Origin of the sequence: Pseudomonas syringae (assembly GCF_000737245.1) — a bacterium.
GTDB classification, from domain to species: Bacteria; Pseudomonadota; Gammaproteobacteria; order Pseudomonadales; family Pseudomonadaceae; genus Aquipseudomonas; species Aquipseudomonas syringae_J.
In genome coordinates, this window is record NZ_JPQU01000049.1 from 1 (window position 1) to 42,182 (window position 42,182).

The window sequence follows — 42,182 nt, forward strand, 5'->3', positions numbered from 1 at the left end:
ATACCGGCCTGTCACGCCGGGGGTCGCGGGTTCGAGTCCCGTCCGCTGCGCCATATTCAGCTTCAAGGCCCTTGAACTCCTTGACGCAACAGAAAGCCCGCCTAGTGCGGGCTTTTTGTTGTCTGCGATTTTTGGCTTTTGCTCTACTTCGTGGAGTACCGGTGCCCGTTGGAGCGAGTGGGCGGCATTCCGACTTGCCCGCGAAGAACGATAATGCGGTCTTACTGATGAATCGAGGCGCATGATTCGCGGGCAAGCCTCGCTCCAACAGAGGCGTGCGGATGCCTTGAGAGCAGGCCGACTGTCAGACCGCCTCGCTTCTGCTTTTGACTGCTTTTGATTTTGATCTGCTTTTGATCTTGGCGCCCCGTCAAACCACGCTGGCCGGAAGCCGACATTGATTAGGCGGGTAAGCCGGCATGGATGCCGGTTTAGCCGCGCTGGGCCAGGGATGGCCCTTCGCGGCGGCCCGCCGAATGAATGTCGGATTACGGGCATGCCGAGCCTGAGCGAGGGACCGAGTGGTGGGGCACAGCCTTTTTGGTTACTTTTTTGGCGTCTGAAAAAAGTGACGCGCCGTAAGGGCGCAACCATAAGTAACCGTTACCGAGGTAATGGATATGTACGCAAAAAACCTGTGCAGCTACCTCTGCTCAGGGTCAGCTGTATCGGTTCACCCTAAACAAAATCCAACTGTACCGCTCATCCCTCCTATAGCTGTAGCCAAGACCCCACCCACCTGCGTGACAGAATGACTGCCTTAATAGCTCGACATGCAGACACTCATGACCCAGCGCGAAAACCAAGGCATGGCCCTCGGCCTGCTTGCCGTAATCATCTTCAGCTTGACCCTGCCCATGACCCGCATCGTGGTCCATGAAGTCAACCCGATCCTGGCCGCGCTGGCTCGCGCACTGTTTGCGGCAGTACCCGCGGCGGTCTTACTGCTGTGGCGCCGGGAAAAACTGCCAACCTTCAGCCAGTTCAAAGGACTGTGCATGGTTGTGCTCGGCGTGATCCTGGGTTTCCCCATGCTGTCGTCCTGGGCCATGCAAACCTTGCCTGCGTCCCACGGCGCGTTGGTCAATGGCCTACAGCCCATGGTGGTCGCGCTGTTCGCCGCGTGGCTTTCACACGAACGTCCATCGAAAGCGTTCTGGATGTGCGCTGCACTGGGCAGCGGCCTCGTGCTGGGTTACGCCGTGATTCAGGGAGCGGGTTCGATCAGCCTCGGTGACCTGTTGATGGTACTGGCCATCGTCATGGGCGGGCTGGGTTATGCCGAAGGAGGGCGCCTGGCTAGAGAAATGGGCGGCTGGCAGGTGATCTGCTGGGCATTGGTAATCGCCAGTCCGCTGCTGCTGGGGCCGGTCGTGTGGCTGGCCTGGCGGCACGAGGGTGTCATTTCCAGTCAGGCGTGGTGGTCTTTCAGTTATATCACCCTGTTTTCCCAGTTTATTGGATTCTTCGCCTGGTATGCCGGGCTGGCCATGGGCGGCATTGCCCGGGTCGGCCAGGTCCAGTTGCTGCAGATATTTTTCACCATGGCGTTTTCGGCACTGTTTTTTGGCGAGCATATCGACACCCTGACCTGGGTCTTCGCTGCGGCGGTGGTGTGTACGGTAATTCTGGGGCGTAAAACGGCCGTACAGCCTGCATTGGTGCAGGTGCCAGCCCGCTAAGTGTAAGCAAGAACTGTAAGAGTCCTGTTTCAGGCGCGTGGGAATTTTCGTCGCGAGCCTGAACCGGGACTGAACGACGGCGCATGGGGGCAATAAAACCTTTGGATACCTGAACTTATCTGCCTTTTCTGCCTCTCATGCCGGTAGCCATTGATCGCGGCAGCCTGATAAGCTCGCGGCTTTACTCGTTTGCCCTATTGGCGCATGAACAAGGAATCAGCATGAAACAGCATCGGTTGGCAGCGGCGATTGCCCTGGTCGGTCTGGTACTCGCAGGTTGTGATAAGCAAGCCAGCACTGTTGAGCTCAAAACCCCGGCCCAGAAAGCGTCGTACGGCATTGGCCTGAACATGGGCAAAAGCCTGGCTCAGGAAGGCATGGATGACCTGGACTCCAAAGCCGTAGCCCAAGGCATCGAAGATGCCGTCGGCAAGAAAGAACAGAAACTGAAAGACGAAGAACTGGTTGAAGCTTTCGCTGCACTGCAAAAGCGTGCCGAAGAGCGTATGGCCAAGATGAGCGAAGAATCTGCCGCAGCCGGCAAAAAATTCCTCGAAGAAAATGGCAAGAAGGCAGGTGTAGTTACTACCGCTTCCGGCTTGCAGTATGAAATCGTCAAGAAAGCCGACGGCCCACAGCCTAAGCCGACTGACGTGGTAACTGTTCACTACGAAGGCAAACTGACTGACGGCAAGGTGTTCGACAGCTCCGTTGAGCGTGGCAGCCCGATCGATCTGCCGGTTAGCGGCGTGATCCCTGGCTGGGTTGAAGGCCTGCAACTGATGCACGTTGGCGAGAAGATCAAGCTCTTCATCCCGAGCGATCTGGCCTACGGCGCACAGAGCCCTAGCCCGACGATCCCTGCCAACTCGGTACTGGTATTCGATCTGGAGCTGATCGCTATCAAAGACCCGGCAGCAGCAGGCGCACCTGGTGCGGCAGACGCTGAGGAAGAAGAAGAGTCAGCGGCGCCTGCTTCCAAGTAAGCAACGCTCTGGCTTGACCACAACGCCCCGTTTCGACGGGGCGTTGTCGTTTTCGGGCGAACCGATCTGAACGGTGGTAGTCCGATTACTTGAAAGTGTCCACAGGGGTGCCGAGAGTCGCCAGAGGTTTGTCCGACGATCCAACATGAATCAGGATATTGGCTTGTGGGTAACTTCTGAACAGGCTCAAGTCAACGATTTTTATGGTTTTTTTATGTGAGTAAAAAACGCCCGATTTGAGCTGAGGCCGCGTAGAACAAGGGTTTCGGCGCTAAAAAATGGCTCTGTTCACAAGGTTATCCACAAGTTGTGTGGATAACCTTTGCGACGAACCAATATCGATATTTGTAGGCCCGCTGTTTATCGGCACAGAACTTCGCTCAACGGGAGGGGATATGAAAGCACCGTGGAATCTTCTTAGATACTTGCCAATGGCGCGCCGCCTCATGGCCGCCGGGCGCTTGCCGGGATTGCTGTTTGCTGTCGCTCGCAAAGGTTCGGCTGAAGGCAGTCGATTGGGCAGAATCAAGGACGACCTGCGCTTGTTACAGGCCCTTTGCCTGGCGTATTGGCGCGGCGAGTATCGGGCAATCAGCCCCAAAGCGATTCTGTCCATCGTCGCAGGCTTGATGTATTTCCTCAGCCCGCTGGATGCGGTCCCTGACTGGATTCCCGGTATCGGCATGCTCGACGATATCGCCGTGCTCGCCTGGGTCATGAAAAGCCTTGATGCCGAGCTTGAAGCCTTTCGCCAGTGGCGGGCGGGTCAGTCACCGGAAAAACTGATTGTGGTGGAGCGTCTTCCAGCTACTCAGCAGTTGCTTGAGCGGGAGAAAGCCAAGGATTGAGGATGCGCCGTCGTGCTGGCAGTTGATCCGCGACATCCATTAGCGACCTAAGAGCATAGACAGCAGGCAAGTAGCCCCTGACCGCTGTTAAGATGCCAGCATATGGAATAAACCTACTCGTAATGTGTAGTTGTCCTACATGGGGGTTGTATGGATCTGCAGGTTATTTCACGGGATGGCGAGCCAGAGTATGCCGTTCTGCCGTGGGCTCAGTATCAGGCGCTGCTGCGTGCAGCGGGTTTGTCTCACAAGCCGGGTGGCGAACCCTCTGATCAGAAGGCCGAGTCAAGCAGCGAGGCTGACGAGCTACCCGGTCTGGACCAACTGGCAACGTTAAGAGAGGCCAAGGGCCTTGAGAGGGCTCAACTGGCGCGCACCGTCGGAATAAGCCCTTCTTATCTGGAATTGATCGAAACCGGCGTGCGTCAGCCAGATGCTGCCATTCGCCGCAGTCTGGCATGGGAACTTGGCGTACCCGGCTGGCGGGGTGAGGCATGAGCGTGCGCATCAGTCGTCAGCACTGGGAGGGGTTGTTGACTGAGCTGGACCAGGCACGCCGCCAGCGCCATCTTTTGACCTATCGTGCCTTGCTGGAGCGCTTGCAGTTGCCCAGCCCAGCCATGCAGACGCTGACTGCCGCGCTGGAGCATCTGGCCGCGCTGGACGCAAAGGCAGAGCAGCCCTTGCGCAGCTCCTTGGTGATCAGCCAGGGCGCCAGTCGTTTGCCGCGTACCGGCTTCTTTGAGTGTGTGGAGCGTCTGGGGCGGTTCTCAGGCCCCTCCGATGGCGTCGCCGCCGCCTCTTGGCATGCCTCGGAAGTGGTGCGGGTGTTTGAGTTCAGTTATCCCGAGTAGAGCGTGTCTGGCGCTGATCCTGTGGGAGCGGTGCTTGCCCGCGATAAGGGCACCGCAATTCTGAATTGAACCGCGTCCAGCCTTATCGCGGGCAAGCACCGCTCCCACAGCGGGTCCAGGTGCGGCAGATATTTCTACCCCAACTCCCGCGTATCAATCACATGCATGCTCGCGCCAATAACTTCTTTGGCATAGTGCTTGGCCTGGGAGGCGAGCTCGGCCAGTTGGCTGGCGTCGAGCCGGGTGCAGGACTCGGGATGCAGATGAATGACGCCGATGGACAGTGACAGCAGCGGGAAATCCTGGCGCTGGCCTTGGCGGTTCAGGGCGATGAAGCAACCGGCGTGCAGGTGTTCGGCGCGGTAGAAGCGTCGGCATTGGTTCTGGAAATCCTCCAGCAGCACATTTAGCCGCCGCTCCCAGTCTTCGGAACCCAGCACCATCAGAAAATCATCACCGCCGATGTGCCCGACGAAATCCCGGCTCGGGTCGATGCGATCATTCAGGCACTGCGCCAGACACAACAACACTTCATCCCCACGGCCGTAACCGTAGATGTCATTGAACGGTTTGAAGCTGTCGATATCCACGTAGCAGATCATCGACTCCCGGCCTTGTTGCAGCAGGCGCGTCAGGCATTGCTGAATCGGTACGTTACCCGGCAGCAAGGTCAGTGGGTTGGCATGTCGGGCTTGCTGGATCTTCAACTCAGTGATCAGTTTGAGCACGTCTATTACCCGACCCAGCCCCAGATAGGCACCATGGAGGGTGATGATGAAATCCTCCTCGATGCGCTGCCGGGCGCGGCTGGTCAACAGCCGGCTGACCTGTTGCAGGGACTGGCTCAGTTCCACGGCAAGAAAATCATCGCTCATTAACCGGCTGATGGGTTTGCGGGCGAACAGCTCGGTGCCGAAGGGCTTGAGCAGCACTTCGGACAGGGAGTGTCGATGCACGATGCCGCAGGGTCGACCCTGTTCATCCAGAACCGCCATGGAGTTGAGGTTGGCCTGCTTGCGGAAAGCTTCGAGTACCGAGGCCGTGGGCGTGTCACGAGGCACGGCCGGTTGCTCGTTGAGCAACGCGCTGAGGTCGCTGCCTTCGTCAGCCATGGCCGGGCTGGCCAGGGCGTCGAGCTTGGGCAGCAAGGCGCGAGCGTCACGGGGAGGCTGTTCTTGCGGGCGGCATAGCAGGTAACCCTGGACCAGTTCGATACCCATCTCGTTGAGCACCGCGAGTTCTTCCGGCAATTCGATGCCTTCAGCGATCACTTGTGCTCTTGAAGCCTTGGCCATTTGCAGCATGGAGCCGACGAACTCGCGCTTCACTGCGTCCTGATGGATGCCATCGATGAAGTGTCGGTCGATCTTCACGTACTCGGGGCGCAACTCCGACCACAGACGCAAACTCGAATACCCGGCACCCAGATCGTCCATGGCGATTGAAAAGCCCATGTCGCGATAGTGGTGAAGGGCGGTGTACAGCAGCTGGAAATCTTCGGTCGGGGTCTGTTCGGTCAGTTCGATCACCACGGCGCTGGGCGCGATGCCATAGCGTTGCAGCAGTTCCAAGGTCCGACCCGGTGGGTGCGACGCTTCCAGCAGAGACTCGGGGGAAATATTCAGGAACAGCTTGCCTTCCAGCTTCTGTTCGCTGAACCGGCGACAAGCGCTTTCGCGGCAGGCTATTTCCAGTTCGCTGAGCCGTCCTGCATGACGCGCAACGGCGAAAAGACTCACAGGAGAGTGCAACACGCTGTTGGAAGGGCCACGGGTCAGCGCTTCGTAACCCAGAATGCGTCGTTCGGGCAAAGAGACGATGGGTTGAAACAGACTGTGCAAATCACTGTGAGCCAGAATCGAACTCAGTGCGCTCAGCTGTTCAGTCGTGGGCATGGCAATCTCGAGGCAAGAAAAAGGGGCCAGGCAATGATACGCCTGACCCCACATTTCACGACAGATTCATGACTGTTTGATGACGGTTGCTATCAAATAGCCATTTCTACCAAGGACAGTCTGTGATGATGCGAACGCTCGCTGACCTGTGGGAGCGAATTCATTGGCGAAAGCGTTTTACCAGACACAGATGTTTCGCCTGATATACCGCTTCGCGAATGAATTCGCTCCCACATTTAAATCCCCGGCGTTATAGATCTACTTCTTTGCCACTGTCGCATTGAGACCCAGATAGTCGATCAAAATCCGACCGGTTTCCGACAGGTAGGCGTCGTCTTCCGGCTTGGTCTTATCGTCATCCATCGGCAACGCATCTTCGTCTTCTTTCTTCAGCTCTTTGAGCGGCTCTTCACCTTTGGCCTTGCGGCGGGTGTTTTCCAGAACCAATTGCTGGCCTTCAATCGAAGCGTGTTCTGCACGACGATCCGCTTCGTTGAGGCTGACGGTTTTTTCCGCCATCAGCTTCTTGGCCAAGGCCAGACGCTGTTCGACAAAGACGAACTCGGCATCTTTCGCTGAACGAGCTTCGTGACGTGATTGCAGTTGCGCCAGGAAAGGCTTGAACGGGTCGACAGCCGGTTTGATCGCCGGTTTGATGCTGTCCCACGGCATAGCCTCAGGCAGCGCGCTCTCGCCGATTTCCTTGGTGTCGATGATCGACGGATAGCTGATATCCGGTACCACGCCCTGGTGCTGGGTGCTCTGCCCGGACACCCGGTAGAACTTGGCCAGCGTCAGTTTCAGTTCGCCATGGTTCAGCGGCTGGATGGTCTGTACGGTGCCTTTACCGAAGGTCTGGCCGCCGATGATCAACGCGCGGTGATAATCCTGCATGGCGCCGGCGAAAATTTCCGAAGCCGAGGCAGATAGACGGTTGACCAGCAACGCCATCGGGCCTTTGTAGAACGCCCCGGTGTTTTCGTCTTCCAGTACATCAACCTTACCGTCGGCATTACGCACCAGTACGGTCGGACCTTTATCGATGAACAGGCTGGTCAGCTCGGTGGCTTCCTGCAAAGAACCGCCGCCGTTGTTACGCAAATCCAGTACCACGCCATCGACCTTCTCGGCCTGCAGTTCGGTCAGCAGTTTCTTCACGTCGCGAGTGGTGCTCTTGTACTGCGGATCGCCGGCACGGTAAGCCTTGAAGTCCAGATAGAACGCCGGAATGTCGATCACGCCGAGCTTGTAGTCGCGGCCATCCTGTTTCAGATGCAGGATAGATTTCTTCGCAGCCTGCTCTTCAAGCTTCACCGCTTCGCGAGTGATAGCGACGATTTTGGTGGTCTGATCGTTAGGCGCGTTGCTGGCTGGAATCACTTCCAGGCGCACCACCGAGCCTTTCGGACCGCGAATCAGTTTGACGACTTCATCCAGACGCCAGCCGATCACGTCGACCATCTCTTTATCGCCCTGGGCAACGCCGACGATCTTGTCAGCCGGTGCAACCTGTTTGGTCTTGGCCGCAGGACCCGCCGGCACCAGCCGCACGATCTTCACGTTGTCGTTGTCGCTCTGCAACACGGCCCCGATGCCTTCCAGCGACAGGCTCATGTTGATGTCGAAGTTTTCCGCGCTGTCAGGTGACAGGTAGTTGGTGTGCGGATCGTAGGACATGGCAAACGTGTTGATGTACGCCTGGAAGATGTCTTCGGCACGGGTCTGGTTCAGACGCGCCAATTGATTCTTGTAGCGCTTGGTCAGGGTTTCCTGAATCTTGGCCGGGTCTTTGCCGGCTATTTTCAGACGCAGTACTTCATCTTTAACGCGCTTGCGCCACAAGTCGTCCAGTTCGGCTTCATTCTTCGGCCAGGCGGCGTCCTTGCGATCCACCAGCAGGCTTTCCTTGCCGGTGAAATCAATCTTGTCGACGCCTTTGTTCAACTCTGCCAAAGCAAAATCCAGACGCGACTTTATGCGGTCCAGATAGCGCTTGTAGATGGTGAAGCCAGGGTTCAGGTCGCCGCTTTTCAGGAAATCGTCAAACTGAGTGCGCCACTTGTCGAACTCGGTAATGTCGCTGGCCAGAAAGTAGCTGCGCGCCGGGTCAAGAAGTTTGAGATAGCTTTCGTAGATGATGATCGAACGCTTGTCGTCCAGCGGCGGCTTGCTGTAATGATGCCGCTTGAGCAGTTCGACCACATTCAGGCTGGCGATCACTTCGTCGCGGTCTGGCTGGAGGTTATCCCAGCTGTTGGCAGCGAAAGAGCTGGCGGACATCGGCAGAATGCTGAGACCCACGACCAGCGCCAGAGCGGTGCTGGGAAAGAAATGCTTCATGCTGATTCGACGCGGGGACAATTGATAACGCATATTAGGCCGTCTTTGGAAGTCGCCGGTCCCGTCGGATCCGGTCGCATAATGCAAGAAAGCCCGTGCTGTTTCAGCATTCGGGCCCAGTCCAGACTCACTATGGAGGCACTGTGAAGGCATTGCAAGGCGTTGAAGGTCAAGTGGAATGGGTCGAGGAGCCGAGTCCGGCACTCGATGTGGGGCAAGTTCGCATCAAAGTTGCGGCCGCAGGTCTGAATCGCGCCGATTTGTTGCAACAAGCAGGGCTTTATCCGCCCCCACCGGGAGCCAGTGAAATCCTCGGCATGGAATGTTCGGGTGTGATCGCCGAGGTCGGGCCGGGCTCGTCCTGGCAAGTGGGCGACAGGGTTTGTGCCCTGCTGGCGGGCGGGGCGATGGCCGAAGAGGCGGTAGTCGACGGGCGACATGTGTTGCCAGTCCCCGAGGGGCTGACCTTGGCCGAGGCCGCGGCGCTGCCGGAAGTCTATGCCACCGCCTGGCTGAATCTGTTTCAGCTGGCCAGGCTTGAGCCCGGCGAAAAGGTTTTGCTGCACGCCGGAGCAAGTGGAGTTGGTTCAGCTGGCATTCAGCTTTGCAAGGCGTTCGGCAACCCAGTATGGGTCAGCGTCGGCTCGGCGGATCGTCTTCAGTACTGCATCGAGCTGGGTGCCCAAGGTGGTGTGGTACGCAATGAAAGCCTGGAGAGCCTGAAGGATTTCGCGCCGTTTGACGTGATACTCGACCCCGTGGGCGCCAACTATGCCGAACTGAACGTCAAGCTGCTGGGTGTCGACGGCCGCTGGGTGTTAATCGGCCTGATGGGGGGCCGCGAGGCAAAACTGGACATGGCGCAGATCCTCGGCAAACGCATTCATTTGCTGGGCTCAACCCTGCGCAGCCGTGACGACACCTTCAAGGCTGACCTGATGCATGACCTGGGGCAGCACGTCTGGCCGCTGTTCACCGAAGGCCGCCTCAAACCCCAACTGGCCCGCAGCTACCCGATCAAGGACGCCGCAGCGGCTTATGCCGAACTGGCGGGCAACAAGGTCAATGGCAAGCTGGTGCTGGTGATTGATGAGAGTCTGGTGTGACTTGACTCTGTTGGAGCGAGGCTTGCCCGCGAAGAACGATAACGAGGTGTGCCTGTTTCACCGCGTTGACTGATTCGCGGGCAAGCCTCGCTCCAACAGGTGCGCAATTCTACTTCCAGCTATGAACCGGCCAGCCCGCCTTCCGGGCATGCTCCAGCAAGATCGGATCCGGGTTGACGGCGTGGGGATAATCAACCTTCAGCAGTAGCGGCAGGTCATTGCGTGAATCCGAATAGAAACTCGCACCTTCCAGGTTCTCGCCTTCGGCGTCCAGCCACTCCATCAGCCGGGTGATCTTGCCTTCGCGATAGGTCAGGGTGCCGACGGTCTGGCCGTTGTAAACGCCGTGAGCCACATCCAGGTCGATGGCCAGCACTTCATCCACACCGATGCGCTCGGCAATCGGTTTCACCAGGTGAATGCCCGAGGCGGAAATCACCAGGATTCTGTCGCCCGCTGCGCGGTGTTCGGCGATGCACTTGGTGGCGTCGCTGAAAATGATTGGTTCGATGAAATCTTCTACCCAAGGGCCGACCAGGTGATCGACTTCTTCCGGGGTACGGCCCAGCATCGGCTCCAGACTGAAGGCCATGTAGTCCTCCATCGCCAGCTTGCCCTCGCTGTAGGCCTGCATCAGTTCGTGGTCACGTTTGACGAATGACTCGGGATCAACCCAGCCAAGCCTGCCCATCTGCTCGCTCCAGAGACTGGCGCAGTCGCCGGCGATCAGGGTTTCGTCCAGGTCAAAAATTGCTAAAGCCATTGAAAATCTGTCCTCTGAATGGGTGCAGGTTATGCCGTAGGAGCGCGCTTACCCGCGATTGCGGAGGGTCATTGAAAAATGTGTATCTGACACACCGCAATCGCGGGCAAGCGCGCTCCTACCTCGATCTGCGCTACTAGACCACTTCACACAACGCCGAATCATCAATCCTCAACGACACCCGCCGTCCATGGGCCAGCAAATCGTCCGCCGAGCGGTTGAGTACGTCCACCACCAGTTCTACGCCACGGGCTTCAACCCGGTAGCGGATCACGTTGCCCAGCAGGCTGTGGCTGCGAATCTCGCCTTCCAGGGAACCGGTCAGGCTCAATTGGATGGCTTCCGGACGAATCGCGATGCGGCTGGTGATCGGCCGTTGCATCAGGCGGCTGGCGTCATCGGCTTCCAGCAGGTTGTAGTTGCCAATGAAGCCGGCAGCGAAGGCATCGATGGGCGCAGTGTAAAGGGTTTCGGCGTCGCCGCTCTGCACGATACGACCCTGATTCATCAGGAAGATGCGATCGGACATGGTCAGCGCCTCTTCCTGATCGTGGGTGACGAAGATCGTGGTCAGGCCCAGCTCGCGTTGAATCGCCCGGATCTGCTCACGCAAGTGCTTGCGGATTCGCGCGTCCAGCGCCGACAGAGGTTCGTCCAGCAACAACAGGCGCGGACGGGTCACCAATGAGCGTGCCAGGGCTACTCGCTGGCATTGGCCGCCGGACATCTGGTGCGGATAGCGGCTGGCGAAGTCAGTCAGCTCCACCAGCTTCAGCACTTCGGCCACCCGTTTGTGGGTGTCATCGGCATTGACCTTCTGCATGCGCAGGCCGAAGGCGACGTTCTGTTCCACGGTCATGTTGGGGAACAGCGCGTAGCTTTGGAACACCATGCCGATGTTGCGCTTCTGCGGAGTCACCGGCACCAAATCCACGCCATCGAGCAGAATGTGCCCGCTGTTGACCGAAGTCAGACCGGCAATGCAGCGCAGCAGGGTCGATTTGCCACAGCCGGACGGGCCGAGCAGGGTGACGAACTCACCCCGTTCGATGGTGCAGTTGATGTCACTGAACACTGCCGTGCTGCCGTAGTTTTTTTGCAGATTTTCAACACTGACAAAACTCATATCAGTCTTTGTCCTTATTCAGGCGATTGGCGGCCAGGGTCAGCAGCAACACGAAGAGGAAGTAAGAGATCACCAGCGCACTGTTGAAGTGGCCACTGCTGTTACGCATGTTGTTCAGGTACACCTGCAAGGTTTCATAGCGGGTGCCGACCAGCAGGTTGGCGAATACGAACTCGCCGAACAGGAAGGAAAACGACAGCAGCAACGCGACCATCAGCCCTTTGCGCAAGTTGGGCAGCACCACCAGAAATGCCGCCTGCCAAGTGCTGGCGCCGAGCAGTTGGGCGGCGTCCATGAGGTCGGTCAGGTTGATGGCTTGCAGGTTGTTGCTGATCGCCCGGTACATGAACGGCAGTGCCACGGTGAAGTAGCAACCGATCAGGATCCATGGTGTACCCACCATCGCGAACGGCCCGGAACCATACAGCTGCAACAGGCCCACGGACGACGCCACCGGCGGCACGGCGAAGGGCAGCAGGATGAGGATGTTCATCAGCCCGTCGAGCCGCGGGAAGTGGTAATGCACCACAAACAGCAGCGGCAGAATCAGCACCACCGACAGAATCAGCGCGCCGACACAGACCAGCAGCGATTGACCAAAGGCAGCGAGAAAGCGCGGGTCGCTCCACAGCGCGATGTACCACTTGAAGGTCAGGCCGCTGGGCAGAATGCTGGCTGACCAACTGGTGGCCAGCGAATAGAGCATCGTCCCGGCCAACGGCAGCAGCAGAATGAAGAACAATAGATAGACGATAGTCCGGTGATAAAACCGGGCAGGGCCTCTTTCAACGCGAGACATGGTAGCTCCTCTTCAGCAACCACTGATGAACGACAGTCACCAGCGTCATCAAGCCAACCAGAATGATCGCCAGTGCGCTGGCCATGTTCGGATCCAGGCTGATATCGCCAGCAACCATGGCTGCAATACGGATAGGCAGCACGTTGAAGTTGCCGGTGGTCAGGGCATACACCGTGGCATAGGCGCCCAAGGCGTTGGCCAGCAGAATCACGAAGGTACCGAGCAGGGCGGGGGTCAGCACCGGCAAGCCGATGTGCCGCCAGAACTGGAAGCTGCTCGCCCCGAGCAGTGACGCCGATTCGCGCCAGTCTTCACGCAAGGCGTCGAAGGCCGGATAAAGCAGCAGCACGCCCAACGGGATCTGGAAGTAGGTGTAGAGGATGATCAGCCCGGTTTTCGAATACAGGTTGAAGTCTTCGATGATCCCGGCCTGTTTGAGCATCAGGGTCACGGCGCCGTTGAAGCCCAGCAGGATGATGAAGGCGAACGCCAGCGGCACTCCGGAAAAGTTGCTGGTCATGTTGGCGAAGGAATTGACGAAATCCCGCAGTCGCGAATCCACGTTGCGCAGGGAATAACTGCCCAGCACGGCGATGATGATGCCGAACAGACTCGACCAGAAACTGATCTCCAGGCTGAACTGCATTGCCTGGCGATAGAACCGCGAGCTGAACGCGTTAATGAAGTTTTCGATGCCCCAACCCGCTTCCGAATGCAGGCTGTTGATCGCCACCCAGCCCAGCGGGGCAATCTGGAACACGAAGAAAAACAGCGCAAAGGGTAGCAGGCACAGCAGGCTCAGCCATTTGCCTCGATTGTTGGTCACTTGAGAATCTCCCGACATACCGGTTTGTCGTGGGGCACGCCGAGCAGTTCGCAGACAATGCCGCACAGCTCGGTTTGCTTGGGCGCGGCGTTAAGGTCCAGGCTGAATGCATCGCCGAGTACAAACAGCGGCACTTCTCGCTCCTCGGGCAGCAGGCCATTGTGCGAGCGGTCATTGTTCATGCCGTGGTCGGCGGTCACCAGCACCTGATAACCGGCGTCGAGCCAGCCTTGCAGGTAATCGGCGAGGATGATGTCGGCGCTGCGCGCGCTATTGCGGTATTGCGGGCTGTCGAGGCCGTGCTTGTGTCCGGCATCGTCAATGTTCATGGGGTGGATCAACAGCAGGTTGGGAGCGTGTTTGACCCGCAGGCTTTCTGCATCGGCAAACAGGTGTGAATCAGGGTAATGGTCGGCGTAATAAAAGTGCCCGTGCTGAATCGGCAGCTCTAGGTCATCTGTGTGGCGATCACGAGCGGCCTCGAACGGTGTGCGGTTGTACAGCTCGCTGACCCAGTGATAGGCCGCCGCAGCGGTGGTCAGTCCGGCATCGGTGGCGTAGTGGAACATGCTGCGTTGGCTGGACAGGCGTGAGACCTGGTTATGCACAATGCCGCTTTCGATGGGCGGCACCCCGGTCAGAATGCATTCGTACAACGGCCGGGAAAGGGCCGGTAGTTCGCACTGCAATTTGTAGAGCGCGGCACGGCCTGCCTCGCTATAAGCCTGAAGGTGGCCCATGGCATGCCGGGCGACTTCGAAGTTGAGGCCGTCGAGCACCACGAGAATGACGTTGTGTTTCATGAGCCAGTCGCTCCGACGGGATTCGATACGGGGAGGGCGATAAAAATGGCCTCATCCTTGAGGCCGGTAGCGCGTTACTGGTTCATTTCGATGATGACTTGCTCGTTCCACATCTGCGGCAGTTTCTTGGAAGTGGCTTCCCATGCCGCTGCATCTTTGATCGGGGTCACGCCTTTGTACTGCTCGTTAGGCAGCAGCTTGGCCTGAACTTCAGGTGGCAGCTTGATGTGCTCGGCGCGGATCGGACGTGCATTGCCTTTTGCCAGGTTGATCTGGCCCGCGTCGCTGAAGATGTATTCACGAGCCAGTTTGGCGGCGTTCGGATTCTTCGCGTATTTGTTGATGATCGTGGTGTAACCGGAAATCACTGAGCCGTCAGACGGGATCAGCACCACGTAGTCATCCGGGTTGGTCATCTTGGCTTTGTAGCTCAGGCCGTTGAAATCCCAGACCACGCCGACTTCGACTTCGCCTTTTTCCATGCTCTGGATGTTCGGATTGTTCAGGGCCAGACGTTTCTGCTTGGCCAGTTCGGTGAACAGTTGCAGGCCAGGTGCGATGTTTTTCTCGTCGCCTTTCATGGCAATTGCAGCGGCCAGGACACCGTTGGCAGCCTGGGCGGCGGTGCTGACGTCGCCGATGGTGACTTTATATTTGCCATCTTTCAGGTCTGACCACTTGGTCGGCACTTCAGAGCCGTGCAGCAGCTTCTTGTTGACCACAAATGCGATGGTACCGGTGTAGGCCAGCGCCCAGTGACCGTCTTTGTCCTTGGCCCAGTCCGGAACCTGGTCCCAGGTGCTTGGCTTGTAAGGCTGGGTCACGCCCTTGGTCGCGGCGATAGGACCGAAGGCTGCACCCACGTCGCCGATGTCGGCGCTGGCGTTATCTTTTTCCGCATCGAACTTGGCGATTTCCTGGGCCGAGCTCATGTCGGTGTCCATGTGCTTGAGACCGTATTTGGTCTGCAGATCCGACCAAGTGTCCTTCCAGTTTGCCCAGTCGTCCGGCATGCCAACGCTATTTACCGCGCCTTCAGTCTTGGCTGCGGCTTCGAGGGTTTTCAGGTCGACGTCCGCGGCCATGACCGAGGTGCTCAGAGCAATGGCGGAACCGAGGAGTGATGCCAGCAAAAGGTGTTTCATTCGAAGCTCCTTGTGCACTTCTTGAAATATTTTTGAAGAAGTGATCGTTGCGGGTGGGTTGGTCTAGGTCAGCAATACCTGAGCCAAGTTAAGCTTTTTCGATGACATTTTTATGTTGGGATGGCCTCTGCAGCGCGTTCGCCGCACATATCAGGGTCAACGCGAGATAAGCGTAGACCAAGATCAAAGCATTGATCTGAAAGGGCTTGAGATGATTTTCAGGTCCGATTGGCATGGTTTGTGATGGGTCATGTCATGCGTCAGTCATCTACGCTACGTAGGCTGTTGCTGCACCCCAAGCGATGCGATGAGAACAACTGGTGCCCTGTTTTGGCGCTGGTCTAGTCCAGAAAGGTAACCTGATGCGCGAAGAAGTGCCCCGTGCGGTCACGACGATTTGCAATGCCTTGCAAGAGCAGATCGAGCACGGCCTGTTGCCCCCCGGCAGCAAATTACCCGCCGAACGCAAGCTGAGCGAGGTCTTCGACACCACGCGCATCACCCTGCGTGAGGCATTGGTGCAGCTCGAAGCACTAGGGCTGATTTACCGTGAGGAGCGTCGCGGCTGGTTCATTTCGCCGCCGCGTCTGGCCTATGACCTGATGCGCCGCAGCCACTTTCACGCCATGGTCAGCGCCCAGGGGCGGGTGGCGGACACACAGGTCATCTCGGCGCGCTTGCAACCGGCTTCGGCGAGGATCTGCGAGATGCTGCAGTTGCCGGCGCTGTCCAGCGTGATCCAGATCTGCCGGGCACGGCGCATTGATCAGCGTCTGGTGCTGTACGTGGAGCATTATCTGAACCCGGACTACTTCCCCGGCATTCTCGATTGCGACCTGAATCAGTCACTGACAGAGCTTTACGCCAGTCGCTATGACCTGCGCTACGGGCAGGTGCGCTTCGAAATGGTCCCGACGGCGTTGCATGCCGAGGCTTCGGCGGCGCTCAAAGTCTCCCTGGGCAGCCCCGGCTTGAGAATTGCACGGGTCAACTTCGACCAGAACGGCCGCCTGATCGACTGCGACCTGGAATACTGGCGCCATGATGCGATTCATGTGAGCGCGGTGGTTAGGGATATTTGAGGGCAGTGAGGCATCTGTTGGCGCGAGGCTCGTGGGACCGGCTTTAGCCGGGAAAGCGGTATTTCTGACGATAAATATCGGGTGGCTGTACCGGCCTCTTCCCGGCTGAAGCCGGTCCCACGTCGTCGTGCCAATATTGAGATCACACCTGTGGGAGCGCGCTTGCCCGCGATGGCGTCATCTCGGTCGAATTAAATGTCGTGTCAAAACCCTATTCGCAGCCTTCGGCAGCCCCTACAGATCCGGTGCGCTGTCGGGTTCTATTTTTTTTGTTCCCCCAGCCGTCATCACCTGCACACTCAACCGTGGTGTCGCCAGGTCCATGCCCGCTTCATCCAGATGCCGTTTCAGTGACAGATTGAACGCCCGGGAGACTTCCCATTGTTTGATCGGTGCGGTCTTGAAGCGCGCCCGCAGGATGGCGTTGCCGGACTCGAAGCTCTCCACGCCCTGAAACTCCAGCGGCGACCAGATATTGCGTCGTTGCAGCGGATCGGCGCGCATTTTGGTGCCCACGTCGCGAATCAGCTTCAGGGCGTCGTCGATCTTCATGCTCGCCGGGATGGCGATGCGGAAGATCGCGTAGCCGAATTCCCGGGAGTAGTTCTGAATACTTTTGATCTCGCTGAACGGAATCGTATGCACAATGCCGTCGATGTCCCGCAGGCGCACCGTGCGGATCGTCAGGCCTTCGACCGTGCCCAGATGGCCGCCGACGTCCACGTAGTCATCAATAGCCAGTGAGTCTTCGATGATGATGAACAGCCCGGTGATCAAATCTGCCACCAACGATTGCGCGCCGAAGCCGATGGCCAGGCCGATCACACCGGCACCGGCCAGCAGCGGGGTGACGTTCATGCCCATGTTCGCCAAGGCAACGATCAGCGCAATGATGAAGATCGCCACGAACAGCACATTGCGAATCAGCGGCATCATGGTTTGCGCCCGGGCATTGGCCAGGCCTTTGCGCGAGCGGGTCAGGGCGTGATGCACGGCGGTGTCGCTGACGATCCAGATCAGCCAGGCGAACAGCAGGGTCGCGATCAGGCTGAACAGCTTGACGCTGATGTCATGGCCGTCGCCTTCGGCAAAGCGGATCAACGACATGCCCCAGACCCGCAAACCCAGCTCGATGAATGCTAGCCAGACCAGCAGGTGCACCAGGGTGTAGAAGAAGTTGTTCAGCCGGTCTGAATACAGCGCGTGGCGTTTGTGCCCGTGGCGTGGGCGCTGTGCATGGCGCCTGACCAGCCCCTGAATCACCATGCACACCACCAGCAAAACCGTGCAGATCAGCGCTTGTCGCAGGGCCGTGCTCGTATCTCCTGCGGAAAAGAAGGTGGCGAACAGCGACACCGCGACCAGCATCAGTGCCGGGACATACCAATACGTGCCGAGAATATCGATGGTGTCGCTCAGGGCGCGACGGGTCAGGCGGCGCGACAGGGGCTGGTTACGAATCAAGTGCGCGATAGGCCGACGGAATCGCAGGATGAACAAACCGCTGAACATCGCCGCCATGACGTTGGTGAAAGTTGCAGCCGTATGCGCAAGATGTACGCCAAGGCTGGCAATCAGACGCGGATCGTTCAGAGCCTCGCCAAAGGCGGCAAAGCTGCCGATCAGCCACAGCGGCCTGAACGCCTGATGGCGCAGGATATACAAGGCCTTATGGCGATGCGGGCCGTCGAGCACCGAGAATGCGATCACGCAGATCGCCGAAAACAGCGTGCCCACCACCAGCGCGTAGGCCAGCACCATGGCCAGATCCTTGCCCAGCGACGAGGGCAAGTTGTAGCTCAGGTACACGGTGATCACCAACGCAATCAGCCACGGACCGAGTTTGCGCAGGGCGAAGCGCAGCATGTCCAGGGTTCGCGGGTTCTGCGGCAACTCCTCCGACAGGCCGAAACGCATCCGCACCCAATGCCCCAGCCAGATCAGCGCAGCCGCCAGCAGGCTCCACAGCAGCAATGCCAGAGCAAAACCGACGATGACTGGCAGCCATTGATTGGCGGGAAGCAGCACATTGAGGAATTCATCCTGGGCCAGATCGATTTCCTCGGCCCAGCGAGTAATGGGGCTGTCATCGCCGGAGAATTTTTTCTCCAGCTCGCTCAATGTACCGCCGATCAGGCCCAGAACCCCTTGATCGCCGCTTGCCTGGGCTTTCTGCGTGGCGTCTCGAAGTTTTTTCAGATCGGTCAGCAATTGGGCTCGCTGCTGATCGTTTTCCAGGCTTTTGATCACTTCATCCAGGGACTGCCCCAAAGGCTCTTGTGCCTGAGGCTGGGTTTTCGTCCCGCCCCCCAATACGCCCGGCAATCCCACAGCGTGGGCTGCTGTCAGGGGGAGCAGTGCCAGCAGGCAGATCAGAAACAGGCGTTGCACGAGTGAAAAACAGGGGGAAGCGGTCACCAGGCTGTAAACCTCGAATCGACATCGGTACGCCCAAGCCGAACGGCCCGGACATGAATGAACGAGGAGTTTACGAGCGGTGCGCGCGCTTGGCGAGTCGCTTTTCAGCGCTGCGGCCCACGTAATCCGCGAGGTTGTGCTTCAGGTGAGTTTTTCCAGGATCTTCCAGCACGCCGTCCCGATCAGCGACATCATCCCCAGCCATATCATCAGCACCCCGGCGGGACGTTCCTGATAGCTGTAACCAACACACAACAGCAACATCCCGCCGATGACCGGCAGAAGCAGTGCGAAAAACGCGTTCATGGCATCGAACCTCCTGAAGGTTGATGCCATGAGTGTAGGTGGGTTTGGTGGATGGAACGTGTTGCAGATTTCACCTGTGGGAGCGAATTCATTCGCGAAGACATTCGTTCAGACGCCGCATAATTGCCAGATACACCGGCTCTTTCGCGAATGAATTCGCCCACAGGTACACCGCGTCGTCTTTCTTCGCGGGCAAGCCTCGCTCCAACGGGTTTGCAATCTTCTGTAGGAGCCGAGCTTGCTCGCGATTCGGGCGCTGCGGTGCATCAGACAGACCGATTACCGACCAAACTCTATATTTGGGGCTTCACCCCAAACATAGAATTTCCCACAACGGTCACCTGCAGAATGGGTGCAGGTGGTTACGGCAACTCATGACTCGCATAAAACGCCGTCAACACCTTCACCAGATGCGCAAGGTCATGACTGCCGGCCAGCTCACGGATCGAGTGCATGGCGAAGGTCGGCAGGCCGATGTCGACAGTCCGCACGCCCAGGTGGCTGGCGGTGATCGGGCCGATGGTCGAGCCGCAGGCCATGTCGCTGCGCACCACGAAGCTCTGCACCGGTACTTCTTCGGCCATGCACAGATGGCGGAAGAACCCGGCGGTTTCGCTGTTGGTCGCGTAACGCTGATTGCTGTTGACCTTGATCACCGGGCCGGCGTTGAGTTTCGGGCCGTGGTTGGCGTCGTGTTTCTCAGCGTAGTTGGGGTGGATGCCGTGGGCGTTGTCGGCCGAAACCAGCAACGACTTCTGAATGGTGCGCACGTAATCCGCGCCATCGGGCAGCAAGCGTTGGATGATCTGCTCCAGCATCGGGCCGTCTGCGCCGCAGGTCGACGATGAACCGACTTCTTCGTGGTCGGTGCAGACCAACAGGCAGGTTTCGTCGCTATCGGTGCCGAGCAGCGCTTGGAGACCGGCGTAGCACGACAACAGGTTGTCCAGACGTGCGCCGGCGATGAAGTCGGCATTGAGCCCGACGACGGCAGCGCTTTGCGTGTCGTAGAAGCTCAGCTCGTAATCGAGCACCACATCAGCGTTCAGGCCGTGCTCGCGAGCCAGTTGATCGGTGAGCAGGGCGCGGAAGTCGGCACGTTCGTCGCCGGCCACCTGGGCCAGGATCGGCGGCAGTTCGGTCTGCGGGTTGATCGTCCAGCCTTCGTTGGCGGTGCGATTGAGGTGGATCGCCAGGTTCGGGATCACCGCAATCGGCAGTTTGAAGTCGATCAACTGGCTTTCGACCTTGCCGTCACGACGGAAAGTCACTCGCCCTGCCAAGGACAGGTCGCGGTCGAACCAAGGGGCGAGCAGGGCGCCGCCATAGACTTCGACGCCCAATTGCCAGAAACCCTGACGTTGCAGTTCCGGCTGTGGCTTGACCCGCAGGCACGGACTGTCAGTGTGCGCGCCCACCATGCGAATGCCGCCGGTCAGCGGCGATTGCCGGCCCAGACGAAATGCCACGATAGACGAGTCGTTACGGGTGACGTAATACCGGCCACCGGTTTCGGTCGCCCAGGTTTCACGCTCGTCCAGACGCTGGAAGCCAGAGGCTTCAAGGTGTTGAACGAGAGTGGCAGTGGCATGAAAGGGGGTAGGGGAGGCCTTGAGAAAGTCAATGAGGCCCTGGTTCAGCTCTTCGCGCATAAGTCACTCCAGACAGCAATGGCGGGAGTTTACCGTATTGATGTGTGTCGTGTTATTGCGGGTGTGCTTTGTGTTGGGGTTGTCCCTATTAATTATGTTGCCTGTTAAATCGTCATCGCGGGCAAGCGCGCTCCTACAGGTGACGTTTTCTCTGTAGGAGCGCGCTTGCCCGCGATGGCGTCGTTAAACTCACAGCAAAACCTAAAACGGCGCAGGGCATTCAAACCGCAACCGCTCGCCGGTCTGCGGATGAGTGAAGCTCAGCATGCTGGCGTGCAGGCACAGACGCGGGTAGGCAGCCAATGCCTCGGGATGCGCGTACAAGCCATCGCCGAGCAGCGGATGACCAATCGAAAGCATGTGGACCCGCAATTGATGGGAACGCCCGGTAATTGGCGTCAGCTCCACCCGGCTGTATTGACCGCAACGCTCCAGCACTTTCCAGAAGGTTTGTGCATGCTTGCCCTGCTCATGATCCACTACATGCCGAGGCTTGGTGGGTGGGTCGTAGCGCAAGGGCAAGTCGATGCTGCCGCTGTCCAGGGTCGGCTCGCCCCAGCACAAGGCGGTGTAGGCTTTTTCGGTTTCCCGGTCATGAAACTGTCGGGACAGTTCGCGATGAGTATCCGGGTCGCGAGCCAGCAGAATGATCCCGGAGGTTTCCCAGTCCAGGCGATGGACGATACGGGCTTCGGGATAGCCGTTTTCCTGCAGGCGGGTAATCAGGCAATCCTTGTTGTCCTCCGCGCGGCCGGGAACGGAAAGCAGCAGGGTGGGCTTATCGATCACCAGAACGCCAGCGTTCTGATGAATGATGCGGATATTCGACAACGGCATTGAGTGGCCTCTAAACGCCAACGGCGGTACAAGCCCCATTCCTGAAAAGGAGCCTGTACCGCCGCAGACAACCGCCGGATCTAGCGATCTGGCAGGGTGATGTTGAGTTCCAGAATCGAGCAGCTGCCCTGGTTTTCCAGAGCCACTTGAACATCGTTGGACTCGATGTTGACATATTTACGAATCACTTCGACCAGCTCTTTCTGGAGAGCTGGCAGGTAATCCGGAGTAGTGCGTTGGCCGCGTTCATGCGCCACGATGATCTGTAGACGCTCTTTCGCGACCGACGCGGTGCTGGTTTTTTTGCTGGCACGAAAGAAGTCGAAAATGTTCATCAATTACCCCCGAACAGGCGTTCGAAAAATCCTTTCTTCTGTACGTCCAGGAAACGGTGCTCGCGGTCTTTACCCAACAGACGATCAACAGCGTCGCTGTAGGCCTGACCGGCATCGCTCTGCTCATCAAGGATGACCGGGACGCCCTGGTTGGAAGCTTTCAATACTGCCTGGGACTCCGGGATCACGCCCAGCAGAGTCACCGCGAGGATTTCCTTGACGTCTTCAACGCCAAGCATCTCGCCCTTGCTGACACGCTCCGGGTTGTAGCGGGTCAACAGCAGGTGTTCCTTGATCGGCTCTTCGTTGCGCTCGGCGCGACGGGACTTGCTGGCCAGCAGGCCGAGCATGCGGTCCGAGTCACGTACCGACGAGACTTCCGGGTTGGTCACGACGATGGCTTCGTCAGCGAAGTACATCGCCAGGTGAGCACCGGTTTCGATACCGGCCGGGGAGTCGCAGACGATGTATTCGAAGGATTCCTTGAGTTCCATCAGAACTTTTTCCACGCCTTCCTTGGTCAGCGCTTCCTTGTCACGGGTCTGGCTGGCGGCCAGTACGTACAGCCCTTCGATCTTCTTGTCCTTGATCAGGGCCTGTTGCAGGTTGGCTTCGCCGTTGACCACGTTGACGAAGTCATACACCACGCGACGCTCGCAGCCCATGATCAGGTCGAGGTTACGCAAGCCGACGTCGAAGTCGACGATGACAGTTTTGTGGCCGCGCAGTGCGAGGCCCGTACCGATGGCGGCGCTGGTGGTGGTCTTGCCCACACCACCCTTACCGGATGTAACCACGAGAATCTTGGCCAAGGTGTATCACCCCTAGAGGAAAAGGATTTTTAGTCCTGAAGAGCGTCCCTTGAAGCGGCGGCATTCGAACAATGAGGGAAATTTAAATGCCCGTCGGTCTGGACCTCGGAGCAATCTGCCAGAGAAAGTGAATATCCCCGGATTTCCTACAGCCTTTGCTACGTTTTCGCGACGAATCAGAGATGCTTTGAAAATGGCGCAGTATCCGTTAAAGACGGATGATGTTCAACACGTCGCCAGACAGGCTGACCTGTACCGAGCTCCCCCACAGGGGATCACGGCGCAGGTCTTCGGAAACCTTGTATTGCCCGGCGATGGATATCAACTCGGCGCCCATTTGCTGACAGAAAATACGCGCTTTGGTATCGCCTTTTATTCCTGCCAGTGCTCGTCCACGCAATGGGCCGTAAACATGGATGTTCCCATCGGCCAGAAGTTCCGCACCAGGGCTGACCGGCGCAATCACCACCAGGTCGCCACCTGGGGCATAAATCTGCTGGCCGCCCCGCACCGGGGCGGTGATGACCCGGGTTGGCTTGATGATTGGCTCAGGTGGTTTTTCAGCTTTTTTCTTCGCGGCGTCGCCTTCCAGTGGGTCCAGCGGACGTTCCCGGGCACCCGATGGCGGCAATACAGGCAAATCAATTGCGATCGCTGCGGCGATATCTTCGATACGGTTGGCGCGGATGGCCAGAGTGCGCAGCCCATGCTGACGGCAGACCCGCATCAGGCCGGGCAGGTCGACGGCACCGCTGTCGGCCGGGAGCTTGTCGAGCGCCAGTACCAGCGGGGTATTGCTGAAGAAGTTCGGGGCCTGCGCCACTTTCGCCGCCAATTGACGGTCCAGGGCCTCAAGGTTGTTGCGGGCCAGCTCCAATACGGTAATGGCCAGCATGCTGCCCTTGAGTTGGAAGACAGGTTCCTGTTCTTGCGATTCGTTTTGGCTCATGGTTGGCATACAACGGCTTGTCGCTAAAAGTGCCGAGACTTATAACGAGAACGCCCGCTAGCCGCAAGCGGGGTCGAACCGTTGTAGAATGCGCGGCCATGGTTCTGACGGAAGCTTTAATGGATCGCCCGCGTTTTCGAACTTCTTTTCTGCACCCGCGTTTCTGGCCGCTATGGCTTGGGCTCGGGCTGCTCTGGCTGATCGTTCAGCTGCCATTTCGCGTCCTGGTCGTCATCGGCCGACTGCTGGGTGCGGTGATGTATCGCTTCGCCACTGATCGCAAATACATTGCCTCGCGCAATTTGGAGCTGTGCTTCCCCGAGTTATCCAGCGTGGAGCGCAAACGCCTGCTCAAGGAAAACTTCGCGTCTACCGGGATCGCTTTCTTTGAAATGGCCATGAGCTGGTGGTGGTCGAAAGAGCGTCTGGCCAGGCTGGCGCATATCGAAGGCATTGAGCATCTGCGCGCCGCGCAGCAGCAAGGGCAGGGCGTGATCCTGATGGCGCTGCACTTCACTACCCTGGAAATCGGCGCGGCGCTGCTGGGCCAGCGGCACACCATCGACGGCATGTACCGCGAACACAAGAACCCGCTGTTTGATTTCATTCAGCGGCGCGGTCGTGAGCGGCATAACCTCGATTCTCTCGCGGTAGAGCGCGAGGACGTGCGCGGCATGCTCAAATTGCTGCGCAACGGTCGCGCTATCTGGTACGCGCCGGATCAGGACTACGGCGCCAAGCAGAGCGTGTTTGTGCCGCTGTTTGGCATTCAGGCGGCCACCGTGACCGCCACCAGCAAATTTGCCAAGCTCGGCCGCGCACAAGTGGTGCCGTTCACGCAGCGGCGTCTGGCCGATGGCAGTGGCTATCGCCTGGTGATTCACCCGCCTTTGCAGGATTTCCCCGGCGAAAGCGATGAAGTCGATTGCCTGCGCATCAATCAATGGGTAGAAAGTGCCATTAGGGAATGTCCCGAGCAGTATCTTTGGGCGCATCGTCGTTTCAAAAGCAGACCGCCGGGCGAGCCGAAACTCTATAAAAAGCGTGACTGATCAGTAAAGGCGCCGCCTAAATGCTTGAACCCGCCGTAGCGATGGACGTTGTAAATGATGTCGAGCCGGTTACCGGTTTGATTCTGTCTGGCGGTGGGGCGCGTGCGGCCTATCAGGTGGGCGTTTTGGCGGGGATTGCCGACTTGCTGCCACCAGGGGCAGCGAACCCGTTTCCGGTTATCGTCGGTACGTCCGCCGGCGCCATCAACGCCGTCAAGCTGGCCAGCGGCGCGTTACACTTCCGCACCGCCGTTCATCAACTGACCGACTTCTGGCAGGGATTTCGCAGCGAACAGGTGCTGCGCAGTGACTGGCGAGGGGTCATCGGTCAGGCCCGACGGTTTGTCGGCAACAGCCTGTTAGGCATCGGCTCCCACGTGCCGGTGGCGCTTCTCGACAGTTCGCCGCTGCGGGATCTGCTCAATGAGCGGCTGGACCTGGAAAGCATCAACGCCGCCATCGAGGCCAAACATCTGCGCGCCGTGGCGGTTACGGCGTTCGGTTACGAGTCCGGCCATGCGATGACGTTCTATCAGGGCAAAGGCACCATCGAACCCTGGCTGCGCCATCGTCGCCTGGGCGTGCCTACCCAGCTCACTATCGATCACCTGCTGGCCAGCTCAGCGATACCGCTGCTGTTTGCACCGGTCAAAATCGGTCAGGAATACTTTGGTGACGGCGCAGTACGCCAGTCGGCCCCCATCAGCCCGGCCCTGCACCTGGGGGCCAATCGGGTTCTGGTGGTGGGAGTGAGCGGTAACTCGCGAGGTATCGATGCTGGCAAGCAGATTCAGCGGGTTGCCAGTGGTAAGCAGCCGACCCTGGCGCAAATCAGCGGGCACATGCTCAACAGCACCTTCATTGACAATCTGGAAAGCGATATCGAAGTGCTGGAGCGCATGAATCTGGTCAGTGATCTGCTGCCTTGTGAGCAGCGTGTGCGCAAGAAGGGTCTGGCGCCGGTTGAAGTCTTGGTCATTGCTCCCAGCCAACCCATCGACCAGATCGCCGCCCGCCATCGCCACGAGCTGCCTCGGGCCCTGCGCACCTTTTTACGGGGGCCGGGCGCCACCAAGACCAGCGGTGCCAGCGTGCTGAGTTATCTGCTATTCGAGGCCGGTTACTGCCGGGAATTGATCGAACTGGGCCGTTACGACGCCATGGCCCAGGGTGAGCAGTTGAAGCGGTTTTTGAGGTTGGATTGATATTCGCCCTGCAATGCGATCCATGTGGGAGCGGTGCTTGCCCGCGATAAGAGCACCGCGCATAAAAGGTCGATCACCTAAACCTTATCGCGGGCAAGCACCGCTCCCACAGGGGGCACCATTTCAAGTCAAAACAGCGGTTACGCCGTCAACCGATCATCCCGAAAATCCCGCAATGCCTGTTCGATCTCTTCACGGGTATTCATCACAAACGGGCCGTATTGGACGATCGGCTCGCGCAGCGGTTTGCCAGCGATCAACAGCACTCGGGCACCCGTGGTGGTGTTCAGTTGCAGTTCGCCTTCCTCGGACAACCTCACCATACGGCTGGCGCTGACCGCCTGAGGATGGCCAGCCAGTTCCAGACTGCCTTCGTAGACATACAGCAATGCACGATGGCCCTCAGGGATTCGCGGGCTGATGCTGGAGCCAGCGGGCATGTGGAAGTCGAAATACTGCGGTTCGGTATCCGGACGCTGAACAGCGCCAGCCTGTTGGGCCAGACCGTCGTCGAATTGGCCAGCGATCACCACCACGTCAACACCGTTTTGCGTGGTCAGACGCGGGATGTTTTCCGGCTGGATGTCCTGATAGCTGGCGTCGTTGAGCTTGGTTTTGCCTGGCAGGTTCAACCACAGCTGAAAGCCGCGCATCACGCCTTCTTCCTGCTCCGGCATCTCACTGTGGATGATGCCTCGTGCTGCGGTCATCCACTGCACGCCGCCGCCTTGCAACAGCCCGACATTGCCCATGTGGTCTTCATGACGCATGCGGCCTTCGAGCATGTAGGTCACGGTTTCGAAGCCCCGGTGCGGATGCGGTGGGAAGCCTGCGATGTAATCGTCAGGCTTGTCCGAACCGAACTCATCCAGCATCAGGAACGGGTCGAACTGCTCGACACCTGGCCCGCCAAAGACACGGGTCAGTTTTACGCCTGCACCATCCGAGGTGGGTTGGCCAGCCTGGATCGACAGCACTTTACGAAATTGGCTCATGGGTAAGCTCTCCTCATCAATGGCGACCATGCTATGCCTGTTTGGTCGATTGATGGGTGATGATTTTGCGGGTAATTGATCGACTTAGCAGATTGAATTGAAATGTGATTCTGTGGGAGCGAGCTTGCTCGCGAAGAGGCCGGTGAATCCGTAGCATTTTCTGCGACTGCAACATTGTCTTCGCAAGCAAGCTTGCTCCCACAGGTTCAGATCCATCGCTCGAACAAAAAAACGGCCAGTCGGATCGCTCCGGCTGGCCGTTTTCGTTACGCCTTGTTTGTTACTCGGCGATTTGCAGCTTGCGGGCTTCGGTGTAGACGTAGCGCACTTTTTCGTATTCGAAAGGCGAGTTCATCTGGCCGTAGCGGAAGCTGGTGCCGTAGCGGCGATCAATGGCACGCAGAACGTAGAGTTCCGGGTGGTCGCTGCTGACCTGGGAGACGTTGAGGAAGTTGATCTGCGACTCGGCAGTGAAGTCGAACAGCAGGCCGCCGGTGTCACGCAGGTTCGAAGGGCCCAGTAGCGGCAGCACCAGGTACGGGCCGGCTGGCACACCATAGAAGCCCAGGGTCTGGCCGAAGTCTTCGCTCTGGCGCGGCAGGCCCATCATGGTTGCCGGATCCCAGAGACCAGCGATACCGACAGTGGTGTTAACCAGCAGTCGACCCGTTGTTTCCAGAGAACGCTGACCCTTGAACTGGAACAGGCTGTTCAGCAGGTTGGGAATATCGCCCAGGTTGCTGAAGAAGTTGCTCACGCCGCTGCGCACGAAGCCTGGGGTGACGTACCGGTAGCCGTTTACCACCGGCAGGAATACCCACTCATCGAAGCGATAGTTGAAGTGGTAGACCCGGCGGTTCCATGATTCCAGAGGGTCGTAGACTTCCAACGCAGTGAGTGTGGCGCGTTCGAATTCCCGTTGATCCAGGCCCGGATTGAATTTCAGCGACTTCAACGGCTGAGTGAAACCGTCAGCATCAACCTGGCGAGCCACGGTCGCCGGATGTTCGGCAAGGTTGCTGTTGGTCGCGTCAGCGGCCTGGACAGTTCCTGCGCAGAGCAGGGCAGCGAGGAGTAAAAGACGTTTAGCCACGGAAGAACTCCAGCATGGCGTCGCTGTTGACGCGGTAATTGATGTTGCCGCAATGGCCGCCGTATGGGTAAACGGTCAGGCGATCGCCAAAGGTTTTGCGCAGGAAGCCCAGGTCACCGGCGCCCAGAATCACGTCGTCGGCGTTGTGCATGACCGAGATTTTCTTGCTGTCGTGCAGGTAATCCTTGAGTGCGTACAGACTCACTTGGTCCACCAGCTGCAACAGGCTGCCACCGTCGGTGCGAGCACGCCACATCGGGATGACTTGTTCGGTCAGGTAGCAATCAAAGTCGCATTGCAGCGCACGACGCAGGAATGGCGACAGGCTGGTGCCTTCGGTAATCGGGAATTTCGGTGGTGTAATCAGGCCGCGACGGTTGATCAGGTCCGAGGTGAACGCGATGTCAGCCGACGAGAACCGGAACGAGGTACCAATCAGCATCGCCATCTGTTCGTTGGTCAGGTGCTGTTTGGATTGCTGGAAGTCGTAGAGCAATGCGTCATTGAGGTCGATGTAACCCTTCTGACGGAAGTAGCGAGTCAGCTTTTCCAGGACCAGTTCATAGAACGTGGTGCTGTTATCGATGCCCTTGACGTTGGTCTGCACCAGTTTGTCGAGGTTGGAAATCGACGTGTATAGATTGACCGGCGGGTTGAGCAACAGCACTTTCTTGAAGTTGAAACTGCGACGGGTTTCGTCCAGGCGGGCGACAAACGCGGCGTTCAATGCGCCCAGACTGTAACCGGTCAGGTAGTAGTCGGTGACTTTCAGATCAGCCTGTTGGGCGCGCACGGCCTGCATGACCCGGTAGAGGTCTTCGGCATCTTCGGTGGAGATCCCTGGCGTGGCGAAACGAGACGCGGAGCTCATGAAGTCATAGCTGGTAGGCGACGACAGCTGCACGACGTTATAGCCCGCGCCGTAGTACAACTTCTTGAGGAATTCGTTGATGGTGCTGTTGTATGGCGCACCGGTACCGGCGATCAGGAAGATCAACGGTGCTGGCTTGTCTTGCTTGGCCAGACGATAGCGCAGCTTCTTCACCGCCCAGAAATTGTCCGGCAGCGTGAATTCACGCTCCGGGCGCAGGTTCAGGGTGTAATCATCCTGATCAATGTCGTCGTCGCTTGGCAGCTCCGGGCGCATGTCGGGAGGCGTGGTGGCGATGGTCGCTTCAAAAGGGTTCTTTAAAGGGAAGCCATAGGTGGCGGGGTCAACGTTGACCGCCATAGCGGACGCACTCAAACAGAGGCCGCCAATAATGGCAGCAAAGCGCAGGAAACGGAGCATGACTAGATCCCTTGGGAAAGAAGTGCTGATGATGTACGCGGGCTCAGACCGTCGGTGTAGTGCCAAAGTGCCCTACAAAAAGGTAAACCCGTTGTAAATAGTTCGAGACAATACACGTTCTCTGGCGTCAAGAGAGCAATGCTGTGCTTTTTTGTCGTTTATAGAATGCATGGGCGGGCGGCGATACGTACTACCCGTAGGAGCGCGCTTGCCCGCGATGGCGTCAGTACAGGCGACTATTCATCGTCCGACAGACCGAATCGCGGGCAAGCTTGACCAGTTCAAGCGCGCTCCTACAGGGGGGAGGTGCGGGGTTTCACAGACAGCAAAAAGGGGAGCCGAAGCTCCCCTTTTGAATCGTATTACGTGCTCTTTTTTTATTATTTTAGGGTGGCCTGTTGTTGTTTTTGGCGACCTGTCCCTTTACTGCGATCTTGTTCGACCCCCATCCGGGGTCAAGAGCAAACGTATTTTTTTGAGCGCTGACTCGCTTTGATCTTGCGATCCAACCAGTACGGGAGCTACCTGAAGGCAGTTTTATTATTCTCTGTCCGGTTGCGAGGCCCCTAAGCGCCTCTGTAAAGCTGATCCACTCCAAAAAAATCTGTTAGCTGCGCCTCTGTGCCTTTGTTCTTGTTATGTCAGAGCCGGTACGTCTTGTTTTTATTAGGTTTGCTGCATTTTATTCTTGTTGTGCCAGAGATATAGCAGGAGCTGTGCCAACTTTTTAAATGTTAGTTAAATCAAAGTCTTAAAGGTTTTCATCTGCTTGACCCTGACGACATCTGTTTCCGTGTTACCCGTCTCTGGAGAGATTTTCGGCGGTGAGGTAACACAATGTGTTCCCGCGCTGGTCCTCACCCATCTACAGTTTTTACGACAAGGTTGTCGCTGATGGCGCGCTGATGTCGTTTCTCCGTGTCTTGAGGTCGTTGACAGAGCATGTCCCATCGCCGTGCGGGTTGATGATCAGGGGGGCATGCGGTGCAGTTCATCGTCCGCTTGGCAAATGAGGCGTGAAAAAGTGCGCAGTGCAGCTGCGGTGTGCGCGGACTGCGGTCTTTATAAAAACGTTAACGACGCCTGACCTTTGTCGGGCGCGAGACTACCGGGGAAGTAACGATGAAGATGCGAAAAATCCTGGGCGTGGGTGCTGCGCTGGCCCTCGCTGTCAGTTCCACGCTGGCGTCTGCCAAAGAAGTGAGCATTGGCTATGTCGACGGTTGGTCCGATAGCGTTGCCACGACCAACGTTGCGGCTGAGGTGATCAAGCAAAAGCTCGGTTATGACGTAAAACTTCAGGCGGTCGCTGCCGGGATCATGTGGCAGGGCGTTGCGACAGGCAAACTGGACATGATGCTGTCGGCCTGGCTGCCGGTCACTCACGGTGAATACCTGGCCAAGAACAAAGACAACGTTGTGAACTACGGCTCCAACTTCAAAGACGCCAAGATCGGCCTGATCGTACCCGAATACGTGAAAGCCAAGAGCATCGAAGACCTCAAGACCGATGACTCCTTCAAGAAAAAGATTGTCGGTATCGATGCCGGTTCAGGCGTGATGATCAAAACCGATCAGGCCATCAAGGATTACGGTCTGGAAGGTTACAAACTGCAGGCCAGCTCCGGCGCTGGCATGATCGCTGAGCTGACTCGCGCTTATCCAAAACAACAGTCCATCGCTGTGACAGGTTGGGTACCGCACTGGATGTTCGCCAAGTGGAAACTGAAGTTCCTCGAAGATCCAAAAGGTGTCTACGGTGCTGCGGAAACCGTGGATAGCATTGGCAGCAAAGAACTGGCCACCAAAGCACCGGAAGTGGTTGAGTTCCTGAAGAAGTTCCAGTGGGCTTCCAAGGACGAAATCGGCGAAGTGATGCTGGCCATCCAGGACGGCGCCAAGCCTGAAGCGGCGGCCAAGGATTGGGTTGCCAAGCACCCTGATCGCGTAAAAGAGTGGACGGGTAAATAAGCCAGACCCTTTAAAGCAACAAGCGAAACCGCCCGGTTTAACGACCGGGCGGTTTTTTTGTGGCTTGCGCAGAATGTTTGGGGATGCAATTAACCCCGTGGAAGCGAGCTTGCTCGCGAAGACAATGTTCCTGATTCCAGAAATATGTTCGGATGTCCCGTCCTCTTCGCGAGCAAGCTCGCTCCCACCGGAATTTCCGTGCAGGTATGCACCTCCCCCGATCCCCAACTAATGTCGTTCTAATACTAAGGTCGTCTGGAGCAGCGGCCAGAGCGGACTAAAGTGGATGCGTGACATCTCATCTGTGCTGCGAGGACAAAAACAATGAACGACAGCATTTACCTCTCGATTCAAAACAGCCCCCGTTTCAAGGAGCTGGTATCCAAAAGGGAGCGTTTCGCCTGGATTCTTTCGGCGATCATGCTTGGGCTTTACGCCGCTTTTATCCTTTTGATCGCTTATGGACCGCATCTTCTGGGCGCCAAACTGAGCCCGACTTCAACCATTACCTGGGGCATGCCGATCGGGGTCGGTTTGATCCTGTCTGCGTTCGTGCTGACAGCCATCTATGTTCGCCGTGCCAATGGTGAATTCGATGACCTGAACAACGCGATCCTGAAGGAGGCGCAACAATGATCCGGCGCCTATTTGCAGCATTCGGCCTGGCCGCCTTCGCACCGTCCCTCTGGGCGGCTGACGCGTTGACTGGCGCTGTGCAGAAACAACCTCTGAACACATCGGCGATCGTCATGTTCGTCGTGTTCGTCGCCTTCACGCTGTACATCACCTACTGGGCATCGAAAAAGAACAAGACCGCCTCGGACTACTACTCGGCAGGGGGCAAGATCACCGGTTTCCAGAACGGTCTGGCAATTGCTGGTGACTACATGTCAGCGGCGTCCTTCCTGGGTATTTCCGCGCTGGTTTACACCTCCGGCTACGATGGCCTGATCTATTCGATCGGCTTCCTGGTGGGCTGGCCGATCATTCTGTTCCTGATCGCCGAGCGCCTGCGTAACCTGGGTAAGTACACCTTCGCTGACGTGGCGTCCTATCGCCTCAAGCAGAAAGAAATTCGCACCCTGTCCGCCTGCGGTTCGCTGGTGGTGGTGGCGTTTTATCTGATTGCGCAGATGGTCGGTGCCGGCAAACTGATCCAGTTGCTGTTCGGTCTGGACTATGCGGTTGCCGTGGTCCTCGTCGGTATCCTGATGTGCCTGTACGTGCTGTTCGGCGGCATGCTGGCCACCACCTGGGTACAGATCATCAAGGCGGTGATGCTGCTGTCCGGTGCGTCGTTCATGGCGCTGATGGTCATGAAACACGTCAATTTCGACTTCAACATGCTGTTCTCCGAGGCGGTCAAGGTTCACCCTAAAGGTGAGGCGATCATGAGCCCGGGCGGTCTGGTGAAAGATCCGATTTCGGCGTTCTCCCTGGGCCTGGCACTGATGTTCGGTACTGCTGGTCTGCCACACATCCTGATGCGCTTCTTCACTGTGAGCGATGCCAAGGAAGCCCGTAAGTCGGTGCTCTACGCCACTGGCTTCATCGGTTACTTCTACATCCTGACCTTCATTATCGGCTTCGGCGCGATCCTGCTGGTCAGCACCAACCCTGCGTTCAAGGACGCGGCCGGTGCGCTGTTGGGTGGTAACAACATGGCAGCGGTGCACCTTGCCGATGCGGTGGGTGGCAGTCTGTTCCTGGGCTTCATCTCGGCAGTAGCCTTTGCCACCATTCTGGCAGTGGTAGCCGGTCTGACCCTGGCGGGCGCTTCGGCGGTATCCCACGACCTGTATGCCAGCGTGATCAAAGCGGGCAAAGCCAACGAGAAGGATGAGATTCGCGTCTCGAAGATCACGACTATTGCCTTGGCAATCGTGGCGATCCTGTTGGGCATTGCCTTCGAAAGTCAGAACATCGCGTTCATGGTGGGCCTGGCGTTCTCCATCGCGGCGAGCTGCAACTTCCCGGTCCTGCTGCTTTCCATGTACTGGAAAAACCTGACCACTCGTGGTGCCATGATCGGCGGCTGGATGGGCTTGATCAGCGCCGTGGTGCTGATGGTCCTGGGCCCGACCATCTGGGTATCGATCCTGCACAATCCGAAGGCCATCTTCCCGTACGAATACCCGGCGCTGTTCTCCATCGCCATCGCATTCGTGGGCATCTGGTTCTTCTCCATCACCGACAAATCGAAAGCCGCAGAAGGCGAACGCGCGTTGTTCTACCCGCAGTTCGTCCGCTCCCAGACTGGCTTGGGTGCCAGCGGTGCGGTTTCCCACTAAGCGATAGTCGTTGTAAAAAAGAAAAGCAGCCTTCGGGCTGCTTTTTTTTATTCCTGTAAACACCGGATTTATTGATGTGAATGCTGGGCCTGTAGGAGCTCACCGAGGTTACGAGGCCAGCGATGGCGGTGTGTCAGACAAAACGCTATCGCTGGCCTCGTAACCTCGGTGAGCTCCTACAGGGGGAGTGTAAGTTGATTGAAATCGCCTGTAGGCAATTAAACCACCCAATAAAAAGCCCCGCTAAAAAGCGGGGCTTCAGGTTATGCCAAACGGATATTTATATCCGTCCCAGCAATACCAGAATCAACAGAATGACCAGAATCGTACCGATGATCCCCGACGGACCATAGCCCCAGCTGCGGGAGTGAGGGAAGACTGGCAAACCGCCAACCAGCAGCAAGATCAGGATAATGATAAGAATTGTGCCGATGCCCATGACGAGTTCCTTCTTTGGTTCTTGGTTAATGGCTACAACAGTTCAAGCTTTTACCGGGTTGGCGTAAAGTTTGTGCTGCTTGAAACATCCGACTGTCGGCACTCTAAAAAAATCCATGGGCTGTACGATAAATTTTACATTTAGTTAAAGGTCGATGTATCGCCAAGAAAGTTTGAACTTTAATGCCCGCTAACTGTTGCGTTGATTGAATAGAGGCCGCCATGTTTTATCGTCTTGCCGCCGATTCTGTGGTGGTCATCCACCTGTTGTTTATCGTCTTCGTGCTGTTCGGCGGGTTGCTGGTTTTGCGTTGGCGCTGGCTGATTGTGCTGCATGTGCCCGCGATGATCTGGGCGGCGACGGTTGAGTTCCTGCATTTGTACTGTCCGCTGACGCCTCTGGAAAACTCACTCCGGACCAAAGCGGGGAGCCAGGGTTATGACGGCGGTTTCATCGAGCATTACCTGATCCCGCTGATTTACCCGGCAGGCCTGACACCGCAGATCCAACTGTGGCTGGGAGGCATTGTATTGTTGAGCAATCTGCTCGTTTACGGCCGTCTGGTCAGTCGCCTCTGGCTGCGCCGCAAGCCCGCGTAAGCCGTGGGTTTGCCTGGGTCATTCAGCGCCCTGATGGTGGATCGAATCGGTGAAATCAGTGGTTACACTCAGCTTCAATCCCCTTACAGACAAGGCGTTTCCCTATGCAAAATCGCATCATGATCACCGGCGCAGGTTCTGGTCTGGGTCGCGAAATCGCACTGCGCTGGGCCCGTGAAGGCTGGCGCCTGGCGTTGTCTGACGTCAACGACGTCGGTTTGCAGGAAACCCTCAGGCTGGTGCGCGAGGCGGGGGGTGATGGTTTTGTGCAGCGCTGCGACGTGCGTGACTACAGCCAGTTGACGGCGTTGGCGCAGGCCTGTGAAGAAAAATTTGGCGGCATCGACGTCATCGTCAATAACGCTGGCGTGGCGTCCGGTGGATTCTTCAGCGAGTTGTCGCTCGAGGACTGGGACTGGCAGATTGCGATCAACCTCATGGGCGTGGTCAAGGGCTGCAAGGCGTTTTTGCCGATGCTTGAGGCCAGTAAAGGCAAGATCATCAACATCGCCTCCATGGCTGCGTTGATGCAAGGTCCAGCGATGAGCAACTACAACGTGGCCAAGGCTGGTGTGGTGGCGCTCTCGGAAAGCCTGCTGGTCGAGTTGCGTGAGCAAGAAGTGACGGTGCATGTGGTTTGTCCGTCGTTCTTCCAGACCAATCTGCTGGACTCCTTCCGTGGCCCGACTCCAGCCATGAAGGCTCAGGTGGGCAAGCTGCTGGAAAGCTCGCCGATTACGGCTACCCAGGTTGCCGAATACATTTACGACCATGTCGCAGACGGCGAATTCATGATCCTGCCCCATGAGCAGGGACGCATGGCCTGGCAGCTGAAACAGAAAAACCCCCAAGCGCTATACGACGAGATGGCCAATATGTGCGAGAAGATGCGGGCCAAGGCGCGGCAGTGATAGGGATTAAATGCTTGGGTAGACTCATCCCTGTGGGAGCGGTGCTTGCCCGCGATAAGAACACCTCGGTTTGCCTGATAGACCAAGGGGCCCTTATCGCGGGCAAGCACCGCTCCCACAAGAGTGATCTCAATATTGGCGCGACGACGTGGGACCGGCTTCAGCCGGGAAGAGGCCAGTACATCCACCCGATATTTTTCGTCTGAAATGCCGCCTTCCCGGCTAAAGCCGGTCCCACGTCATCACATCCGCTTGCGAGCAAACATAGAATCTCCCACAAGGGTATTGCACAGGCTCGCATCTCGCTTTTCTGCTAGGGTTGCCGCCTTTGATCGCAACCCTGGACGACTGATCTCCATGCTCAATTACCTGTGGTTTTTCCTCGCGGCGTTGTTCGAGATCGCCGGTTGTTACGCTTTCTGGATGTGGTTGCGTCAGGGCAAGAGTGCGCTTTGGGTAATTCCGGCGCTGGTCAGTCTGACCTTGTTCGCGGTGTTGTTGACCCGAGTAGAAGCTGCCTATGCGGGGCGTGCTTATGCGGCGTATGGCGGGATTTACGTCGTGGCGTCGATTGCCTGGCTGGGCATTATCGAGCGCGTCAGGCCGCTGAACTCGGATTGGCTCGGCGCAGCGCTGTGCGTCATCGGTGCGACCATCATCCTGTTAGGCCCGCGCTGGTCGGCTCCCTGAGTAGGGCTTCCGATCCCTTTGTAGGACGGATCCTTCAGCGTTGTCCGGCGAGCTTGAAGGACATGACTGATTTGGCTCTGGCCAATTGCTGCCAGCGCACCGGCCATGCAATCTGATTTCTCGTTAACAAGAAGAGATCAGAAAAATGCTGGTACTCAACCGTGAAGCTGGCGAGGCGTTCTCGATCGGCGATGAAATCAACCTGCAGGTTTTGGCGGTCCACGGCAACCAGGTACGTCTTGGAATCACCGCACCCAGGCAAGTCAAAATTCACCGGGCAGAGGTCTACCGACGCATCGTGCAACGACGACTGGAACCGGCTGGGCTGGAAGAGGATCACCCTGAGTGATCAGTCGAAAAACTCTTTGGGCACGTCATGCTTGAGCATGAGTTGGCATTGCTGGCTTTCAAGATCGAAGAAAATCACCGCCTGGCCTTTGCTCAACGCATGACGCACCCGCAATACGCGGGTCTCCAGAGGCGTTTCGTCACCGTTGTCGGTGCCGTCACGGGTCACGAAGTCCTCAATCAGTCGGGTCAGGGTATCGGCTTCGAGTTGGTCGTAAGGGATCAGCATGGGGGTTCTCGTATCAGATGCTGGCGATGATAGTGCTGATGCCGGGAAAAAGCTGAGAGTTTTGTCGGGTGATCGACTGTGGGAGCGAATTCATTCGCGAAAGCGGTGTTTCAGGCTACCTGTTGGTAGTGACTGTACTGGCCTCTTCGCGAATGAATTCGCTCCCACAAGGTGCATTTGACGACCGAAAGGTTACTCCACCTCTTCCCGGTTCTGCCCGATCAAACTATCGACGCTCGGCACTCGGGTATCGCTCTCCATTTGCGCATCGTGTTCAATCTGATGACTGAATGTCTCGAGTGAAACTTTGCCAGGCTGGGCATCGCTGGCAAACACCGGCGGGCTGAGCATGTAGGCGCCGAGCAGGCGACTGAGCGCCGCAAGGCTGTCAATGTGGGTGCGCTCGTAGCCGTGAGTGGCGTCGCAGCCGAAAGCCAGCAGGGCGGTGCGGATGTCATGCCCGGCCGTGACCGCCGAATGCGCATCGCTGAAGTAATAGCGGAACATGTCGCGGCGCACCGGCAGTTCATTTTCGCTGCCCAGACGCAGCAGGTGGCGCGACAGGTGATAGTCGTAAGGTCCGCCGGAATCCTGCATCGCCACGCTGACCGCATGCTCACTGGAATGCTGGCCTGGAGCAACCGGGGCAATGTCGATGCCGACAAACTCACTCACGTCCCATGGCAGCACGCCAGCTGCACCGGTGCCGGTTTCTTCGGTGATGGTGAACAGCGGATGGCAATCGATCTGCGGCTCGGCACCACTGTCGACAATGGCTTTAAGTGCAGCCAGAAGCGCTGCGACCCCAGCCTTGTCGTCCAGATGGCGGGCGCTGATATGACCGCTTTCGGTAAACTCCGGCAGCGGATCGAAGGCCACGAAATCACCGATGCCAACGCCCAGCGATTCACAATCAGCTTTGGTGGTGCTGTAAGCGTCCAGACGCAGTTCGACGTGATCCCAACTGATGGGCATTTCATCGACAGCGGTGTTGAAAGCGTGCCCGGAAGCCATCAATGGCAGCACGCTGCCGCGGATCACGCCGGTGTCGGTGAACACACTGACTCGGCTACCCTCGGCGAATCGGCTCGACCAGCAACCAATCGGCGCCAATGACAGACGCCCGTTGTCTTTCACTTCACGAACGGCGGCACCAATGGTGTCCAGGTGCGCAGACACTGCCCGGTCGGGGCTGCTCTGCTTGCCTTTCAAGGTGGCGCGGATAGTCCCGCGTCGAGTTAGCTCGAACGGGATGCCCAATTCTTCAAGACGCTCGGCGACGTAACGCACGATGGTGTCAGTGAAGCCCGTGGGGCTTGGGATCGCGAGCATTTCCAACAGGACTTTCTGCAGGTAGTTCAGATCCGGTTCGGGGATTTTTTTTGCAGTGGTCATGGGGTACTCCTGAAATGCGAGGTATCAATGCTGGCGAATTAACTGTGGGAGCGAATTATTCGCGAAGGCGTCAGGTCTGTCAGTTCAGCAACAACTGATACACCGCTTTCGCGAATGAATTCGCTCCCACAGGTCTAATTGCCGCTTGTGGCTTGGAGCTGCTCTCAGCTATGCGCAGGCAAACTATGGGGGAACAGCAGATCGACAAAGCGTTCTGCAGTCGGTTGCGGTTCGTGGTTGGCCAGGCCAACCCGTTCGTTGGCTTCGATGAAGACATACTCCGGCTGGTCGGCGGCAGGCACCATGAGGTCCAGGCCCACCACGGGAATGTCCAGGGCCCGGGCAGCGCGGATGGCGGCGTCGCTGAGTACCGGGTGGAGGATCGCAGTGACGTCTTCAAGACAGCCGCCGGTGTGCAGATTGGCAGTGCGGCGCACGGCCAGGCGTTCGTCCATCGGCAGCACGCTGTCATAGTCGTAGCCGGCATCGTGCACCGTGCGTTCGGTTTCTTCATCCAGCGGAATCTTGCTCTCACCACCGGTGGCGGCCGCGCGACGGCGGCTCTGGGCTTCGATCAACTGGCCGACGGTATGACGACCATCGCCCACCACTTCGGCCGGTCGGCGAATCGCAGCGGCCACTACTTCGAAGCCGATCACAACGATGCGCAGATCCAGACCTTCATGGAAGCTCTCCAGAATCACCCGGGTGTCGTATTGCCTGGCGCGTTCGATGGCGCCGTGCATTTCTTCCGGGGTGCGCAGATTGACCGCGACGCCCTGACCTTGCTCACCATCCAGCGGTTTGACGACGATCTGTTGGTGCTCTTCGAGAAACGCCAGGTCAGCCTCATCGTTGCCAGCCCGTTGCTGGGCGGGCAGGTTCAACCCCGCGGCTTTCAGCGCCTTATGGGTCATGCTCTTGTCCTGACACAACGTCATGCTGACAGCGCTGGTCAGATCACTCAGGGATTCCCGGCAACGAATCCGCCGTCCGCCATAGGCGAGGGTGAACAAACCGGCTTCGGCATCATCCACCTGCACTTCGATACCACGACGATGGGCCTCTTCGACAATGATCCGCGCATACGGATTGAAGTCCGCCTGAGGGCCGGGGCCGAGAAACAGGCTTTCGTTAATGCCGTTCTTGCGTTTGATCGCGAAGGTCGGCAGGTTGCGAAAGCCGAGCTTGGCGTACAGCGCTTTGGCCTGCTGATTATCATGCAGCACCGACAGGTCCAGATAACTCAGGCCGCGGCTCATGAAGTGCTCGATCAGGTGGCGCACCAGCACTTCACCCACGCCGGGCCGGGTGCATTGCGGATCAACCGCCAGACACCACAGGCTGCTACCGTTTTCAGGATCGTTGAAGGCTTTGTGATGATTGAGTCCCATCACGCTGCCAATTACTGCGTTGCTGCTTTCATCCTCTGCGATCCAGTAAACCGGGCCACCTTGATGGCGCGGAGTCAGCAGGGCAGGGTCGATAGGCAGCATGCCCCGGGCGATGTACAGGTTATTGATCGACTGCCAGTCCGCACTGTTCTGTGCCCGACGAATGCGAAAGCCGCGAAACACCCGCTGGGCCGGGCGATAGTCGCTGAACCACAGGCGCAGGGTGTCGGACGGATCGAGAAACAACTGCTGAGGCGACTGCGCCAGTACCTGTTGCGGCGCGGCCACATACAGTGCGATGTCCCGTTCGCCGGGCTTTTCGTTCAGCAGTTCGTTGGCCAGTGTCGCCGGGTCAGGGTAGGTATGGCCTATCAACAGGCGTCCCCAGCCGCAGTGCAATGCCAGCGGCTTGGCCTCCGTGTCGCTGCCATCCTCGGCAAAACGCGCCTGAAGCCGTTCATAGGAAGGCGACTGGCCACGCAGCAAACGTTGGCTGTAAGCCGTCGAATTCTGTTTCATCAATCAGAGTCCTTGTTCGCTGAGCCACAGGTTCAGCGCCGCCAACTGCCACAATTTCGAGCCGCGCAAAGGAGTCAATTGACCATCGGGGTTGGTCAGCAGTTTGTCGATCATGGTCGGGTTGAACAGGCCGCGATCCTGGCTTGGATCAACCAGCAGGTCACGTACCCAACCCAGGGTGTTGCCTTCAAGATGCTTGAGGCCCGGAACCGGGAAATAGCCCTTCTTGCGGTCGATAACTTCCGATGGAATGACCAGTCGCGCGGCTTCCTTCAGCACTTGTTTGCCGCCATCTGGCAGCTTGAATTTGCCGGGAATGCGCGCGGAGAGTTCCACCAGGCGGTAATCGAGAAACGGTGTGCGCGCTTCCAGTCCCCAGGCCATGGTCATGTTGTCCACGCGCTTGACCGGGTCGTCCACCAGCATGATGGTGCTGTCCAGACGCAAGGCTTTGTCCACGGCGGCATCTGCACCCGGCTGAGCGAAGTGCTCGCGGACGAAATCACCTGCCGCGTCATTGGCGGTCAGCCACTTGGGCTGCACGGTGGCGGCATATTCGTCGTAACTGCGGTCGACGAACGCATCGCGGTAGGCAGCCACCGGATCGGCGGCGCCGTCGACTTGCGGGTACCAGTGATAACCGGCGAACAATTCGTCGGCACCCTGGCCGCTTTGCACTACTTTGCAGTGCTTGGCGACTTCACGGGACAGCAGATAGAAGGCGATGCAATCGTGGCTGACCATCGGCTCGCTCATGGCGCGGAACGCTGCGGGCAGTTGCTCGATGATCTCGTGTTCCTGAATGCGCAGCTGATGGTGATTGGTGCCGTAATGCTTGGCGATCAGGTCTGAATACTGGAACTCGTCGCCACGCTCGCCGCCCGCATCCTGGAAACCAATGGAGAAGGTGGAGAGGTTCTCGACACCGACTTCACGCAACAGACCCACCAGCATGCTTGAATCCACACCGCCGGAAAGCAGCACGCCGACATCCACTGCTGCACGCTGACGAATCGCTACGGCTTCGCGAGTGCTGTCCAGTACGCGGTCGCGCCAGTCTTCGAGGGTCAGGTTTGCTTCATCGGCATGTGGGCCATAAGGCAGACGCCACCAGACTTTCTGCTCAACCTTGCCGTGGGCATCAATGCGCATCCAGCTGGCAGGCGGCAGTTTTTCCACGCCAGCCAACAGGGTGCGGGGTGCAGGCACGACGGCGTGAAAGTTCAGGTAGTGATTGAGCGCGACTGGGTCGAGCATACCGCTGATATCGCCGCCCTTAAGCAGCGCGGGCAGGGTCGAGGCGAAGCGCAGGCGCTTGTCGGTACGCGACAGGTACAGCGGCTTGACGCCCAGACGGTCGCGGGCGATGAACAGCTGTTGGGTATCACGTTCCCAGATGGCGAAGGCAAACATGCCATTGAGCTTGGGCAGCATTTCCGCGCCCCACGCGTGATAGCCCTTGAGCAGCACTTCGGTGTCGCCGCCGGAATGGAACTGATAACCCAGGCCTTCCAGCTCGGTGCGCAGTTCCGGGAAGTTGTAGATCGCGCCATTGAAAGCCATGGACAGACCCAAGTGGCTGTCGATCATCGGCTGCGCCGAACCGTCCGACAGGTCCATGATTTTCAAACGACGGTGACCAAGGGCAATCGGCCCCTGGCTGTGAAACCCCCACGCATCCGGGCCGCGAGGCGCCAGCTCATGGGTAATGCGTTCAACAGCGGCTAGATCCGCTGGTTGATGATCGAAACGTAGTTCACCTGCTAATCCGCACATAAGTCCTTACCGGTTTTCCGTTGGGGAAGGTGACTGAGAAATGCAGTCACCCTGAAACTGACCCATGTGAAACCGGGGAGTTTTAGATCGATCGGTTATAAGCAGTGGTGTCGACCCGAATGGGAGGTGACACGGATGGCCGCAGTCGGAGCGCGCTTGCCCGCGATGAACGATGACGCGGCCTGCCTGACACACCGCAGCGCCTGTATCGCGGGCAAGCACCGCTCCCACAGACACGCGAATCCTGGAGCGAACTTGCTCGCGATGAACGATGACGCAGTCTGCCTGACACACCGCAGCGCCTGCATCGCGGGCAAGCCTAGCTCCCACAGGAGTGATCTCGATATTGGCACCATGACGTGGGACCGGCTTTAGCCGGGAAGAGGCCAGTACATCCACCCGATCTTTATCGTCTGAAAT

The 42,182-nt window shown here is 58.0% G+C and carries 39 protein-coding genes; 16 read left to right on the plus strand and 23 right to left on the minus strand.

All coding sequences use genetic code 11. The features are described from left to right. Positions 1-785: 785 nt before the first annotated feature. The 5 genes from IV01_RS08100 to IV01_RS08080 all read left to right on the plus strand — a co-directional run bounded on the left by IV01_RS08100 (position 786) and on the right by IV01_RS08080 (position 4,370). Entirely contained in the window at positions 786-1,682 is an 897-nt protein-coding gene (locus IV01_RS08100) for a DMT family transporter (RefSeq protein ID WP_032630029.1), read from the plus strand. 221 nt (positions 1,683-1,903) lie between these two features. Beyond that, a complete protein-coding gene (locus tag IV01_RS08095; protein ID WP_032630064.1) occupies positions 1,904-2,668 on the plus strand; it encodes an FKBP-type peptidyl-prolyl cis-trans isomerase in 765 nt (254 codons plus the stop codon). Between the two features lie 395 nt (positions 2,669-3,063). Further along, complete coding sequence (locus tag IV01_RS08090; RefSeq protein WP_032630030.1) at positions 3,064-3,516, plus strand: YkvA family protein; 453 nt, start codon at positions 3,064-3,066, stop codon at positions 3,514-3,516. A 150-nt stretch (positions 3,517-3,666) separates the two neighbouring features. Beyond that, complete coding sequence (locus IV01_RS08085; RefSeq protein ID WP_032630031.1) at positions 3,667-4,014, plus strand: helix-turn-helix domain-containing protein; 348 nt, start codon at positions 3,667-3,669, stop codon at positions 4,012-4,014. Continuing rightward, positions 4,011-4,370: a hypothetical protein gene (locus tag IV01_RS08080; RefSeq protein ID WP_032630032.1), complete on the plus strand. Its 360-nt coding sequence runs from the start codon at positions 4,011-4,013 to the stop codon at positions 4,368-4,370. The genes IV01_RS08085 and IV01_RS08080 overlap by 4 nt, the downstream gene beginning before the upstream one ends. 134 nt (positions 4,371-4,504) lie before the next feature. Here IV01_RS08080 and IV01_RS08075 read toward each other — a convergent pair whose 3' ends face one another. Together IV01_RS08075 and IV01_RS08070 are read right to left on the minus strand one after the other, a co-directional pair. After that, positions 4,505-6,265 carry a bifunctional diguanylate cyclase/phosphodiesterase gene (locus IV01_RS08075; RefSeq protein WP_032630065.1) on the minus strand — a complete coding sequence of 587 codons (1,761 nt, stop codon included), beginning with the start codon at positions 6,263-6,265 and terminating at the stop codon, positions 4,505-4,507. A gap of 258 nt (positions 6,266-6,523) precedes the next feature. Next, positions 6,524-8,605: a carboxy terminal-processing peptidase gene (locus tag IV01_RS08070; protein WP_195758802.1), complete on the minus strand. Its 2,082-nt coding sequence runs from the start codon at positions 8,603-8,605 to the stop codon at positions 6,524-6,526. Positions 8,606-8,748: 143 nt separating this feature from the next. Here IV01_RS08070 and IV01_RS08065 point away from each other — a divergent pair, with 143 nt between their 5' ends. After that, positions 8,749-9,711 (plus strand): NAD(P)H-quinone oxidoreductase, encoded by a 963-nt coding sequence (locus IV01_RS08065; RefSeq protein ID WP_032630034.1) that lies wholly within the window; start codon positions 8,749-8,751, stop codon positions 9,709-9,711. 109 nt (positions 9,712-9,820) lie between these two features. Here the strand turns inward: IV01_RS08065 and IV01_RS08060 are convergent, their stop codons facing one another. From IV01_RS08060 to IV01_RS08035, 6 genes are all read right to left on the minus strand, one after another. Continuing rightward, positions 9,821-10,474, minus strand: a complete 654-nt coding sequence (locus IV01_RS08060; RefSeq protein ID WP_032630035.1) for an HAD family hydrolase — start codon at positions 10,472-10,474, stop codon at positions 9,821-9,823. A 136-nt stretch (positions 10,475-10,610) separates the two neighbouring features. Further along, positions 10,611-11,600, minus strand: a complete 990-nt coding sequence (locus tag IV01_RS08055; protein WP_032630036.1) for an ABC transporter ATP-binding protein — start codon at positions 11,598-11,600, stop codon at positions 10,611-10,613. A gap of 1 nt (position 11,601) precedes the next feature. Then, positions 11,602-12,399 (minus strand): ABC transporter permease, encoded by a 798-nt coding sequence (locus tag IV01_RS08050; protein ID WP_032630037.1) that lies wholly within the window; start codon positions 12,397-12,399, stop codon positions 11,602-11,604. Then, positions 12,386-13,243 carry an ABC transporter permease gene (locus tag IV01_RS08045; RefSeq protein WP_032630038.1) on the minus strand — a complete coding sequence of 286 codons (858 nt, stop codon included), beginning with the start codon at positions 13,241-13,243 and terminating at the stop codon, positions 12,386-12,388. The genes IV01_RS08050 and IV01_RS08045 overlap by 14 nt, the downstream gene beginning before the upstream one ends. After that, entirely contained in the window at positions 13,222-14,028 is an 807-nt protein-coding gene (locus IV01_RS08040; protein ID WP_032630039.1) for an alkaline phosphatase family protein, read from the minus strand. The genes IV01_RS08045 and IV01_RS08040 overlap by 22 nt, the downstream gene beginning before the upstream one ends. Positions 14,029-14,102: 74 nt before the next feature. After that, complete coding sequence (locus IV01_RS08035; RefSeq protein WP_032630040.1) at positions 14,103-15,173, minus strand: ABC transporter substrate-binding protein; 1,071 nt, start codon at positions 15,171-15,173, stop codon at positions 14,103-14,105. Between the two features lie 362 nt (positions 15,174-15,535). On the opposite strand from IV01_RS08035, the gene IV01_RS08030 reads away from it, so the two are divergent. Then, complete coding sequence (locus tag IV01_RS08030; protein ID WP_032630041.1) at positions 15,536-16,255, plus strand: UTRA domain-containing protein; 720 nt, start codon at positions 15,536-15,538, stop codon at positions 16,253-16,255. A gap of 234 nt (positions 16,256-16,489) precedes the next feature. Here IV01_RS08030 and IV01_RS08025 read toward each other — a convergent pair whose 3' ends face one another. The 7 genes from IV01_RS08025 to minC form a co-directional block, all read right to left on the minus strand. Beyond that, positions 16,490-18,673, minus strand: a complete 2,184-nt coding sequence (locus tag IV01_RS08025; protein WP_050507794.1) for a mechanosensitive ion channel domain-containing protein — start codon at positions 18,671-18,673, stop codon at positions 16,490-16,492. A gap of 141 nt (positions 18,674-18,814) precedes the next feature. Next, on the minus strand, positions 18,815-18,979 hold the full coding sequence (locus IV01_RS26870) for a hypothetical protein (protein WP_195758803.1): 165 nt from the start codon (positions 18,977-18,979) through the stop codon (positions 18,815-18,817). A 362-nt stretch (positions 18,980-19,341) separates the two neighbouring features. After that, positions 19,342-20,631 carry a M18 family aminopeptidase gene (locus tag IV01_RS08020; protein WP_032630043.1) on the minus strand — a complete coding sequence of 430 codons (1,290 nt, stop codon included), beginning with the start codon at positions 20,629-20,631 and terminating at the stop codon, positions 19,342-19,344. Positions 20,632-20,832: 201 nt separating this feature from the next. Further along, entirely contained in the window at positions 20,833-21,468 is a 636-nt protein-coding gene (locus IV01_RS08015; RefSeq protein ID WP_032630044.1) for an RluA family pseudouridine synthase, read from the minus strand. Between the two features lie 80 nt (positions 21,469-21,548). After that, a complete protein-coding gene (minE, locus tag IV01_RS08010) occupies positions 21,549-21,803 on the minus strand; it encodes a cell division topological specificity factor MinE (protein WP_032630045.1) in 255 nt (84 codons plus the stop codon). Next, positions 21,803-22,615: a septum site-determining protein MinD gene (gene minD, locus IV01_RS08005; RefSeq protein WP_032630046.1), complete on the minus strand. Its 813-nt coding sequence runs from the start codon at positions 22,613-22,615 to the stop codon at positions 21,803-21,805. Before minD ends, minE begins: the two co-directional genes overlap by 1 nt. 208 nt (positions 22,616-22,823) lie before the next feature. After that, positions 22,824-23,564: a septum site-determining protein MinC gene (gene minC / locus IV01_RS08000; RefSeq protein WP_032630066.1), complete on the minus strand. Its 741-nt coding sequence runs from the start codon at positions 23,562-23,564 to the stop codon at positions 22,824-22,826. Between the two features lie 119 nt (positions 23,565-23,683). On the opposite strand from minC, the gene IV01_RS07995 reads away from it, so the two are divergent. Together IV01_RS07995 and IV01_RS07990 are read left to right on the plus strand one after the other, a co-directional pair. Further along, on the plus strand, positions 23,684-24,616 hold the full coding sequence (locus tag IV01_RS07995) for a lipid A biosynthesis lauroyl acyltransferase (protein WP_032630047.1): 933 nt from the start codon (positions 23,684-23,686) through the stop codon (positions 24,614-24,616). Positions 24,617-24,636: 20 nt separating this feature from the next. After that, the gene (locus tag IV01_RS07990; RefSeq protein WP_032630048.1) at positions 24,637-25,821 is read left to right on the plus strand and encodes a patatin-like phospholipase family protein; all 1,185 of its coding nucleotides are present in this window, start codon (positions 24,637-24,639) and stop codon (positions 25,819-25,821) included. A 140-nt stretch (positions 25,822-25,961) separates the two neighbouring features. Here IV01_RS07990 and IV01_RS07985 read toward each other — a convergent pair whose 3' ends face one another. The 3 genes from IV01_RS07985 to IV01_RS07975 all read right to left on the minus strand — a co-directional run bounded on the left by IV01_RS07985 (position 25,962) and on the right by IV01_RS07975 (position 29,200). Next, positions 25,962-26,816 carry a pirin family protein gene (locus IV01_RS07985; protein WP_032630049.1) on the minus strand — a complete coding sequence of 285 codons (855 nt, stop codon included), beginning with the start codon at positions 26,814-26,816 and terminating at the stop codon, positions 25,962-25,964. 280 nt (positions 26,817-27,096) lie between these two features. Further along, positions 27,097-27,909, minus strand: a complete 813-nt coding sequence (locus IV01_RS07980; RefSeq protein ID WP_032630050.1) for a VacJ family lipoprotein — start codon at positions 27,907-27,909, stop codon at positions 27,097-27,099. Continuing rightward, entirely contained in the window at positions 27,902-29,200 is a 1,299-nt protein-coding gene (locus IV01_RS07975) for a serine/threonine protein kinase (protein WP_032630051.1), read from the minus strand. Before IV01_RS07975 ends, IV01_RS07980 begins: the two co-directional genes overlap by 8 nt. A 1,122-nt stretch (positions 29,201-30,322) precedes the next feature. Between IV01_RS07975 and IV01_RS07970 the strand changes: the two genes are divergently transcribed. From IV01_RS07970 to IV01_RS07960, 3 genes are all read left to right on the plus strand, one after another. Next, a complete protein-coding gene (locus IV01_RS07970) occupies positions 30,323-31,171 on the plus strand; it encodes a glycine betaine ABC transporter substrate-binding protein (protein WP_032630052.1) in 849 nt (282 codons plus the stop codon). Between the two features lie 324 nt (positions 31,172-31,495). Continuing rightward, positions 31,496-31,807 carry a DUF485 domain-containing protein gene (locus IV01_RS07965; RefSeq protein WP_032630053.1) on the plus strand — a complete coding sequence of 104 codons (312 nt, stop codon included), beginning with the start codon at positions 31,496-31,498 and terminating at the stop codon, positions 31,805-31,807. Further along, positions 31,804-33,462 carry a cation acetate symporter gene (locus IV01_RS07960; RefSeq protein ID WP_032630054.1) on the plus strand — a complete coding sequence of 553 codons (1,659 nt, stop codon included), beginning with the start codon at positions 31,804-31,806 and terminating at the stop codon, positions 33,460-33,462. Before IV01_RS07965 ends, IV01_RS07960 begins: the two co-directional genes overlap by 4 nt. Positions 33,463-33,742: 280 nt before the next feature. Here the strand turns inward: IV01_RS07960 and IV01_RS0125315 are convergent, their stop codons facing one another. Further along, positions 33,743-33,901, minus strand: coding sequence for a DUF3309 family protein (locus IV01_RS0125315; RefSeq protein WP_020290439.1), 159 nt, complete (start codon positions 33,899-33,901; stop codon positions 33,743-33,745). A 221-nt stretch (positions 33,902-34,122) separates the two neighbouring features. Between IV01_RS0125315 and IV01_RS07955 the strand changes: the two genes are divergently transcribed. From IV01_RS07955 to csrA, 4 genes are all read left to right on the plus strand, one after another. Then, positions 34,123-34,500, plus strand: a complete 378-nt coding sequence (locus IV01_RS07955) for a DUF2784 domain-containing protein (RefSeq protein ID WP_032630055.1) — start codon at positions 34,123-34,125, stop codon at positions 34,498-34,500. Positions 34,501-34,604: 104 nt separating this feature from the next. Next, positions 34,605-35,411 carry an SDR family oxidoreductase gene (locus IV01_RS07950; protein WP_032630056.1) on the plus strand — a complete coding sequence of 269 codons (807 nt, stop codon included), beginning with the start codon at positions 34,605-34,607 and terminating at the stop codon, positions 35,409-35,411. 357 nt (positions 35,412-35,768) lie between these two features. Beyond that, positions 35,769-36,101, plus strand: coding sequence for a YnfA family protein (locus IV01_RS07940; RefSeq protein WP_032630058.1), 333 nt, complete (start codon positions 35,769-35,771; stop codon positions 36,099-36,101). Positions 36,102-36,246: 145 nt separating this feature from the next. After that, on the plus strand, positions 36,247-36,450 hold the full coding sequence (gene csrA / locus IV01_RS07935) for a carbon storage regulator CsrA (RefSeq protein WP_032630059.1): 204 nt from the start codon (positions 36,247-36,249) through the stop codon (positions 36,448-36,450). Here the strand turns inward: csrA and IV01_RS07930 are convergent, their stop codons facing one another. The 4 genes from IV01_RS07930 to IV01_RS07915 form a co-directional block, all read right to left on the minus strand. Beyond that, positions 36,451-36,678 (minus strand): YheU family protein, encoded by a 228-nt coding sequence (locus IV01_RS07930; RefSeq protein ID WP_027899418.1) that lies wholly within the window; start codon positions 36,676-36,678, stop codon positions 36,451-36,453. Between the two features lie 192 nt (positions 36,679-36,870). Continuing rightward, positions 36,871-38,073: an osmoprotectant NAGGN system M42 family peptidase gene (locus tag IV01_RS07925; protein WP_032630060.1), complete on the minus strand. Its 1,203-nt coding sequence runs from the start codon at positions 38,071-38,073 to the stop codon at positions 36,871-36,873. Positions 38,074-38,237: 164 nt separating this feature from the next. After that, the gene (gene ngg, locus IV01_RS07920) at positions 38,238-39,986 is read right to left on the minus strand and encodes an N-acetylglutaminylglutamine synthetase (RefSeq protein WP_032630061.1); all 1,749 of its coding nucleotides are present in this window, start codon (positions 39,984-39,986) and stop codon (positions 38,238-38,240) included. Positions 39,987-39,989: 3 nt separating this feature from the next. Continuing rightward, positions 39,990-41,762 carry an N-acetylglutaminylglutamine amidotransferase gene (locus IV01_RS07915; protein WP_032630062.1) on the minus strand — a complete coding sequence of 591 codons (1,773 nt, stop codon included), beginning with the start codon at positions 41,760-41,762 and terminating at the stop codon, positions 39,990-39,992. Positions 41,763-42,182 lie beyond the last annotated feature (420 nt).

Coding starts and splice junctions, on each gene's coding strand:
- IV01_RS26870 (WP_195758803.1), bottom strand. CDS start 18,979: ATGAACGCGTTTTTCGCACTGCTTCTGCCGGTCATCGGCGGGATGTTG.
- IV01_RS07985 (WP_032630049.1), bottom strand. CDS start 26,816: ATGAGCCAATTTCGTAAAGTGCTGTCGATCCAGGCTGGCCAACCCACC.
- IV01_RS07965 (WP_032630053.1), top strand. CDS start 31,496: ATGAACGACAGCATTTACCTCTCGATTCAAAACAGCCCCCGTTTCAAG.
- IV01_RS07930 (WP_027899418.1), bottom strand. CDS start 36,678: ATGCTGATCCCTTACGACCAACTCGAAGCCGATACCCTGACCCGACTG.
- IV01_RS07950 (WP_032630056.1), top strand. CDS start 34,605: ATGCAAAATCGCATCATGATCACCGGCGCAGGTTCTGGTCTGGGTCGC.
- IV01_RS08080 (WP_032630032.1), top strand. CDS start 4,011: ATGAGCGTGCGCATCAGTCGTCAGCACTGGGAGGGGTTGTTGACTGAG.
- minC (WP_032630066.1), bottom strand. CDS start 23,564: ATGAGCCAAAACGAATCGCAAGAACAGGAACCTGTCTTCCAACTCAAG.
- IV01_RS07915 (WP_032630062.1), bottom strand. CDS start 41,762: ATGTGCGGATTAGCAGGTGAACTACGTTTCGATCATCAACCAGCGGAT.
- IV01_RS07955 (WP_032630055.1), top strand. CDS start 34,123: ATGTTTTATCGTCTTGCCGCCGATTCTGTGGTGGTCATCCACCTGTTG.
- IV01_RS08085 (WP_032630031.1), top strand. CDS start 3,667: ATGGATCTGCAGGTTATTTCACGGGATGGCGAGCCAGAGTATGCCGTT.
- IV01_RS07970 (WP_032630052.1), top strand. CDS start 30,323: ATGAAGATGCGAAAAATCCTGGGCGTGGGTGCTGCGCTGGCCCTCGCT.
- IV01_RS0125315 (WP_020290439.1), bottom strand. CDS start 33,901: ATGGGCATCGGCACAATTCTTATCATTATCCTGATCTTGCTGCTGGTT.
- csrA (WP_032630059.1), top strand. CDS start 36,247: ATGCTGGTACTCAACCGTGAAGCTGGCGAGGCGTTCTCGATCGGCGAT.
- IV01_RS07940 (WP_032630058.1), top strand. CDS start 35,769: ATGCTCAATTACCTGTGGTTTTTCCTCGCGGCGTTGTTCGAGATCGCC.
- IV01_RS08030 (WP_032630041.1), top strand. CDS start 15,536: ATGCGCGAAGAAGTGCCCCGTGCGGTCACGACGATTTGCAATGCCTTG.
- IV01_RS08090 (WP_032630030.1), top strand. CDS start 3,064: ATGAAAGCACCGTGGAATCTTCTTAGATACTTGCCAATGGCGCGCCGC.
- IV01_RS08070 (WP_195758802.1), bottom strand. CDS start 8,605: ATGAAGCATTTCTTTCCCAGCACCGCTCTGGCGCTGGTCGTGGGTCTC.
- IV01_RS07990 (WP_032630048.1), top strand. CDS start 24,637: ATGCTTGAACCCGCCGTAGCGATGGACGTTGTAAATGATGTCGAGCCG.
- IV01_RS08095 (WP_032630064.1), top strand. CDS start 1,904: ATGAAACAGCATCGGTTGGCAGCGGCGATTGCCCTGGTCGGTCTGGTA.
- IV01_RS08020 (WP_032630043.1), bottom strand. CDS start 20,631: ATGCGCGAAGAGCTGAACCAGGGCCTCATTGACTTTCTCAAGGCCTCC.
- minE (WP_032630045.1), bottom strand. CDS start 21,803: ATGAACATTTTCGACTTCTTTCGTGCCAGCAAAAAAACCAGCACCGCG.
- ngg (WP_032630061.1), bottom strand. CDS start 39,986: ATGAAACAGAATTCGACGGCTTACAGCCAACGTTTGCTGCGTGGCCAG.
- IV01_RS08055 (WP_032630036.1), bottom strand. CDS start 11,600: ATGAGTTTTGTCAGTGTTGAAAATCTGCAAAAAAACTACGGCAGCACG.
- IV01_RS07995 (WP_032630047.1), top strand. CDS start 23,684: ATGGATCGCCCGCGTTTTCGAACTTCTTTTCTGCACCCGCGTTTCTGG.
- IV01_RS08035 (WP_032630040.1), bottom strand. CDS start 15,173: ATGAAACACCTTTTGCTGGCATCACTCCTCGGTTCCGCCATTGCTCTG.
- IV01_RS08015 (WP_032630044.1), bottom strand. CDS start 21,468: ATGCCGTTGTCGAATATCCGCATCATTCATCAGAACGCTGGCGTTCTG.
- IV01_RS08040 (WP_032630039.1), bottom strand. CDS start 14,028: ATGAAACACAACGTCATTCTCGTGGTGCTCGACGGCCTCAACTTCGAA.
- IV01_RS08075 (WP_032630065.1), bottom strand. CDS start 6,265: ATGCCCACGACTGAACAGCTGAGCGCACTGAGTTCGATTCTGGCTCAC.
- IV01_RS08050 (WP_032630037.1), bottom strand. CDS start 12,399: ATGTCTCGCGTTGAAAGAGGCCCTGCCCGGTTTTATCACCGGACTATC.
- IV01_RS07960 (WP_032630054.1), top strand. CDS start 31,804: ATGATCCGGCGCCTATTTGCAGCATTCGGCCTGGCCGCCTTCGCACCG.
- IV01_RS08045 (WP_032630038.1), bottom strand. CDS start 13,243: ATGTCGGGAGATTCTCAAGTGACCAACAATCGAGGCAAATGGCTGAGC.
- IV01_RS07975 (WP_032630051.1), bottom strand. CDS start 29,200: ATGCTCCGTTTCCTGCGCTTTGCTGCCATTATTGGCGGCCTCTGTTTG.
- IV01_RS08060 (WP_032630035.1), bottom strand. CDS start 10,474: ATGGCTTTAGCAATTTTTGACCTGGACGAAACCCTGATCGCCGGCGAC.
- IV01_RS07925 (WP_032630060.1), bottom strand. CDS start 38,073: ATGACCACTGCAAAAAAAATCCCCGAACCGGATCTGAACTACCTGCAG.
- IV01_RS08100 (WP_032630029.1), top strand. CDS start 786: ATGACCCAGCGCGAAAACCAAGGCATGGCCCTCGGCCTGCTTGCCGTA.